Genomic DNA, 48,998 nt, shown 5'->3' with positions numbered 1-48,998 from the left:
GGCCGGCTCGCCACCGTGCGGAGGATCTCGGCCTCCTTCGCGGGCTCCAGTCCGACCCGGGGGCGGTCGGGGCGGAGGGGCGGCTCGCCGTCCAGGCCGCACAGCCAGGCCCAGGTGTCGGCCACGGTCCGTTCCACGGGGCGGCAGCGCAGCCCCGCCGCGACGGCCCGGGAGACGTCCCCGGCGTGCATGGCGTCGTGGAGCTCGCCCGGCGGGATCCACACCGGCAGATCCGTCCACGGCCGCACCCCCGCCGCCAGGATCGGCTCCGGGGCGGTCCACCGCAGTTCGGCGCCGGAACCGGTGACGCGCACACAGCTGCCCAGCAACTCCCTCATGGTCGCGTGGCCGGGCGGGCTCACCAGGTTGTACGGGCCGCCCAGCCCGCGCCCGGCGGCGTCCAGCGTCCAGACGGCGAGGTCGCGCACGTCCACGTACTGCAGGGGGAGGTCCCGGGGGCCGGGCGCCAGCACCTCACCGCCCCGGGCGACACGCAGCAGCCACCACGGCAGCCGACCGATGTTCTCGTACGGGCCCAGTATCAGCCCCGCCCGCACCAGCAGGCCCCGGTCACCGAAGGCCGCCTCGACGGCCATCTCCCCTCCGCGCTTGGCCCTGGCGTAGTCGGCGACGCCGTCGTCGTCGGGCGAGCCGTCGACGAGCGGGCCGGTCTCGTCCAGGCCGGCCGGGGACGGGTAGGCGTACACCGAGCGACTGGAGACGTACGCGTAGCGCCCCGCACGCCTCGCCAGCGAGGCCGCGGCGTCGCGTACCGCGGCGGGCGCCCCCGACCAGGTGTCGACCACGACGTCCCAGCCGCCGACCGGGTCCTTCAGGGCTGCGAGCCCGCCGTCGGCCGTGCGGTCGCCCCGCAGCGCGGTGGCACCAGGCGGTGGGGCGTGGCGTCCGCGGTTGAGGACGGTCACCTCCCAGCCGCGCGCCAGCGCCTCCTCGGCGACCGCACGGCCGACGAACTCCGTTCCGCCCAGCACCAGAAGTCTCATGGGCCGAGCGTGCCCGCCGGCGCGGCCGGGCGGAACGGCTTCACGCCCGTGGCGTAATCGCCACGGGCTGAAACGGGCCGGGCCGGGCCCTTGCGGGGCCCGGCCCGGTTCGGGTGCCGCTGTGTCACCTCACGCGCCCGTAGCGCACGCTCTTGGTCCAGATCCTCTCCTTGCGGACGGTCTTGCCCGGCTTGGGAGAGTGCCAGATCCGTCCCTCGCCGGCGTAGATGCCGACGTGGTAGACACTGCCGCCCGAGTGGAAGAACACCAGGTCCCCCTTCTTGCGCGACTTGGCGGAGACCTTCTTCGAGCGGTTGTACTGGGCCGCCGCGGTGCGCGGCAGTTTCTTGCCCGCCTTCTTGTACGAGTACTGGGTGAGTCCCGAGCAGTCGAACCGGCTGGGGCCGGCGGCGCCGTAGCTGTAGGGGGCGCCCTTCTTGGAGGCCGCGACCCTGAGCGCCTTGCCGGCGGGGGTGGCCGCCTCGGCCTCGGGTGCGGCGGACGGAATGAGCATCGTCCCCGCCAGGGTGGCGGCGGTGACGGCGGTGGTGATGCCCGCCCGGGACACAGGAGCCGCTATGCGTGCGTGCGCAGACATGAGTGAACCCTTCGTCGTACGCCTGCGAAAGATGACCTGTCGGGTTCGGGCCGGCGAAGTTGCCCGGCCACACGTCGCGTGGCTTCACCCCAAGGGCCGCGTCGTGCGCGGCCCGTCTTGCTCGGGTCTCCCGCTCCTGCCGCCTCGTCATGGTCCGTACATCACCCGGGCGGCGGCAGGATTGGGCGTCCGCCCGGGCGGCCCCGCCCCGCGGCGGGGACTTGCGGTCTTCTACGGATAGTGCGTCAGAAAAGCTCCCGATCGGTCGATCGGAGATGTTTTGTGAACATGCTCACTACTGGTCCCCCGAGGGCCGGGCCTTGCCCGGGCAATCTGTTCGGGGTGTCAAAAGGCTTATGGGGGGGGCGGTTGTTGCTCTCCCTGGATGGTGTGCGGCGGCTCGGTGGCCGGTCTGCGCACCGGTTCGGCGTGTCGCCGGGATCAGCCCGAATGGGTGCGGGCGTGTCGGGTGAACGCGGCGGGTCGCGGGGTGCGGTCAGGGGGCGCGGGGGGGGCGGGGCCGGGCCGGGGCGGTACTGTCGGCGGGTGACGGCGCGCACCCCGGCTGGGGGCTGAGCGCGCGTTTCCGGCGGGCAGGGACCGGACGGCGCCAAGGTGTGCGGTGGGGCAGGGTGTGCCCCGCCGGGTGGCCGCCGACCGTGCGGCGGCCACCCGGTGGGGTGGGAGGTCAGCGGACGTGCACGCCCGAGATGGTGCGGGCGATGACCAGGCGCTGGATCTCGCTGGTGCCCTCGAAGATCGTGTAGATCGCCGCGTCCCGGTGCATGCGCTCCACCGGGTACTCCCGGGTGAAGCCGTTACCGCCGAGGATCTGCATCGCCTGGGCGGTGACGCTCTTGGCGGTCTCCCCGGCGAACAGCTTGGACATCGAGCCCTCGGCACCCTCGAAGGGCTTGCCCGCCGCCGCCATCCACGAGGCCCGCCACACCAGCAGCCGTGCGGCGTCGATGCGGGTACGCATGTCGGCGAGCTGGAAGGCGATGCCCTGGTTGTCGATGATCGGGCGGCCGAACTGCACACGGGTCCTGGCGTAGTCCAGGGCGACCTCGTAGGCGGCACGGGCGATGCCGACCGCCTGGGCTCCCACGGCGGGGCGGGACGCCTCGAAGGTGGCCATCGCGGCGTTCTTCACGCGCTCGCCACCCTTCTTCGCCCGCTCGCGGGCGCGGGCGAGGCGCTCGTCGAGCTTGTCCTTGCCACCCAGCAGGCAGTGGCCGGGCACACGGACGTCCTCGAGGACGACCTCGGCGGTGTGGGAGGCGCGGATGCCGTGCTTCTTGAACTTCTGCCCCTGGGACAGGCCGGGGGTGTTCGGCGGGATCACGAAGGAGGCGTGTCCCTTGGAGCCGAGTTCGGGGTCGACGACGGCGACGACGACGTGGACGTTGGCGATGCCGCCGTTGGTGGCCCAGGTCTTGGTGCCGTTGAGTACCCACTCGTCCTTGGCCTCGTCGTAGACGGCGCGGGTGCGCATGGCCGAGACGTCCGATCCGGCGTCCGGCTCGGAGGAGCAGAAGGCGGCGACCTTCACGTCGTTCGCGTCGCCGTACATCTGGGGGATCCAGGTGCCGATCTGCTCCTCGGTCCCGTTGGCGAGCACGCCGACGGCCGCCAGCGCGGTGCCGACGATCGACAGGCCGATACCCGCGTCGCCCCAGAACAGCTCCTCCATGACCATCGGGATGCTCAGGCCGGTGGGGTCGAAGTACTGCTGGGCGTAGAAGTCGAGCGAGTACAGGCCGATCTTGGCCGCCTCCTGGATGACGGGCCAGGGAGTCTCCTCACGCTCGTCCCACTCCGCGGCGGCGGGGCGCATGACGTCGGCCGCGAAGCCGTGGATCCATTCCCGTACGGCCTTCTGGTCGTCGTTGAGGTCGAGTGCGAACTCCGCCACGGAAGCCCCTCCATCCGTTGTTACTAGCGGTAACGTGAATATGTTACCGGCCAGTGCGATGTCAACCTCCGCCGTCGACACCCTCGCGTACGCCCCGCGGGTGTTACGTTGCGCTCAGGCGGCACCGAGGTGTCACAGCAGGGTCGGGGAGGCCGAGGAACATGGAGACCACACAGCGGGAGGACCAGCGCAGCGCCACCGAGCGCCGCCGCCGGGAACTCCTGGAGGCCGCCGAGCGCGTGGTGCTGCGCGACGGCCCGGGCGCCTCGATGAACGCCATCGCCGCCGAGGCGGGCATCACCAAGCCCATCCTCTACCGGCACTTCGGCGACAAGGGCGGCCTCTACCGCGCTCTGGCGGTACGGCACACCGACGCCCTGGTGGACGCGCTGCGGGCCGCCCTGGACGCGCCCACCGACCGGCGCGAGCGCGTGGAGGCCGCGCTCGACACGTACCTGGCCGCCATCGAGGCCAGGCCCCAGGTCTACCGCTTCCTGATGCACCCGGCCGAGGAGTCCGGAGGCGAGCGCGGCTTCGACGTCGGCCAGCACTCGGCCCCCCTGTTGCGCAGGCTCGGCGAGGAGCTGGCCATGGTGATCGCCGAACGCGTCGACCTCGGCGCCGACCGCGAGGAGCGGGCCCGGGTGTGGGGGCACGGGATCGTCGGCATGATGCACGCGGCGGGCGACTGGTGGCTGGGCGAGCGGCCCTGCCCCCGGGAGCGGCTGGTGCGGCACCTGGCCGATCTGCTGTGGGGAGGCCTGGCCACCGCAAAGGACCTGGTCGGCGGCCCGGGTCTGTGAGCACCGCGGTGCCTGCGATCCTCGGGGCCCGGGCCCTGTCCGGCAAATAGCGCTGTCCGCCCGAAGGACGGGCTCCGCGGTGTCCGGTGCGTGCGATCGCAAGGCGGAGGAGGAGAGCGCAGCGTGCTGCGCCGACGATCGACAACGCAGCATGGGGGTGCCCCCCGGCCGGAGGCCGGGGGGGGTGCGTGCCGGACACCGCGGAGCAGGCGGGATTTGCCGGACAGGGCTAGCGCCGCGCGTCGAGCGCGGCGGTCCGGCGTACCGCGCGCAGCGCCCGGCGGCGGCGCGGCCCCGTGAGGCGGTCGGTGTACACGCGGCCGTCGAGGTGGTCGCACTCGTGCTGCAGGCAGCGGGCGAAGAAACCGGTGCCCTCGATCCGCACCGGCGTCCCCGCCTTGTCCCGCCCCTCCACCACGGCCCGGTCGTGGCGCTCCACGGCGGCCTCCGCACCGGGCAGGGACAGACAGCTCTCCGGACCGCGTACGATGACGCCGCCGGCCTCCACCAGGCGCGGGTTGATCACGTGGCCCAGGTGGCGGCGGTCCTCGTCGTCGGGGCAGTCGTAGACGAACACCCGCACGGGGGCGCCGATCTGGTTGGCCGCCAGCCCCACACCGTGCGCGGCGTACATCGACGCGAACAGGTCCTCCACCAGGCGGAACAGCTCCGCGTCGAAGGAGACCACCTCGGCGCACCGCGCGCGCAGGGCCGGGTCGGCGGACAATCGCAGAGGATGGACGGAGCCGGAACTTCCGGGAATGGCGCCGCGGTGCATGTGTGTCACCCTACGCCGTGTTGATCATCTGTGGGGTGGCGCGGTTCGGGGCCGGGAGCGGACCTCGGTAGGCTGATCCCCGACCCAGGGGCAAGGAGGGACAAGGACGATGTCAGGCAACACGGAGCCGCTGCCGCCGCGGGCCAAACTGGCCGTGACGGCGGGCAAGGCAGCCGCGGCGGTGTCACGGGCCGCGGGCCGTGGCAGCGGGTCGGTGATCGGCGGGAAGGTGGCCCTCAGGCTCGATCCCGACCTGCTGGCCAAACTCGCCCAGAACCTGGACGTCGTCCTGGTGTCGGCGACCAACGGCAAGACCACGACGACCCGGCTGATCGCCGAGGCGCTGCGGGCCGCCGGCCCGGTCGTCTCCAACGCGCTGGGCGCCAACATGCCCGCGGGCATCACCGCGGCGCTCGCCGGGAGCGGCGAGGCGCGCTACGGCGTCATCGAGGTGGACGAGAAGTACCTCGCCGCGGTCGCCCGCGATGTGACGCCCAAGGCGATCGCCCTGCTGAACCTCTCCCGCGACCAGCTCGACCGCGCCGCCGAGACCCGGATGCTCGCCGAGCGCTGGCGCGAGGGGCTGTCCGGGTCCAAGGCCGTGATCGTGGCGAACGCCGACGATCCGCTGGTGGTGTGGGCCGCCTCCTCCTCCCCCAACGTGGTGTGGGTGGCCGCGGGCCAGGAGTGGAAGGACGACGCCTGGTCCTGCCCGGCCTGCGGCGGCGTGATGCAGCGCCCCGGGGACGACTGGTTCTGCGGCGAGTGCGGCTTCCGCCGTCCCACTCCGAGCTGGGCCCTGTCGGGCGACCACGTGCTGGACCCGCACGGATCGGCCTGGCCGATCCGCCTCCAGCTCCCCGGCCGCGCCAACAAGGCCAACGCCACCACCTCCGCGGCCGTCGCCGCCGCCTTCGGGGTGCCGCCCCAGACGGCGCTGGAGCGGATGTACTCGGTGACCGCGGTGGCCGGCCGCTACGACGTGGTGTCCTTCCAGGGACGCGAGATCCGGTTGCTGCTGGCGAAGAATCCGGCCGGCTGGCTGGAGACCTTCTCCCTGATCGACGGCCCGCCGGCGCCCGTGATCCTGGCGGTCAACGCGCGCGGCGCGGACGGCACCGACACCTCCTGGCTGTGGGACGTGGACTACTCCCGGCTGGCCGGTCACCCCATCTGCGTGATCGGCGACCGCAAGCTGGACCTGGCGGTCCGGCTGGAGGTCGCGGGGGTCGACTTCCAGGTCTGCGAGAACGCCGCCGAGGCGGTGCGGCAGTGCCCGCCCGGCCGGATCGAGGCGATCGCCAACTACACCGCCTTCCAGGATCTGCGCCGCATCGTCGGCAACTGATCCCGGGCCCTCCGGGCTCCCGGCAGGAGCCGGGCGTCCGGAGGCGCCGAAGACGCAAAGACGTCGAAGACGCCGGAAACACGGCGAGGATGCGAGCGAGCATGAGTGAGAGCGGCCTGCGCGTGGTGTGGGTCTACCCGGACCTGCTGAGCACCTACGGCGACCAGGGCAACGTACTGGTGGTGGAGCGGCGTGCCCGGCAGCGCAGGCTGGGCGTGCAGCGGATCGACGTCCGCTCCGACCAGCCGATCCCCACCTCCGGGGACATCTACCTGGTCGGCGGCGGCGAGGACCGTCCCCAGCGGCTGGCGGCCGAGCGGCTGCGCCGCGACGGCGGGCTGAACCGGGCCGTGGACAACGGCGCCATCGTCTTCTCGGTATGCGCCGGCTACCAGATCCTGGGGCACGAGTTCATCAACGACCTCGGGCAGCGCGAGCCGGGCCTGGGGCTGCTGGACGTCACCAGCAGCCGTGGTGAGGGCGAGCGGTGCGTCGGGGACGTGCTGGCCGACATGGACGAGCGGCTGGGGCTGCCCCAGCTGACGGGCTTCGAGAACCACCAGGGCGTCACGCACCTGGGCCCGACCGCACGGCCGCTGGCCCGGGTGCGGCTGGGCAGGGGCAACGGGACCGGTGACGGCACCGAGGGCGCCTGGAACGACACCGTCTTCGGTACCTACATGCACGGTCCGGTGCTGGCCAGGAACCCGCAGATCGCGGACCTGCTGCTCAAGCTGGCCCTGGACGTGAACGCGCTGCCGCCGACGGACGACCGGTGGTACGAGGCGCTGCGCGCCGAGCGGATCGCGGCGGCCACCCAGCCCGCCTGACACCCCCGCCCGGGCGCCCGCCGAGCCGCGTACGGAAACCCGCCCGGGACCGCCCCCGGCCGGAGCTCCGGCCGGGGGCGGTCCTAATCTGGTCCGAGCGGATCGGCACGAATCGGGAGAGCTGCGGATGGACCACGACGGACACGGCACGATGGCGGATCTGCCGCCGTTCACCCTCGGACGCGGCCTGGAGCTCTCCCCCGAGCCGTTCTTCCTAGTGAGCTGCCTGCTGGCGCTGGCGCTCTACGGCTGGGGCGTCGCGCGGCTGCGGCAGCGCGGCGATGCCTGGCAGGCCGGCCGTACGGTCTCCTTCACGCTGGGCGTGCTGACGGTCGCGCTGGTGATGTGCACCAAGCTCAACGACTACGGCATGGTGCTGTTCAGCGTGCACATGGTGCAGCACATGGTGATCAGCATGCTCTCGCCGATCCTGGTGCTGCTGGGCGCCCCCGTGACGCTGGCACTGCGCGCGCTCCCGGCCGCCGGGCGCGGCCGCAGGGGGCCGCGCGAGATCCTGGTGGCGGTGCTGCACAGCCGCTACATGCGGGTGGTCACGCACCCGGGGTTCACCATCCCGATGTTCATCGCGAGCCTGTACGCGCTGTACTTCACGCCGCTGTTCGACTTCCTGATGGAGTCGAAGGCCGGGCACCTCGGAATGATGGTGCACTTCCTGGCGGTCGGGCTGGTCTTCTTCTGGCCGATCATGGGCGTGGACCCGGGGCCCCACCGTCCCGGCTACGTGATGCGGATGCTGGAGCTGTTCGCGGGCATGCCCTTCCACGCCTTCTTCGGCATCGCGCTGATGATGGCCGGCGAGCCGGTGGTTCGGACGTACGCGAACCCGCCCGCCTCGCTCGGGGTCACCGCGCTGTCCGACCAGAACGCCGCGGGCGGCATCGCCTGGGCGTTCAGCGAGATTCCCACGGTCATCGTGCTGATTGCACTCGTCTTCCAGTGGTACTTCTCCGAACAACGGCAGGCTCGGCGCGACGACCGGGCCGCGGACCGCAACGGCGACCAGGACCTGACCGCGTACAACGCCTACCTGGCGTCGCTGCAGGCCCGCGGCCAGTAGCGCATCGGGCCGGGCCGGACAGGACGGGTCGCCGGTCGGCGGTCCCGCTCCGACCGACTCGGGAGGAAGGTGTGAGCGATGCCGGAGACGGCGAAGGCCATGACCGTCACCACGGTGGTCGCCCTGATACTGGTGACCGCCTACTCGGTCGCGCTGGGCGGCAGCGGCTGGCTGTGGTTCGCGTGGGTGGTCCTGGGGCTGGTGACCCTGGGCGTGGTGACGTCGCGGGAGCGGTGAGCCGCCGCGCGGGGCGAGCGCCCCGGCCCGCCCCGGCAAGCGTGTGGGGCCCGGCCCGGACGACCTCCCGGGCCGGGCCCCACACGCTTGCCGGGGGCTCGGAGGCAGACGTGGAAGCGGACTACTCAGAAGTCGAACACCGCTCCGGTCTGCCTGAGCATGGCGCAGGCATTGGGGAACTCCGAGCGCCAGTGGACCCGGCTCCCCCGCCAGATGCCCGTGGCCTCGGCCACCACGGGCCGGTGCTCGTTGGTGCAGTCGTGCTGCCGGCCGGAGAGCTGCCGCAGCTCGCCCCCGGAGCGGTCGATGGCCTCGCACGCCTCGGCCGCACGCGGGTGAGGGCCGCCGCCGTCGTCCGGGCAGACCAGCATCACGCCCCGCGTCCAGGTGTCCTCGGCGTCGGAGACGGTCAGGAATACCTCGCCGCGGGCCGGCTCGGCCCCGGGGGCCTCGGCGTGGGCGGACGCCGGGGTCAGGAGCGCGGCGACGGCGGCGAGGGCCGCGGCGACGGTGGTGCGGGGGCGCGGGAACATGCGGGCCTCCAGAGGGCTGGGCGCGATTGCGCGCCCAAGACCACCGTGGCGGAGCAGCCCGGGCAAGGACCCTCGCCCGGTCCTTCACCCGGCCGGCGCACACCGCTCCCCCGGTCGGGGCCCGAGGCCGTCCCGCGGCCTTGGCCCCGGGCCGTTCCCCGGGCGCGGGGGAGGGCTCCGAGGGACACGGGTCTAGGATGCATACATGTCGAAGGTACTGAATAAACTTCCAGTCGGTGAGCGCATCGGCATCGCGTTCTCGGGCGGTTTGGACACCTCTGTCGCGGTGGCGTGGATGCGTGAGCGCGGGGCCGTCCCCTATGCCTATACGGCCGACGTCGGCCAGTACGACGAGCCCGATCTGGCCGACGTGCCGGAGCGGGGCCTGGCGTACGGCGCCGAGCGGGCGCGGCTGGTCGACTGCCGCGACGCCCTGGTCGAGGAGGGCCTGGCCGCCCTGGCCTGCGGCGCCTTCCACATCCGCTCGGCCGCGCAGACCTACTTCAACACCACCCCGCTCGGCCGTGCGGTGGTGGGCACCCTGCTGGTGCGGGCGATGCGCGAGGACGATGTCTTCATCTGGGGGGACGGGTCCACCTACAAGGGCAACGACATCGAGCGGTTCTACCGCTACGGTCTGCTCGCCAACCCCGGTCTGCGGATCTACAAGCCCTGGCTGGACAGGGCGTTCGTGGCCGAGCTCGGCGGGCGGCACGAGATGTCCGCCTGGCTGTCGCAGCGCGACCTGCCCTACCGCGACTCCGCCGAGAAGGCGTACTCCACCGACGCGAACATCTGGGGCGCCACGCACGAGGCCAAGCGCCTGGAGTACCTCGACACCTCGATGGAGATCGTGACCCCGATCATGGGCGTTCCCTTCTGGGACCCCGAGGTCGGCATCCCGGCCGAGGACGTCACCGTGGAGTTCGAGCACGGGCGCCCCGTGCGGATCAACGGGCGCGCGTTCGCGAGCGCGGTCGAGCTGGTGCGGGAGGCCAACCTCATCGGCGGCCGACACGGCCTGGGGATGTCCGACCAGATCGAGAACCGCATCATCGAGGCCAAGAGCCGCGGCGTCTACGAGGCCCCCGGCATGGCACTGCTGCACATGGCCTACGAGCGGCTGCTGAACGCCATCCACAACGAGGACACCGTGGCCATGTACCACGTGGAGGGGCGCCGGCTCGGGCGGCTGCTCTACGAGGGCCGCTGGTTCGACCCGCAGGCCCTCATGCTCCGCGAGAGCCTCCAGCGCTGGGTCGGCCGCCCGGTCACGGGCAGCGTCACGGTGCGGCTGCGCCGCGGCCAGGACTACTCCGTCCTCGACACCCAGGGCCCGCACCTGAGCTACCACCCCGAGAAGCTGTCCATGGAGCGCAGCCACGACCCGGCGTTCGTTCCGGACGACCGCATCGGACAGCTGACCATGCGCAACCTCGACATCGCAGACTCGCGCAGCAAGCTGGAGCAGTACGCCGTCCACGGCCAACTCGCGGCGTGGGGCGGGATCATCGGCGAGCTGCCCCCGGGCGGCGCCGAGGCCATCTCGGCGGGCAGCCACGAGGGCGGGGAGACCCCGGTGGACTCCGACGCGCTCGACCACGCGGCGATCGAATCGGGTACGGACTGAGACCAGGGCGGACGCCCGGAACGCGGGGCCCCGATCAGGAGCCCCGCCCGCTCCCGGGGCAGCAACCGGACGGCCCCGGGAGCGGGTTGGCGGGATCCGGCCGCCGCGGAAGCCGACGTGCACGGGCACCGGAGGTGGTCGCACACCGCGGTGCCCGCACATACACTGATTCCTCCCCGACCGGCTCTCCGGCGGCCCCCGGCCGCCCCCCGGCCGAGGGGAGAAGCAGTTCGCAGGCCCGTCCGGTGCGGTAGGGAGCCACCCCGTGTTCTACTACGTGCTCAAGTACGTCCTGCTGGGCCCGCTGCTACGACTGCTGTTCAGGCCCCGGATCGAGGGCCTGGAGAACGTCCCCGAAGAGGGCGCGGCGATCGTCGCCGGAAACCACCTGTCCTTCTCCGACCACTTCCTGATGCCCGCGATCCTGCACCGGCGCATCACCTTCCTCGCCAAGGCGGAGTACTTCACCGGGCCGGGCCTCAAGGGCAGGCTGACCGCCGCGTTCTTCCGCAGCATCGGCCAGATCCCGGTCGACCGCTCGGGCCGCGGGGCCGGGCAGGCGGCGGTCGAGGAGGGGCTGCGGGTGCTGCGCCGGGGGGAGCTGCTCGGCATCTACCCCGAGGGCACCCGGTCGCACGACGGGCGGCTGTACCGGGGGCGGGTCGGTGTCGCGTCCATGGTTCTCAGGGCCGGGGTGCCGGTCATCCCGTGCGCCATGGTGGGCACCTTCGAGCTCCAGCCGCCGGGCCGGAGGCTGCCGAAGATCGGGAGGGTGACCATCCGGTTCGGCGAGCCGCTGGACTTCTCGCGCTTCGCCGACCAGCACGGCGAGCGGACGGTGCTGCGCGCGGTCACCGACGAGATCATGTACACGATCATGAACCTGTCCGGCCAGGAGTACGTGGACCTGTACGCGCCCGACGCCAAGGCCGCGCAGGCGAAGGCCCGCAAGAGCGGCGACGAGGCGGATCCGGCTCCGGGGAACGCCGCGCCGTAGGACCCGCGCGGCCGGGAGCGGCCGCCCGGCGCGGTGGCACGGCAGGCGGCCGGCTCGTCGCGTGCTCCCGCGTACCGTCCGGCCTCAGCGCTCCTCCCTCGCGCAGGCGGGCGGCCGCTCCCGCCCGCCCTGGTACGGGCCGAGTGCGAGTTGGTGGACCGCTGTCCGGAGGTGGTCGACCTGCTGGGCAGGATCAACCCGGCGCGGGCGCGACACCTACAGGCCTTGCGCGCCGCCCGGACGCCGGCCGGGAGGCGGCGCCGCGGGGCGCGCTGACGGTGATGCACGAACGCGGTGAGAGGGAGCTTCCGCGCGCACACCCTGGCGCGGGCCCTGCACATGCTGGACGGACGGCGGCGCACGGGCCCGGTGGGGATACCTCCGGAGCCCGGGAGCCGGGGGCCGCCGGTGCGGACCCCGGGGCCGGCACCGGCCGGAGCTCCACCGGGTCGGCGGCGAGTGACGCGCCCTCCGGGCGGCAACACCGACCGCATGACCGATCCCATGCCCGGCCCCATGACCGACCGCCACGAGACACCCCTGGAACGGGCCGACCGCAACTTCGTCGAGCTGCTGCAGGAGCTGAGGGTCATCCAGACGGGGGTCCAGATCCTCTTCGCCTTCCTCCTCACCCTCGCCTTCACCCAGCGCTTCACCGGCCTGGACACGGTGCAGCGCGGCACCTACGTGACCACGCTGCTGCTGGCGGTGACCGCCTCCATCCTCTTCACGGCGCCCGCGGCGCTGCACCGGGCGCTGTTCCGGCGCGGGGTCAAGCGGCTGATCGTGGACGTGTCCTCGCGGCTGGCCGGGGCCGGGCTGGTCGTCCTCGCCCTGGCGCTGACCGGGTCCGTGCTGCTCGTGGTGGACGTGGTGCTGGGAAGGGCCGCGGGGATCGCGGTGGCGGCGTGCGTGCTGGCGTTCTGCGCGGCGGTGTGGGCGCTGCTGCCCTTCGGGCTGCGCCTCGGGGTCGCCGGGAGGCGGAGCCGTGCGGCGGACCCGCCTCGGAAGCGGCCGCCGGACCCCGGATGAGCGGGCGCCGGACCCCGGATGAGCGGGCGGGTACGGGCGCCCGGTCAGGCGTCCCTCCCTGCCGACGGCGCGGTGCGCGCGATGGTGGCCGCGGCCGCGTCCAGCTCGGCCTCCGTCAGATCGGCGCGGGCGGTCAGCCGCAGCCGGGAGATCCCGTCGGGCACCGACGGGGGCCGGAAACAGCCCGCGGCCAGGGAAGCGCCGCGGCAGTCGGCGGCCCAGCGCACGGCCGCCTCCGGGGAGGGGGCGCGTACCGACACCACGGCGGCGTCCGGGCGGGTGGCGTCCAGACCGGCGCCCGCCAGCCGCTCGTGCAGCCCGGTGGCGACCTCGCGGACGCGGGTGGCGCGGCCGGGCTCGGCCCGCAGCAGCCGCAGCGCGGCGAGCGCGGCCCCGGCGGCCGCCGGGGCCAGGCCGGTGTCGAAGACGAAGGTGCGGGCGGTGTTGACCAGGTGGTCGATCACCCGGGCCGGGCCGAGAACGGCGCCGCCCTGGCTGCCGAGCGACTTCGACAGCGTCGCGGTGGCCACCACGTCCGGGTCCCCCGCCAGGCCCGCCGCGTGAAGGGCGCCCCGGCCCCCCTCGCCGAGGACGCCCAGGCCGTGCGCGTCGTCCGCCAGCAGCGCGGCGCCGTGACCTCGGCAGACGGCGGCCAGGGAGGTCAGCGGCGCGGCGTCGCCGTCCACGGAGAAGACGGTGTCGGTGACGGCCACGGCGCGGCCGGCGAAGCCGTCGAGCGCCTTGCCCACGGCGCCGGGGTCCGCGTGCGGGACGACGGCGGTCTCCGCCCGGGACAGCCGGCAGCCGTCGATCAGGGAGGCGTGGTTGGCTGCGTCGGAGACCACCAGCGTGCCGCGGTCGGTCAGGGCGGTGACCGCGGCGAGGTTGGCGGCGTAGCCGGAGGAGAACACCAGGGCGGCCTCGAAGCCGCAGAAGTCGGCGAGCTCCGCCTCCAGTTCGGTGTGCAGCTCGGTGGTGCCGGTGACCAGGCGGGAGCCGGTGGCGCCCGCGCCCCAGCGGCGGGCGGCGGCCGAGGCGGCGGCGACGACCTCCGGATGCCGTGCCAGGCCCAGGTAGTCGTTGCCCGCGAGGTCGAGCAGCTCCGAGTCGGCGGGCCGGGGGTGCAGGGAGCGCACCAGGCCCGCACGGCGGCGCAGTTCTGCGTGCTCGTCGATCCAGTCGAACGGGTCCGGGGTGCTGCGGTGCTCCTGCGGCATGGCGGGCCGTCCCTCGCCTTCTGTCGGTTCCGCCCAAAGGTAGTGGCGGACGGACCCGCACAGGGTGTGGCGATACACACACCTTCCGCCCGCCCGGTTGTGGAGGTTCGTCCTTGGCCGCGGGCGGGCGCGTAGGCGAGGATCAACGCCATGGACCTGCTGAAGACGCTGGTGGACAAGGGGCTGCGGCGCGAGCTGCCCACGCGCGACGAGGCGCTGGCCGTACTGGCCACCTCCGACGACGAACTCCTCGATGTGGTGGCCGCGGCCGGGAAGGTGCGGCGCCAGTGGTTCGGGCGGCGGGTGAAACTCAACTACCTGGTCAACCTGAAGTCCGGGCTGTGCCCGGAGGACTGCTCGTACTGCTCGCAGCGGCTGGGCTCGAAGGCCGGCATTCTCAAGTACACCTGGCTGAAGCCCCAGGAGGCCGCCGCGGCGGCCGGCGCGGGCGTGGCCGGGGGCGCCAAGCGGGTGTGCCTGGTGGCCAGCGGGCGCGGTCCCACCGACCGGGACGTGGACCGGGTCTCGCAGACCATCGCCGCCATCAAGGAGCAGAACGAGGACGTGGAGGTGTGCGCCTGCCTGGGTCTGCTCTCCGGCGGCCAGGCCGAGCGGCTGCGCGAGGCGGGCGCGGACGCCTACAACCACAACCTCAACACCTCCGAGGCCACTTACGGGGAGATCACCACCACCCACACCTACGCCGACCGTGTGGAGACGGTCCATCAGGCGCAGGCGGCCGGGCTGTCGGCCTGCTCGGGGCTGATCGCGGGCATGGGCGAGTCGGACGCGGACCTGGTGGACGTGGTCTTCTCGCTGCGTGAGCTGGACCCGGACTCGGTGCCGGTGAACTTCCTCATCCCTTTCGAGGGGACCCCGCTGGCGAAGGAGTGGAACCTCACGCCGCAGCGCTGCCTGCGCATCCTGGCGATGGTCCGCTTCGTCTGCCCCGATGTGGAGGTCCGTCTGGCGGGTGGGCGCGAGGTGCACCTGCGGTCGATGCAGCCGCTGGCCCTGCACCTGGCCAACTCCATCTTCCTGGGCGACTACCTCACCAGCGAGGGCCAGGCGGGCGGGGCCGACCTGGAGATGATCGCCGACGCAGGTTTCGAGGTGGAGGGAGCCGGAGAGCGGACGCTGCCCGAGCACCGGGCGGACGCGCTCGCCGCGCCGGGCGGAGGCTGCGGTGGACACGGCGGCGCGGAGGCCGGCGGGGGCTGCGGGCCCTGCGGCGGTGCCGCGGACGGCACGGACACCACCGTCACCGCGGGCGAGCAGGCCCCGAAGGCGGCCCGGGAGACGGCCGGTGAGGTGGGTACCGCCGAAGGCGCGGACGCCGCGGCGGCGTCCGGACGGGCCCGCACCGATCTGGTGGCGGTACGGCGGCGGGGCGCGGGCACGGAGCTGCCGCCCAATGCCTGACACCGACGCCCCGCTCCCCCTCTCCCCCGCACCCGCCCCCGGCCTCCCTCCCGAGGAACTCGCCGAGCTCGACCGCCGCCACGTCTGGCACCCCTACGGCCCGATGCCCGGTCGCTCCGAACCGCTGATCGTCTCCTCCGCTTCCGGGGTCCGGCTGCGGCTGGCGCGGTCGGCCTGGGGCAGCGTGGAGCTGATCGACGGGATGTCGTCGTGGTGGTCGGCGATCCACGGCTACAACCACCCGGTGCTCAACGAAGCGGCGGGCGCCCAACTGGAGCGGATGAGCCATGTGATGTTCGGCGGGCTCACCCACGAGCCCGCCGTACGGCTGGCCGGGCGGCTGGTGGATGTCACGCCCGAGGGGCTGGAGCACGTCTTCCTCGCCGACTCCGGTTCGGTGTCGGTCGAGGTCGCCGTCAAGATGTGCCTGCAGTACTGGCGTTCGCTGGGACGGCCGGGCAAGCGGCGGCTGCTGACCTGGCGCGGCGGCTACCACGGGGACACCTGGCAGCCGATGTCGGTGTGCGACCCCGAGGGCGGCATGCACCACCTGTGGTCGGGGACGCTGCCCGAGCAGGTCTTCGCGGACGCCCCGCCGGGCGGCTTCGACGCCGGCCTCGACCCGGCCTACGAGGCGCACCTGCGGGAGCTGGTCGCCTCGCACGCCGACGAGCTGGCCGCGGTGATCGTGGAGCCCGTGGTGCAGGGCGCGGGCGGGATGCGCTTCCACTCCCCCGCCTATCTGCGGGTGCTGCGCGAGGCGTGCGACGAGCACGGCGTGCTGCTGGTGTTCGACGAGATCGCCACCGGCTTCGGCCGTACCGGCTCCCTGTTCGCGGCCGGCCACGCGGGGGTGGTCCCCGATGTGATGTGCGTGGGCAAGGCGCTGACCGGCGGTTATCTGACGATGGCCGCGACCTTGTGCACCACGCGGGTGGCGGAGGGCATCTCGCGCGGCGAGGTGCCGGTGCTGGCCCACGGGCCCACGTTCATGGGCAATCCGCTGGCGGCGGCGATCGCGGTGGCCTCCCTGGACCTGCTGCTCGCCCAGGACTGGGCTGGCGAGGTGAAGCGGATCGAGACCGGGCTGCGCGCCGGGCTCGCCGGGGCCGCCGCGCTGCCGGGGGTGCGGGACGTACGTGTGCTGGGGGCGATCGGGGTGGTCCAGCTCGACCACGAGGTGGACATGGCGGCGGCCACCGAGGCGGCGGTGCGCGCCGGCGTGTGGCTGCGCCCGTTCCGCGACCTGGTGTACACCATGCCCCCCTACGTCACCGGTGACGAGGACGTGGCGCGGATCGCGGCCGCGGTGTGCGCGGCGGCGCGCGCGGGCTGAGCGGAAGGACCGGACGGGCAGGCGGGCCGGGCAGTCGGTGCGGAAGCGGGCCGGGGGATGCCCCGGTGTCCGAAGGAGCGAGGAGAGGCGCGAACATGTCGGTGCTGGTCGTCACCGGGACGGGCACGGAGGTCGGCAAGACCGTGGCCACGGCGGCGCTGGCCGCCGCGGCGGTGGCGGCGGGCCGCCCGGTGGCCATGCTCAAACTCGCGCAGACCGGGGTGGCCGAGGGCGAACCGGGGGACGCGGCCGAGGTGCGGCGTCTGGCGGGCGCGGACGTGACCGCCGTGGAACTCGCCCGCTACCCCGAGCCGCTGGCTCCCGAGACGGCGGCGCGCCGGTCCGGTCTGCCCCGGGTGCGTCCCGAGGCGGTGGCGGAGACGGCGCGTGCCCTGGAGGAGGAGCACGACCTGGTGCTGGTCGAGGGCGCGGGCGGGCTGCTGGTCCGCTTCGACGAACGGGGGTCGACCCTCGCCGACGCCGCGCGGCTGCTGGGCGCCCCGGTGCTGGTGGTCGCCGCCGCCGGGCTGGGCACCCTGAACGCCACGGCGCTGACGGCCGAGGCGCTGCGCTCCAGGGGCCTGGAGTGCGCCGGGGTGGTGGTCGGCAGCTGGCCGCGCGAGCCGGATCTGGCGGCCCGCTGCAATCTGGCGGACCTCCCGGTGGCGGCGGACGCCCCGCTGGCGGGGCTGCTGCCGCAGGGGGCGGGCTCGCTGGAGCCCCCGGTGTTCCGCAGGCGGGCGGCGGGCTGGCTCTCCCCGCGGCTGGGCGGCTCCTGGGAAGGTGGTACCCGGCTCGCGGAGGGAGAATGGGAGACCGCGCCGAGGTGACCTCACCTTCCGGAGGACTTTCATGGCTCCTCATCGCAGGCCGGCGACCGGCACGACCGACGCCGTGCACCATCCCGTCTTCGCGCGCTGCTACGCCCGCTTCGCCCCGGCGGTGGACGAGCGGGCCGGAATCGGCGCGCACCGCGCCGAGCTGCTGACCGGGCTGTCCGGCCGGGTGGTCGAGGTCGGGGCGGGCAGCGGCCTGAACTTCGGCCGCTACCCGGCCGCCGTGCGGGAGGTGGTGGCTGTGGAGCCGGAGCCGCTGCTGCGGCGGGCGGCGCGGGACGCCGCGTCGCGCGCCGCCGTCCCCGTCCGTGTGGTCCCGGGCGTCGCCGAGGACCTCCCGCTGGACAGCGAGGCGTTCGACGCGGCCGTGGTGTCGCTGGTGCTGTGCTCGGTGGGGGACCCCGACCGCGCCCTGGCCGAGATCCGCCGGGTGCTGCGGCCGGGCGGCCGGCTGTGCTTCTGCGAGCACGTCCGGGCCGACGGCACCGCGACGGCCCTCCTCCAGCGGTCGCTGGACCGCACCGTGTGGCCGCACCTGTTCGGCGGCTGCCACACCGCACGCGACACCACGGCCGCGATCGGGGCGGCGGGCTTCACCGAGCTGTCCCTGCGGCGGCTGCGGGTTCCCGAGAAGGGCGTTCCGACACCGGTGTCGGCGCATGTCCTGGGCAGCGCGCGGCGGCCGTGACACCACCGGGCGGCCGGGTGCGTCACGGCCGTGGCCCCCGGCTCGGACGGACGGCTCCCCGCGCCGCCTCGCGGATGGATGGCCCCGCACCGGGTACGGACCTGTCAGTCGTCCCGGCTCCCGTGAGGGAGCCGTCCGTCCGGGCCGGGAGGTGCGGTGTCCACTGACGCGCGGAAGGTGAGCGAGGCGCCAGGGGCGGGGCGGTCCGCCGCCCGGGCGCGCGGGCTGACCAGGACCTACGGCATCGGCGAGACGGCCGTGGTGGCACTCGACTCGGTGGACGTCGACATCGCCGAGGGCCGGTTCACCGCGGTGATGGGCCCGTCCGGCTCGGGCAAGTCGACGCTGATGTACTGCCTGGCCGGGCTGGACACCGTCACCGAGGGGAGGGTGTGGGTCGGCGACACCGAGATCACCGGGCTGGGGGACGCGAAGCTGACACGGCTGCGGCGGGACGAGATCGGCTTCGTGTTCCAGTCCTTCAACCTGCTGCCCACCCTGACGGCCCTGGAGAACATCACGCTGCCCATGGACATCGGGGGCCGCGGGCCGGATCCGCGGTGGCTGGACACGGTGGTCGACACGCTCCGGCTGCGGGACCGCCTCGGCCACCGGCCCGCCCAGCTCTCCGGCGGCCAGCAGCAGCGGGTGGCGTGCGCCCGCGCGCTGGCCTCCCGCCCGAGGCTGGTCTTCGCCGACGAGCCGACCGGGAACCTCGACTCCCGCTCCGGACTGGAGCTGCTGGACTTCCTGCGCCGGGCGGTCGACGACCTGGGGCAGACGGTGGTGATGGTGACCCACGACCCGGGCGCCGCGGCCCACGCCGACCATGTGCTCTTCCTGGCCGACGGGCGGATCGTCGACGAGATGCCGCGCCCCACCGCCGGGGCCGTCCTGGAGCGGATGAAGCGGTTCGACCCCGTTCGGCAGTACTGACCCGGGCCCGGCCCGCCGTCTCCGGAGAGCCCCCGGAACGTCTCCGGGGCACGGCCGGGCGCCCTGGCCGACGCGTCCCCTGCCCCTGCCGGGGCCCGACCCCCTCCCGCAGCCCGGACCGTGAGGAGAGCCGCGTGACACGACCGTTCCGCTTCGGCGTCAACCTGGTCGCCCTCGGCTCCCGCGACGCCTGGCGCGCCAAGTGCCGCCGCGCCGAGGAGCTGGGGTACGACGTGCTGCTCGTGCCCGACCACCTCGGCGCTCCAGCGCCGTTCCCGGCGCTGGTCGCCGCGGCCGAGGCGACCCGGCGGCCCCGCGTGGGCACCTTCGTGCTCAACGCGGGCTTGTGGAACCCGGTCCTGCTGGCCCGCGAGGTCGCCACCTGCGACCGGCTGACGGGCGGACGGCTGGAGCTGGGGCTGGGCACCGGGTACGTGCGCTCCGAGCACGAGCGGGCCGGGCTGCCGTGGGGGTCGCCGGGCGAGCGGGTGGCCCACCTGGAGCACACCGTCGCCGAGCTGGACCGGCTGCTGTCCGACCCCGAGCACGTCCCCGCGCCCCGGCAGCGGCCCCGGCCGCCGCTGCTGATCGGCGGCAACGGCGACCGGGTGCTGCGGCTGGCCGCCCGCCACGCCGACATCGCCGCCTTCACCGGGGTCCGGCAGGCCCCCGGCGCGCCCGAGGGCGTCATCCACCTGATCGGCCCCGGCGAGCTGGAGGAGCGGACGGCCGCCTACCGCCGCTTCGCCGCCGGCCGGGAGGAGCCCGCCGAGCTGAACTACCTCGTCCAGCGGGTGGTCGTCACCGACGACCGGCGCGCGGTGGCCCGCGAGCTGGTCCCGTACGCCCTGGGTGCGACGGAGGACGATCTCCTGGAGCACCCGGCCCTGCTCACCGGCAGTATCGGGCAGATCGCCGGGCAGGTGCGCGCCCACCGCGAGCGGTACGGTTTCGGCTACATCTGCGTGCTGGAGCCGTACATGGAGGTCTTCGCAGAGGTGATCGAGGAGTTGCGGGGCGGTTGACGCACCCTGGCGACCACATGCCGAAACGCCGCGCGTACACCGCCCGGCCGGTGCTGGGATGCCGTCATGAACCATCCCGTGAACGATTCCGGCATCCTGCTCCGGCCCGTCCTCGCTCCGGACATCGACGCCGTCCTGGCCTTCTGGGCCCAGGCCGCGGAGGGGACGAGCATCAGCGACGACCGTGCGGGAGTGGCCCGGCTGATCGACCGGGACCCCGGGGCACTGCTGCTGGCCGTGCCCGGCGGGGAGCCCGGGGAGCCCGCGGCCTCCGGAGCGCAGGCGGCCGGGCCGGTGGTCGGCTCGGTAATAGCGGGCTTCGACGGCTGGCGCTGCCATCTGTACCGGCTCGCGGTCCATCCGGCACACCGCCGCCGCGGTGTGGCCTCGGCCCTGCTGGCGGCGGCCGAGGCGCGGTTCGCCGCGCTGGGCGGGCGCCGGGGCGACGCCATGGTGCTCGACCGCAACGCCGCCGCCCACCATGCCTGGCGTGCGGCGGGGTACGCGCCGCAGCCGCAGTGGAGCCGCTGGGTGAAGCCGCTGGGCTGACGGGCGCGGACCGGCGGCGGACCGGTGACCCCTGGGGAGCGCGCGGCGGCTCGCATACGATGGACTGCCCATCGCGCGTCCGAGCCGTGTACCGCGGCCGCCGTCCCCACGGCGCGCGCTCCGAGGAAACATCCCAGAGAAAGGTGTGTGAGCGTCCGCCCATGGGCGAGCCTCCCAGTAGTACCGGCAGCAGAGCCGGCAGCAGAAGCGGCAGTGGAACCGGCCGCGGACGCGGCCGCCGAGCGCCTGTCTCCGTCCCGCCGGACCAGGGGACGGAGGTGACCCGGTGACCGAAGTGCTCCTCCTGCTCCTGGCGCTGCTGCTGACCCTGGCCTGTGCCGTGTTCGTCGCGGCGGAGTTCTCGCTCACCACCGTCGAACGCGGCGATCTGGAGCGGTCCGCCGAGCGCGGCGAGCCGGGCGCCGACAGCGCCCTGAGGGCTGTGCGGTCCCTCACCTTCCAGCTCTCCGGCGCCCAGCTCGGTATCACCGTGACCGGTCTGATCATCGGCATGCTCTCCGAGCCCTCGACCGCGCGGCTGCTGTCCGGCCCGCTGCGGGCGGCCGGGCTTCCCGCCTCGGCGGCGTCCTCGGTGGCGCTGGTGGCGGGCACGGTGCTGTCCACGGTGGTGCTGATGGTCGTCGGCGAGCTGGTGCCGAAGAACTGGGCGATCTCCCGGCCGCTGCCGGTCGCCCGCCGGGTCGGCGGCCTGCAGCGCGGTTTCAGCGCCGCCTTCCGGCCGCTGATCACCCATCTGAACAACACCGCCAACCGGGTCCTCCACCGGCTCGGCCTGGAGCCCACCGAGGAGCTGGCCTCGGCCCGCTCCCCGCAGGAGCTGGTCGCGCTCGCGCGTCACTCGGCGAAGGAGGGCGCCCTGGAGGCGGACACCGCGGAACTGTTCGTCCGCACCATCCGGCTCTCCGAGCTGACCGCGCAGAGCGTGATGACGCCGCGCGTCCAGGTCATCGCGCTGGAGGAGAACACATCCGCCCAGGACGTGGTCAACGCCGCCCGGGCGACGGGCCTGTCCCGCTTCCCGGTCTACCGCGGCAACCTCGACACCGTGGTCGGCGTCGCCCATGTCAAGGACGTGATCGCCGTCCCCGCCGGCCGCCGCGCCGGCTACCCGGTCACCGGGCTACTGCGCGAGCCGGTGCCCGTACCGGAGTCGCTGACCGTGGACCGGCTGCTGGACCGGCTGTCGGGGAAGCAGGGAGGCAACAGCATGGCGGTGGTGATCGACGAGTACGGCGGCACCGCCGGGGTCGTCACCCTGGAGGACATCATCGAGGAGGTCGTGGGCGAGGTCCGCGACGAGCACGACCCGCTCCAGACCCCCGACCTGGTCCCGGCGGGCGCGGACGAGGAGGGCTGCACCGTCTACGACGCGGACGGCGCGGCCCGCACCGACCGGCTGGAGGAGATCGGCCTGCGCGCCCCGGACGGTCCGTACGAGACCCTGGCCGGGCTGATCGCCACCGAACTGGGCCGCATCCCGGTCGTGGGCGACGTTCTGGAGGTCGCCGGCTGGCGGCTGGAGGTCGTGGACGCGACCGGGCGGCGGGCCGCCGGGGTACGGCTGACCGCTCCGCCCGACCCCGGTGACGGGGACACCGGCGACCACGACGGCGGCCGGGACGAGCACGACCGGGCCGGAGGCGGCCACGGCGACCCCAAGGACGCCTCCGGGCGCCGCGGGGCCCGCGTCGGCGCCCGGAGCGGGGAGGCCGGCCGATGACCGCCGTCCAACTGCTGATCGGCCTGCTGACCCTGGTCGCCAACGCCTTCTTCGTGGGCGCGGAGTTCGCGATGATCTCGGTGCGCCGCAGCCAGGTCGAACCGCTCGCCGAGCGCGGCGAGAAGCGGGCACGCGGCGTGGTGTGGGGCCTGGAGCACGTGTCGGCCCTGATGGCCACCGCCCAGCTGGGCATCACCCTGTGCACCCTGGTGCTGGGCGTGGTCGCCGAGCCCGCGATCGCGCACCTGCTGGAGCCGGTGTTCCAGCTCGCCGGCGTGCCGGAGGGCCTGGTCCATCCGATCGCCTTCGTGATCGCGCTGGCGGTGGCGACGTATCTGCACATGCTGCTCGGCGAGATGGTGCCGAAGAACATCGCGCTGGCCGCGCCCGAGCGCGCGGCGCTGCTGCTGGGGCCGCCGCTGGTCGCCCTCACCAGGGCCCTGCGTCCGGTGATCTTCGGCATCAACGCGCTGGCCAACGCCCTGCTGAAGCTGCTGCGGGTGGAGCCCAAGGACGAGGTCTCGGCGACCTACTCCGACGACGAGCTGGCCCGTCTGGTGGCCGATTCCAGCGAGGCCGGACTGCTGGACGAGCGTGCCACGGAGCGGCTGCGCGACGCGCTGGAGCTGGGCCGGCGCCCGGTCGAGGACGTCGTGCGGCCCACCGACCGCGTCGTCTTCGCCCCGTTCGGCGTCACCCCCGAGGAGCTGGAGCAGCTCTCCGCGCGCAGCGGGTTCTCCCGCTTCCCCGTGGTGGACGACCGGGGCAGGGCGCTGGGCTACCTGCACGTCAAGGACGCGCTCGACGCGGTGCACCGCGACGCTCCGTTCCCCGTCGCGGCGCTGCGGCCGATCGCCCGGGTGCGGGCGACGACGCCGCTGGACGACGTGCTGGGCGCGATGCGCGGCAGCGCCACCCACCTGGCGGCGGTGATCGGCACGGACGGGCGCGCGGTCGGGCTGGTCACCATGGAGGACGTGCTGCGCGAGCTGGTGGGCCGCTGACGGCGGGGCGGGGCGGGCGGGCGCATCCCGGGGAGCTGCACCCGGAAGAGGGCACGTACCGAGCGGTCGGTTACCATGTTCCGCGCCATGGACAGTGCAACCGACTCGCCCGCCCCACCCGCCGTCACCAGCTTCGTCGCCCTCGGGGACTCCTTCACCGAGGGCATGTCGGACCTGCTGCCGGACGGCCGCTACCGCGGCTGGGCGGATCTCCTCGCCGCCCGTCTCGCCGCGCGCACCGACGGCTTCCGCTACGCCAACCTGGCGGTACGCGGCAAGCTGATCCAGCAGATCGCCGAGGAGCAGGTGGACGTGGCCGCCGCCATGGGCGCGGACCTGGTGACGCTGGTCGGCGGCCTCAACGACGTGCTGCGTCCGAAGTGCGACATGGGCCGGGTGTGCGGCCTGCTGGAGGAGTCGGTCGCCAGGCTCGCCCCCGAGTGCCGCCACCTGGTGCTGATGCGCAGCCCCGGGCGGCGCGGGCCGGTGCTGGAGCGCTACCGGGCGCGCATGGAGCACCTCTTCGACTTCATCGACGACCTGGCCGAGCGGCACGGCGCCCTGGTGGTGGACCTGTACGGCTGCGAGGCGCTGGGCGATCCGCGGATGTGGGCCGACGACCGGCTGCACCTGAACGCCGAGGGACACGAACGGGTGGCCGAGGCCGTCTGGCAGCGTCTGGGGCACGCGGCCGAGGCCGACTGGCACGCGGCCCTGCCGCCCGCCGTCCTGCCCGGCTGGTACGCGCGCCGCGTCGCCGACCTGCGCTTCACCCACCGCCATCTGCTCCCGTGGATCGGCCGGCGGCTGACCGGGCGCTCCACGGGCGACGGGCTGGCGCCCAAGCGGCCCGATCTGGCGGCGCTGGACCCTGCCGTGGGCCGGGACCGGTGTCCCGCACCCGACCTGGCACCGCTGGCCTGCGAGGACACCCCGTAGAATCCCCGGGTGTGACTGACAAGCCGCGCATCCCGAACGTCCTGGCAGGCCGCTACGCCTCCGCGGAGCTGGCCCGACTGTGGTCCCCCGAGCACAAGGTGGTGCTGGAGCGGCGGCTGTGGCTCGCCGTGCTGCGGGCCCAGAAGGACCTGGGCGTCGAGGTGCCGGAGCAGGCCCTGGCCGACTACGAGCGGGTGCTCGGGGACGTCGACCTGGCCTCGATCGCCGAGCGGGAGAAGGTCACGCGCCACGATGTGAAGGCGCGGATCGAGGAGTTCAACGCGCTGGCCGGGCACGAGCACGTGCACAAGGGCATGACCTCCCGGGACCTGACCGAGAACGTCGAGCAGCTCCAGGTCCGGCTGTCGCTGGAGCTGGTGCGCGACCGCACGGTGGCCGCGCTGGCGCGGCTGGGCCGGCTGGCGGCCGAGCATTCCGAGCTGGTGATGGCGGGGCGCTCGCACAACGTCGCCGCACAGGCCACGACGCTGGGCAAGCGCTTCGCGACCGCCGCCGACGAACTGCTGGTGGCCCATGCGCGGCTGGAGGAGCTGCTGGCGCGCTACCCGCTGCGCGGCGTCAAGGGGCCGGTGGGCACCTCCCAGGACATGCTGGACCTGCTGGGCGGGGACGGGGGCAGGCTGGCCGAGCTGGAGGAGCGGATCGCCGCCCATCTCGGCTTCGGCCACACCTTCACCTCCGTCGGCCAGGTCTACCCGCGCTCGCTGGACTACGAGGTGGTGACCGCGCTGGTCCAGCTGGCCGCCGCGCCCTCCTCGCTGGCCAAGACCATCCGGCTGATGGCCGGGCACGAGCTGGTGACCGAGGGCTTCAAGCCGGGCCAGGTCGGCTCCTCGGCGATGCCGCACAAGATGAACACCCGCTCCTGCGAGCGTGTGGGCGGTTTCGCCGTCATCCTGCGCGGCTACGCCTCGATGGTCGGCGAGCTCGCGGGCGACCAGTGGAACGAGGGCGACGTCTCCTGCTCGGTGGTGCGCCGTGTCGCGCTGCCGGACGCCTTCTTCGCCCTCGACGGCCTGCTGGAGACCTTCCTGACGGTGCTGGACGAGTTCGGCGCGTTCCCCGCGGTCGTCGCCCGCGAGCTGGACCGCTACCTGCCGTTCCTGGCCACCACCAAGGTGCTGATGGGCGCGGTGCGGGCCGGAGTCGGCCGGGAGACGGCCCACGAGGCCATCAAGGAGCACGCGGTGGCCTCGGCGCTGGCGCTGCGCGAGGGGGCCGAGCGCAACGAGCTGCTGGACCGGCTGGCGGCCGACGGGCGCATCCCGCTGGAGAGGGAGGCGCTGGACGCCCTGCTGGCCGACCGGCTGTCCTTCACCGGCGCGGCCGGCGACCAGGTCGCCGCGGTGGTGGCCCGGATCGAGGAGATCTCGAAGCGCCACCCGGAGGCCGCCTCCTACACCCCGGGCGCGATCCTCTGACCGTCTCCCCGACTGCCTGAGGTCCTTCCGGGAAGGAGAGCCCCGAGAAGGACCGCCGGGGAGGGCCATGACCAGGAGGAGCTCATACGACCGGACCCCCGGCAGGGGTGCCTCCGACGAGGAGACGACCCTGCCGGGGACGACCGGGGAGACGACCGGGGAGGAGATGGAGGCGTTGCGCGCCCGCACCGTCCCCGACATCGTCTCCGAGGGGCTGCACGTGCTGTTCTGCGGGATCAACCCCGGTCTGACGACCGCCCGGCTGGGCCACCACTTCGCCCACCCCGGCAACCGCTTCTGGCCGGTGCTGCACGCCTCCGGCTTCACCCCCCGGCGGCTGAAGCCCTCGGAGCAGCACGAGCTGCTCTCGTACGGCCTGGGCATCACCAACATCTCGCCCCGCCCCACCGCCCGGGCCGACGAGCTGACGCCCGAGGAGTACCGGACGGGTGGGCGGGTCCTGGCCGAGAAGGTGGCGCGGCTGCGTCCCGAGTGGCTCGCGGTGGTCGGTGTGACCGCCTACCGGGCCGCCTTCGGGGACCGGAAGGCCCGGACGGGCCCTCAGGAGGCGGCGATTGGCGGCACCCGGGTGTGGGTGCTGCCCAACCCCAGCGGGCTCAACGCCCACTGGACCCTGGAGACGATGGCCGAGGAGTACGGCCAGCTGCGCGCCGCCGCACTCGACGGCCCGTCCTGACGGCCGGCCCGCCCTCCCGGGGGCGCCTCACCCGGCTCTCGCTCCCCGTGCGCTCACCGGATACGATCCGGCCACACATGCGCACTTCCCAGGAGGCGGACGTTGGGACGGCTCACCGGCAGGGACCCCTCCCTGCTGCGCAGGATCAACTCCGCCGTCGTCCTGCGCGCACTGCGCGCCGCCGACGGCCCACCGACGCTGTCCGATCTGGCCCAGGCCGCGGAGCTGTCCCGGCCGACGGTGGAGGGCGTGGTGGAACAACTGGTGGAGGCCGGCCTGGCGGCCGAGGCCACCGTCGGGACCGGTGACGTCCGGCGGCAGGGGCGGCCGGCGCGCCGCTACCGCTTCCGGGCGGAGGCCGGCCATCTGCTCGGCATCGAGATCGGCCCGCACCGGGTGGCCGCCGTCCTGTCCGATCTGTGCGGGCGGCGGCTGGGCACGGTCGGACGCGCGGTCCCCGAGCGGGCGACGGCCGACGAGCGGCTGGAGCGGGCGCGCGCTGTGGTCGCCGAGCTGCTGCGCACCTGCGAGGTGCCGCGCAGCACCCTGCGCGCGGTGGGGGTGGGCAGCCCGGGGATCGTGGAGGCCGACGGCATGGTGCGGCTGTGCACGGCACTGCCGGGCTGGACCGGCCTGCCGCTGGGCGAGCGGCTGCGGCGGTCGTTCCGCTGCCCGGTGCTGGTGGAGAACGACGCCAACGCCGCCGCGCTGGCCGAGCACTGGAAGGGCGCGGCCATCGGGGTCGACGACATGGTGTTCGTCCTGGCCGGGCTGAGCCCGGGCGCCGGCTCGCTGATCGGCGGGCGGCTGCACCGCGGATTCGGCGGCGCGGCCGGGGAGATCGGCGCACTGCACCTGCTGGGACGGGAGGCCACCCCCGAGCATCTGCTGTCCACCACCGGGGAGCCGCTGCACCCGCTGGACGAGGCGGCGGTGGCGCGGGTCTTCGCGCTGGCGCGCGAGGGGGACGAGCGGGCGCGGCAGGCCGTCGAGCGGTTCATACGGCGCCTGGTGCACGATGTGGCCGCACTGGTGCTGGCCCTGGATCCGGAGCTGGTGGTCGTCGGCGGCTGGGCCACCGGGCTGGACGGGGTGCTGGACCCGCTCCGCCGCGAGCTGGAGCGCTACTGCCTGCGGCCGCCGCGGGTCGCGCTGTCCCTGCTGGGCGGGGAGGCCATCGCGACCGGCGCCCTGCGGCTGGCGCTCGACCACGTGGAGGAGGAGCTGTTCACCGTGGAGGGCACCGTCGCCCGCTGACGTTCCGTCGCCGGCGGGCGCGCGGCGCGCGGTTCAGCTCGCCAGCAGCGAGACCCCGGCGAAGTCGCCGAAGGTCAGGCGGCAGGTGTCGGCCCGGTAGGTGGAGAGCGCGACCGCGGCGGTGCCGCCCGCGGCGAGGTAGCGGGTGGTGACGACGAGAACGGGCGCGCCGGGCAACCGGTCGAGCCGCCTGGCGTCCTCCGCCCGGGCGGAGCCGAGCTCCACGGCCCTTTCCTGGCCGCCCAGTTCGAGGCGGTTCAGCTCGCGCAGGACGGCACGGCCGCGGGCGGCCCCCGCCTCGGTCTCGATGCCGGACATCCCCGGCACCGACGCGGCCGGTACGTACAGCGTCTCGGTGGCGACCGCCTGACCGTGGGCCATGCGGACGCGGTGGACGGCGTACACCGGACCGCCGGTGTACGCTCCGAGCGTCCCGGCCACAGCGGCGGGCGGTGCGGTCTCCTCGCAGCCCTCGGTCTGCCAGGCGTCGCCCGGGGCACCGGGCCAGCTGTGCCGGACCGGGTTCACGTCGACGCCGACGCGCGGCGGGGCGACGGTGGTCCCCACCCCGCGGCGGCGCTGGAGGCGCCCTTCCAGCTCCAGTTGTTCCAGGGCCTGACGGAGCGTGGCGCGGGCGACTCCGAAGCGCGCGGCGAGCTCCCGTTCGTTCGGCAGGATCTCCCCCACCGCGAACTCCGAGTCGAGCGCCTCCGACAGGACGGTCTTGAGGTGCCGGTACTTCGGTTCCGGCACCGTCTCCAGTCGCGTGGTCCCCACCCTTGCCTCCGCAGTCGCCGTGTCCCGCCGGGATTTATGCGCGCTTCTTTTTTAAAGGTTGTTGCGTATGCCGACCTTAGGGAGCGGCGGCCCACTTGGTCAAGACCAATCCGGCCCGCTAGCGTGCCGAGCCGGAGAGCCGGGCCGCCGGGAAGCGGTCGCGCGAGCGGCATGAGGGCGGCGGCGGAACCGGCATGAGGGCGACACGAGGGCGAGGGCGGGCATGGAGCAGCGGGTAACGGTCGTCACCGGCGGCAGCCGGGGTATCGGGGCGGCGGTCGCCCGGCGGCTGGCGAGAGCCGGACACCGTGTCGCGGTCGGCTACCAGCACTCCCGCGAGGCGGCCGAGGAGACGGCGCGGGCGGTGCGCGCCGAGGGCGCCGAGGCGGTCACCGTGCGGCTGGACACCACTGTGGAGGGCGAGGTCGACGCCCTCTTCCAGGAGGCGGCCCGGGAACTGGGCGCGGTCACGGGGGCGGTTCTGAACGCCGGGATCACCGGCCCGCTGGGCCGGTTCACCGAGACCTCCACCGAGGTGATGCGCCGGGTGGTGGACGTCAACGTCATGGGCACGCTGCTGTGCGCCCGGCGCGCGGCCCTGGCGATGTCCACGCGGCACGGCGGATCAGGCGGCTCGATCGTCACCGTCTCCTCGTGCGCGGCCACGCTCGGCAGCCCCGGCGAGTACGTCCACTACGCCGCGGCCAAGGCCGCGCTGGACGCCATGACGGTCGGACTCTCCAAGGAGCTGGGGCCCGACGGAGTGCGGGTGAACTCCGTGCAGCCCGGGGCGATCCTCACCGACATGCACGCCACGATGGGCGATCCTCAGCGGCCCTGGCGCAAGGCCGAGGTGATCCCGATGGGGCGTCCCGGGGAGCCGGAGGAGGTGGCCGGTGCGGTCGCCTGGCTGATGTCCCCGGAGGCGTCCTACACCACCGGGGCGGTGCTGCGGGTGAGCGGCGGGCTGTAGGCGCGACGGTGCGGGCTCCGCGGAGCCCGCACCGGTGAAAGGCGGTCAGGTACCGGGGCGGGTCATCCCTGCCCCTGCCGGGCGGCGGCCCGCTCCGGCACGGTCACGCCTTTCTCCGGCGTCCCGGACGGTTCGGGTGACCCCGCCGCCCCGGACGCGGCCGGGCGACGGGCCAGGGCGCCCGCGCCCAGCGCCACGCCCGCCCCGACCAGCAGGCTGCCGCCCGCCTGCGCCCAGCCGTAGGAGCCGGTGGCCACCAGCGGGGCGGTCAGCGCCGCGCTGACCGGGATGAGTCCGGAGAAGAGCGTGGCCCGCTCCGCGCCGATGCGGCCGACGGCCGCGTACCAGCAGACGAAGCCGACCACCGTGACGACGACCGCCTGCCACAGCAGCGCCGCCGACTCGGCCGGGTCCGGCATCCGCAGCCAGGCCCGGCCGTCGAGCACCACGCCGAGCAGCGCGGCCTCCACCGCCGCCAGGGCGCAGGCCGCCGTGGACAGCAGGCGGGCACCCAGCGGGCGCACCAGGGGGACGGCGATCACCGCGAACCCCACCTCGCCCGCCAGCGCGGCGGCCGACCACAGCAGTCCGGCGGCGTCGGTACGTCCCCACCCCTGCACGGCCATGGCCCCGGCCGCCACCAGCAGCGCCCCGTACAACACCGCGCGCGCGGGCCGGCGGCCGTCCAGGGCTGGGACGACCACGGCCACGACGACCGGCGCGCAGCCGACCAGCACGCCGGGCACCGCCGGTTCGGCGGTCCGCTCGGCGGCCAGTACGGCGAGGTTGAAGCCGACCATGCCCACGGCGGCGAGCAGGGCGAGGCGCGCCCACTGACGCGTGGTCAGCAGGCGCAGGGGCGCGAGCGCCCCGCGTCCGAGCAGCGGCAGCAGGAGCAGGCACGCCAGGCCGTAGCGCAGGGCCTGGCCGCCGGCGTGGGGGTAGTCGCCGAGCACGCTGTTGGCGGTGAAGGAGGCGCCGACCAGGCAGCAGGCGACGGCGGCGAGCAGGGCGCCGCGTCGGTGCCCTGCCCGGGAAGGGCCGAAGGAGGATGTCATGGAGCCGACGCTAGGAAGTGGCGCGGACCGGTTTAAGGTCCACTTCCATGGCGGTTACGGGGACCACTTCCGGTGAGGGTGACGGTGCGGGCGAAGGCGGCGGCGTGGACGGGGGAGCACCGGGTGCGACGCCTGGTGCCGGGCACGGCGGGAGCGCGGCGTGGGGGCTGCTGCTGCCCGTCCGCGAGGCCCCGCCCCGGCAGCGCGGACGCGTCCTGCAGACCGGTCTGCGCGAGGCGGTGCGCTCGGGCCGGCTGGCGCCCGGCGCCCGGCTGCCCTCCAGCCGCGAACTCGCCGCCGATCTGGGGGTCTCCCGGGGCCTGGTCACCGAGGCGTACGAGCAGCTGACCGCCGAGGGCTATCTCACCAGCAGCCGGGGCTCGGGCACCTGGGTGGGCGACACCGCGCGCGACGCGCCGGCGGGCGACCGGTCCGCCGGGGAGCGTACGGCCGCGCCCGCCGTGGACTTCCGGCCCGGCTCCCCCGATCCGGCGCTGTTCCCGCGTGCCGCCTGGGCGGCCGCCCACCGCAGGGCGCTGGCCGGCCTGCCGCACCACGCCCTGGGCTACCCCGATCCGCGCGGGCTGCCCGAACTGCGCTCGGCGGTGGCCGCCCTGCTGACGCGGCGGCGCGGGGTGGCCGCCGATCCCGGGCGGGTGGTGATCTGCTCGGGTGTGGCGCAGGCGATGACGCTGCTGGCCCTCACCCTGGGCGGGAGCGGGGGCGGGACGGTGGCGGTGGAGACCCCGGGGAGCTTCGAACACGCGGCGCTGTTCGCGGCGGCCGGGCTGCGCACCGTGCCGGTCGGCCTGGACACCGAGGGTCTGCTCCCCGGGGATCTGGCCGCCTCGGGGGCGCGGGCCGCGGTGCTCACGCCCTCCCACCAGTTCCCGTCCGGCATCGCCTACTCCGCGGCACGCCGCTCGGCGCTGCTGGCCTGGGCCCGCGATGCGGACGGTCTGCTGGTCGAGGACGACTACGACGGCGACTTCCGCTACGACCGGGCGCCCGTCGGCGCGCTCCAGGGGCTCGACCCCCGGCGGGTCGCCTACACCGGGTCGGTCAGCAAGTCCCTCGCACCGGGGCTCCGGCTGGGCTGGCTGGTGGCGCCGGACGGTCTGGCCGGGGAGATCGTGGAGCGCAAGCGGACCATGGACCTGGGCCATCCGGTCCTGGACCAGGCGCTGCTGGCCGACTTCATCGCCCGCGGCGAGTACGACCGGCAGTTGCGGCGCTGCGGACGCGCCTACCGGCAGCGGCGCGACGCGCTGCTGCGGGCGCTGGCGGAGCACATCGGCGGCACGGAGGTGACGGGGATCGCCGCGGGGCTCCACGTCATCGCCTCGCTGCCGCCCCGGTGCGGCCCGCAGGAACGTCTTCTGGCCCGGGCGGCCCGGGCGGGGGTGGCGGTGCGGCCGCTGTCCGACTACCTGCCGCCGCGTCCGCCGTCCCCGCCGCCCGGAAGCGACGGCGGGGACGGCGGGGACGGCGGACGCGTACGGCTGGTGCTGGGCTACGCGCATCTGACGCCGAACCGGATCGCGCACGGCGTACGGCTGCTGGCCGGGGCGGCCCGGCACCCGTGAGAGGGGCGGGGAGGGCCCGCCGCCGCGTCAGATCTCCAGCTCCGCCTCGATCCTGCGCAGCTGGTGCCGGGCCATGGCGAGGTTCGCCCGCGCCTTGTCCAGGGCCAGGTAGAGGAAGAGGCCGTTGCTGCCGCGTGCCCTCAGCAGCCGGATCAGGTGGTACTGCCCGCCGAGGGTGATCAGGATGTCCTCGATCTCGTCCTTCAGGCCCAGCATCTCCATGGTGCGCACCTTGGCGCGGACGACGTCGGTGTTGCCGGCCGCGGCGACGTTCAGGTCGAGGTCCTTGCCTCCTCCGACGGTGCCGAGTGCCATGCCGCTGGTGTAGTCGACGAGGGCGGCCCCGAGGGAGCCCTCGATCGCGGTCATCGCTTCCTTGAGGGAGGTTTCGACGTTGGCCATGGCTGTCGCACTTCCTTTCCGCGTGCACCGCGGTGCACGTTCCGCTCTTCTTCTGACATATCGCTTCACCGGGGGCGGGCTCGCCCGCGGTGTGGGCCCGGGCAGGCCGGGCGGTGCCGGTGGGCCCGGCTCGGCTCAGCCCTCCTGCGGCCCTTCGTCCGCGCCCGCGGCAAGGCGGGCGATACGGGCTCCGGTCCGGCGGGCCTCCAGATGAACGCGGCCCACGTTGGCGCGCGGCTCCGCCAGGACGGCCAGGAAGGTGGCGGGGCCCGCCGCGTAGGCCGCGACGTAGCCGCTCTCCCCCCGCACCAACAGTTCGCGGAAGCGGCCCCGGTCGGCGGTCTCCACCAGCCGCAGCGCGTCGGCGAGGACGGTGGCGGTGAGTGCCGCCAGGGGGCCGTTCCTCGCGCCGGGGGCGTCCTCCGCGAGCAGGGCGCCTCCGGCGCCGACCGCGAGGGCGCCGGTCAGGTGGGGGACGCGGGACCGCAGCATGCGCAGCTCCCGCAGCACCTCCGGGTCGGCCGCGGCGGGCTGCCGCGCTCCGGCGAGCTGCTTCAGCGCGCGCCTCACGGCAGGGATCCGGGGCGGGCGGGGACGGTTGGGTGCATCACAGGCGCGCCTCCAGGGCATCGCGGATCCGGAGCAGCAGGGCGATGTCCGGGTCGGTGGACACCTCCGGGAACCGGGCGGCGGACACGGGGGACGGGGGCGGTGCGGCTCCGGACACCGGGGAGTCCGGGGAGTCCGGGGGCGCCGCTCCGGGCGCGGGGGTTTGGATGTGCCCGGCGGCGGCCAGCCGCCGTACGTCGATCAGCACGTGGAAGGCCGGGCGGCCGAGCCGCCGCGCGATGTCGGCGGGGGTGCGCGTCCCGTCCGCCAGTTCCAGGAGGGCCCGCTGCCTGCGGGTCGGGGCGGGAAGGGGCGCCTGCCGGCTTCGGACCACCGGGGCGGTGTCCACCTCCGGGCGCGGCCACAACTCCTCCAGCAGTCTTCTGCGGCGCAGCACCTCGCGTTGCAGATCCTCCGCCGGAACCGGCCGGACGGGCCCCAGCCAGTGGGACAGGCCACTGCGGAACCGGGCCGGTCCGCTGCCGGGGGCGAGCGCGAAGAAGGCCGCGTCGTACAGCGCGCCCAGGTGGTAGACCTCCAGTTCACCCCGGGTCAGCCGGCCGTTGTCGACCAGGAAGCGCGCCACCTGCCGACGGGCCCCGGCCCGCTCCACGGCCTCCCGCCAGCCCTCGGCGGGGATTCTGCCGCCGAGGGTGAGCAGTACGTCCAGCCCCGGGGAGACGGGGCTCTCCGCGTGGACGACCTCGCCGTCGCGCAGATAGAGCGTCCCGTTGCCGCGCAGCAGTGCCCCGGTGGCCCGCTGCGCCGCGAGGTGGCCGAGCATCGGGGAGAGGGCGGCCCTCATCCGAGCACCAGCCGTTCGGACAGGTGGCGCAGGCGGATGCGGGCGAGGGCGAGGTTGCCGCCGTCCCGGTCGAGCCACAGGTGGACGAAGAGGCCGCCGTCGAAGACCTGCCCGACGAAGCGCAGCAGGTGGTAGCCGTCGCGGGTGGTGACGATGAGGTCCTCGACCGGCTCTCCCCCGCCGGGCCCGGGCTCCCCCGCGAACTCCCCGCCCTCACTTCCGCGCCCGGAGTCGCCGGGGGCGGCGAACGCGATGTGCTCGGCGGCCGTGCGGGCGAGTTCGGCCGTCCGGGCGGCGGTCGTCTCGTGGTCGCCGCACGACGGCTCGCCCACCGCGCCGAGCGCGAGTCCGCTGGTCCAGTCGACCACGGCGGCGCCGCGCGCACCGGGCAGCGTCATGGCCTCGAGCAGGCATTCGTCGATTCCGGGCACGTGGGACCCCCTTCCTGCTCGACGCGCGGACGCACCACCGGTGGTGCGGAAGTGACGACGAGATTACGCATCGTGTCACTCGTTCCGGGCACATTTGAACAATTCCGACCGAGGAAGCGACGTAATGTTCGAGCGGCAAGTGAAATTGTCATTTTCACGTCGCTCTACGCCCGCCTTGCCCGGCGCCTGCCCCGGTGCGAGAGACCTGGTGCGGCGGGTACCGCCGCGTTCACCCGGAACAGGCCCGCACGCGGCGGCGCGGTTCCCCCGCGTTCGCCTCGCGCGGCCACCATGACCGGCCGTACGACCCGCTCCGCCCGATGCTCAGGAGGTTGTTCGCCCATGGCACACCAGGACTCACCGGAGCGCGCCGCGCCCGCCCGGCGCTCGGTTCTGCGCGGCACGCTGGCCGCCTCGGCGGCGCTGTCCCTGCCCACCGCCGCGCTGGTGCCGGCCGCCGCGCCCGCGCTGGCGCTGTCGGGACGGCCGAGGGCCGGCTGGGGAGTGCAGACCGGGGACGTGACGGCCACGTCCGGTCTGGTGTGGGTGCGCTCGGACCGCCCGGCCCGGATGCTGGTGGAGACCTCCGCCACGGAGTCCTTCCGCAACGCGCGCCGCCGGTACGGCCCCCTCCTCGGACCGGACACGGACTTCACCGGTACGACGGCGCTGCACGGACTGCCGCCGGGCCGGCAGATCCACTACCGGGTGGTGCTGGCCGACCCCGACGACCCCCGGCGCACCGGCGAGCCGGTGTACGGCACCTTCCGCACCGCCCCGGCGCGGCGCCGGGGCGGGGTGCGCTTCGTGTGGTCGGGTGACCTCGCCGGGCAGGGCTGGGGCATCAACCCCGACCGCGGCGGCTATCCGGTCTTCGACGAGATGGCCCGGCTGGACCCGGACTTCTTCCTCTTCAGCGGCGACACCGTCTACGCCGACGGACCGCTGACCGAGACCGTGTCGCTGCCCGGCGGCGGCACCTGGCGCAACGTGGTCACCGAGGAGAAGTCGAAGGTCGCCGAGACCCTCGGCGAGTACCGGGGCAACTTCCGCTACAACCTCCTGGCCGAGTCGCTGCGGCGCTTCAACGCGCAGGTGCCCTCGATCGTGCAGTGGGACGACCACGAGGTGGTCAACAACTGGTACCCCGGCGAGATCCTCACCGACGCCCGCTACACCGAGCGGCGCGTGGACGTGCTGGCCGCCCGGGCCCGGCAGGCGTTCGGCGAGTACTTCCCCCTCTCCTCCCCGCGGCGCGACCGCGACGGGCGGATCTACCGGGTGGTGCGCCACGGCCCGCTGCTGGACGTCTTCGTGCTGGACATGCGCACCTACCGGAACGCCAACTCCCCCGGTCTTCAGGCCTCCGACCCGCAGGGCGTGCTGGGCGCGGAGCAGTTGGCCTGGCTCAAGCGGGAGCTGGCGCGCTCGCGCGCGGTGTGGAAGGTGATCGCCTCGGACATGCCGCTGGGGCTGGTCGTCTCCGACGGCGGACACGCCGAGGCGGTGGCGCAGGGCGACCCGGGCGCACCGCTGGGGCGCGAGCTGCAGATCGCCGAGCTGCTGCGGTTCGTCCGCGACCGGCGGATCACCGGCACGGTGTGGCTGACCGCGGACGTGCACCACACCTCGGCCCAGCACTACGACCCGGCGCGGGCGGCGTTCAAGGGCTTCGCCCCGTTCTGGGAGTTCGTCACCGGACCGCTGAACGCCGGGGCCTTCCCGGCGAGCGCGCTGGACGGAACGTTCGGCCCCGAGCGGGTCTTCGTCAAGGCGCCGGAGCGCGGCAACGTCTCACCGAGCGAGGGTTACCAGTTCTACGGCCAGGTGGACATCGACGGCGACAGCGGCGAGCTGACGGTGCGGCTGCGCGAGGAGGGCGGCGCGGTGCTGTACACCAAGGTGCTGCACCCCGGCCTGGTGGGGCAGTAGACGACCGGGCTTCCATGGGCGCGGCGCAATACGCTGCGCCCATGGAAGCGAACGACGACCGCCCCGGCGATCCCGCGGCCGGCCTGACGTACGCCGGGGCGGGCGCCACCCGCGAGGACGGTGTGCCGGGCCGCCCGCCGGGCTTCGGTCTGCTGCGGGTGCGCACCCGCATCGGTGCGGGCCGGGAGGTCTTCCGGGCCGCCGGGCGGGCCGTGCTGACCTGGCGGATGCACCGGGCCATGGGCGTGGAGATGGCCACCGGCTCCCCGCGCGCCGAGCCCGGGGTGCGCGTGGTGGTGGGCCTGGGCGCCGGACGGCTGCGGATCCACGCGCCGTGCCGGGTGGTGTGGGCGGCGGACGGCGAGCGTCGGGCGGGCTTCGGCTACGGGACGCTGCCGGGGCATCCGGAGCGCGGCGAGGAGGCGTTCGTCGTGGAGCTGGACGAGGACGGGGCCGTCTGGCTGGAGGTGCGGGCCTTCAGCCGCCCCGAGGTGTGGTGGGCGCGGGCCGCCGGGCCGCTCGTCCCGCTGTTCCAGCGGCTGTACGCCCGGCGGTGCGGGGCGGTGCTGCGACGGCTCTCCCGCGCGGGCGGCGACCCTCGCGCATGACGCGGCACACGGCGAGAGGGCGTCCGGCAAAAAGGGCATGGTTCCCAGAAGGCCCTTAACCCATCGGTCACAACCCGTTCGTGATCACGCAACACCGGTCGGTGAGAGTGACCGCATGACCGAATCCTCCGCACACCGCGCAGACCGCCGCACCGCTCGACGCGCCGCCCGCCGCAAGGCCCGCGGCCCGCACCACTGGCGACACGACCTGGTCGAACTGGCGGCGCTGTTCACGGCCGTGACCGTGGCCGACAGCATCGCCAAGACGGTGGCGCACGGGCCCGACGGCCCCGTGCTGCTGGTGCTGTCGGCCGCCGCCCTGCTGGCCACGGCCGGGATCCACACCTGGTGGGCGCGGCGCCGCCACCATCCGCCGCCCGATCCCGGCGTCCGCCCGGCCGCCGCGGGCCCCGCGCAGGAGCCGCCGGTGCTGTGGCGGCTGCGCACCACCGTGCGGGAGGAGCCCGGCTCGCTCGCCGCGCTGTGCGCCGTCCTGGCGGAGCTGCGGGTGGACGTCATCGGTCTCCAGACCCATCCGCTGGGCGAGGTCACGGTGGACGAGTTCCTGCTGCGGGCGCCCCGCGTGCTGGAGGCCGCCGAGCTGGGCCGGGCGGTGGCCGCGGCCGGCGGGCGGGACACCTGGCTGGAGCGGGCCGACGCCCACGATCTGGTGGACACCCCCACCCGGGTGCTGGGCCTGGCCACCCGCACCGCGCTGGACAGCTCCGAACTCCCGCTCGCGCTGCGCCAGTTGCTCGGCCGCTGCACGATCCGCTCGGTGCCCTGCCGGACGGCGGGCGGGCAGCCGGGCGGGGAGTCGCTCGGAGAGCCGCACGCCGCCGAGGTCCCCGAGGACGGCGCGCTGGAGGAGACGGTGATCCGGATGCGCGATCCGCGCGGCGGGACGATCGTCGTGGAACGGCCCCATCTGCCCTTCACCCCGACCGAGTTCGCCCGGGCCCGCGCCCTGGTCGAGCTGGACGCCCGGCTGGACGCCCAGTCGGATCCCCGTCCGGCCGGCGCCCCCGGCGCCTCCGCCCCCGGCCTCGGGGCCGGGCCGGCGGGCCGGATGCCGCGCCGCCGCGAGACGCTCACGCTCCCGGAGGGGAACGAGATCACCGTGCGGCGGGCGGACACCTGTGATCTGGAGGCCGCGCGCGCGATGCACCGGCGCTGCTCGGAGCACACCCTGGCCGCGCGCTACCACGGTCCGGTCAAGGACGCCGACCGCTATCTGGACCACCTGCTCAGCCCGCGTTTCGGCCGCACCCTGGCGGCCGAGACGGCGTCGGGGAAGCTGGTGGCGCTCGGCCATCTGATGTGGGACGGCGACGAGACGGAGGTGGCCCTCCTCGTCGAGGACGTCTGGCAGCGCCGCGGCATCGGCGCCGAACTGCTGCGCCGTCTGGTGGCGATGGCCGCCGAGGCGCGGTGCGAGAGCGTCTACGCCGTGACGCAGTCGCACAACACCGGCATGGTGGCGGCCATGCGCGGCCTGGGGCTGCCGCTGGACTACCAGGTCGAGGAGGGCACCCTGGTGATCACCGCCCGGCTCGTCCCGGTTCCGGCAGCCGCCCCGACGGGACCGCGCTGACGCCCGCGGCGTCCTCCCCGGCGCTCCCGGCGCGGCGCTCGGCCCCGCCCCCGGCTTCCCGGGCGGAGCCGAGCGCCGCGTCGAGGTCGTTCCACAGGTCCTCGACGTCCTCCAGGCCGACCGACATGCGCAGCAGCTTCTCCCCGATCCCACCGGTGCGGCGGTCGTCCTCGCAGACGATGCGGTGGCTGATGGACCCGGGATGCTGGATGAGGGTGTCCACGCTGCCGAGGCTGACCGCCGGGGTGATCAGCCGCACTCCCGCGATCACCTCGTGCGGCTCCCCCCTGACCTCGAAGGAGACCATGGCGCCGCCCAGCCTCGGGTAGTACACCCGGGCGATCCGCGGGTCGTCCGCCAGGCGCCGGGCCAGTTCCGCGGCCGTGGCCGACTGCGCCCGTACCCGCACCGGCAGCGTGGACAGGCCGCGCAGCAGCAGATAGCCGGCGAGCGGGTGGAGCACGCCGCCGGTGGCGAAGCGCACCTTGCGCAGCTCGCGGGCCGTCTCCTCGTCGCAGGCGACGACGCCGCCGAGGACGTCGCCGTGGCCGCCCAGGTACTTGGTGGCACTGTGCAGCACGATGCGGGCGCCGTGCTCGACCGGCCGCTGCAGCACGGGGGTGGCGAAGGTGTTGTCGACCAGCAGCGGCACGGAACCGCAGGAGTGCGCCACGGCCTTCAGGTCGATTTCGGCCAGAGTGGGGTTGGCCGGTGTCTCCACCATCACCAGGCCGGTGTCGGGGCGTATGGCGTCGGCGATGCCCGCCGGGTCGGTCCAGGTCACCTCGGTGCCCAGCAGTCCGCTGCCGAGCAGGTGGTCGCTGCAGCCGTACAGCGGCCGGACCGCGACGACGTGCCGCAGCCCCTGGGCGGCGCGCACCAGGAGCACGGCGGTCAGGGCCGCCATGCCGCTGGCGAAGGCCACTCCCGCCTCGGCGCCCTCCAGCCGGGCCAGGGCCGTCTCGAAGCGGGCCACGGTCGGGTTGTCGAGCCGGGCGTAGACCGGCGGGCCCTGCAACTGGGCGCCGGTGGCGGCGAACTCGTCCAGCCGGGCGGCCTCGGCCCGGCTGTCGTGGGAGGGGTAGGTGGTGGACAGGTCCAGGGGGGCGGCGTGCAGGCCGAGGGCGGCGAGGTCCTCGCGTCCGGCGTGCACGGCCTCGGTGGCCAGCGTTCGGGTGGCGGCCGGCAATGTCGTGTCCATGCTGTCCTGGTCGGTCATGTCGCGATGCTGAACAACTACCGGCGTGTAGCGGAATTCGGCCGTGCTATGTTCGGCGAATGTCCGATTCAGTCGTTCTCGACCCGGTCGATCTGGAGATTCTGCGCCTTCTGCAGAACGACGCCCGGACCACCTACCGCGATCTCGCCGCCGCCGTCGGCGTGGCCCCCTCCACCTGCCTGGACCGGGTGGCGCGACTGCGTCGCGGCAGGGTGATCCTCGGCCATGCGCTACGACTGGATCCGGCCAAACTCGGAAGGCCCCTGGAGGCCTTTCTCTCGGTACAGGTCAGGCCTCACAGAAGGGAGTTGATCGGCCCGTTCGTGGAACGCGTGCGAGCGCTGCCGGAGTCGCGGGCGCTGTTCCACCTGACCGGCCCCGACGACTACCTGGTCCATGTCGCGGTCGCCGGGACCGCCGATCTGCAGCGGCTGGTGCTGGACGAGTTCACCTCGCGCCGGGAGGTCGCCCGGGTCGAGACGCGGCTGATCTTCCAGCAGTGGACGTGCGGCCCGCTGCTGCCGCCCGAACGGCCGGGCTGACCCGCGGCGCTCCGGCGGCCTCCCGGCGTGACGCGGCGGGCGCCGCCGTACCAGGATGAGGCCCATGTCCGATGCATCTAACACCCCGGCCGGCACACCGGCCGAGACCGCGCGCGGCGCCGCGCCCCTGCCCCGCCGGGTCGCCGACGCCTATGTCGACGACCTGGTCGCACTCGATCCGATCCTGGGCACCTACCTCGGTCTCCCCGGCGGCCCGGAGGAGCTGCCCGACTTCTCCCCCGGCGGCCAGGAGGCCCAGGCCGCCCTGGACCGCGCCACCCTGGAGCGGCTCGCCGAGGCCGAGCGGCGGCCCGGCGGGGACGGCGAAGCCGAGCGGCGCTGCGCGCGTCTGCTGCGCGAACGGCTGACCGCCGGGCTCGCCGTGCACGAGGCGGGCGAGGGGCTGCGCGCCGTCAGCAACCTCCACTCCCCGGTGCACTCGGTCCGCAGCGTCTTCACGCTCATGCCGACCGCCACCGACGAGGACTGGGCGGCCGTCGCCCGGCGGATGGCGGCCGTGCCGGCCGCCCTGGAGGGCTACCGGGCCTCGCTGGCCAAGGGCCTGGCCGGCGGGCTCCCGGCCGGTCCGCGCCAGGTGGACACCGTGATCGGGCAGCTCGGCCAGTGGCTGGGCGAGGGCGGCGGCGCCAACTGGTTCGCCTCCTTCTGCGCCGGCGGCCCCGACTCCCTGCGCGCCGAGCTGGACAGGGGCGCCGCCGCGGCCGCCGGCGCGGTGGCCGGTCTGCGCGACTGGCTGCGCGGCACCTACGCCCCGGCCGCCCACGGAGCCCCGGACACCGTGGGCCGTGAGCGGTACCGCCGGTGGGCGCGCTACTGGAACGGCACCGACCTGGACCTGGCGGAGGCGTACGCCTACGGCTGGGAGGAGTACCACCGCATCCACGCCGAGATGCGCTCGGAGGCCGCCAGGGTCCTGCCGGGCGCCGCGACCCCGTGGGAGGCGCTGCGCCACCTCGACACGCACGGCCGGGCGATCGAGGGCGTGGAGGAGACCCGGGTGTGGCTCCAGGAGCTGATGGACGAGGCGATCGAGAAGCTGGACGGCACGCACTTCGACCTGGCCGGGCCGGTCCGGCGCGTGGAGTCCATGATCGCCCCGCCGGGCAGCGCCGCCGCGCCGTACTACACCGAGCCGTCGCTGGACTTCTCCCGGCCCGGCCGCACCTGGCTGCCGGCGATGGGGCGGACCCGCTTCCCCGTCTACGAGCTGGTCACCACCTGGTACCACGAGGGTGTTCCCGGCCACCACCTCCAGCTCGCCCAGTGGACGTACGTCGCCGACCGGCTCTCGCGTTACCAGACGTCGGTGGGGATGGTCAGCGCCAACGCCGAGGGCTGGGCGCTGTACGCGGAGCGGCTGATGGACGAGCTCGGCTTCCTGCACGACGCCGAGCTGCGGCTGGGTTATCTGGACGCGCAGATGATGCGCTCCGTGCGGGTCGTCGTGGACATCGGCATGCACCTGGGGCTGGAGATCCCAGGCCACTCCCCCTTCCACCCCGGCGAGCGCTGGACGCCGCGGCTGGCCCAGGAGTTCTTCGGCATGCACAGCGGCCTGCCCGCCGACCACGTCGAGAGCGAGCTGGTGCGCTACCTGGGCATGCCGGGCCAGGCGATCGGCTACAAGCTGGGCGAGCGCGCCTGGCTGAAGGGCCGCGCGGCCGCCCGCGCGGCGCACGGCGACGCCTTCGACGCCCGGAAGTGGCACATGGACGCGCTGTCCCTGGGCTCGCTGGGCCTGGACGACCTGGTGACGGAGCTCTCGGCGCTCTGAACCACGCGCGGGTCGCGCTCCGAACCGCGCTCCGAACCACGCTCCGAGCACCGTATGGCGCCCCGTGGGGTGCGCGGGTCCACACCGCGCGCCCCACGGGGACCGGCCGCCGGCACCGCCCGGCCGCCCCTCCCTTCCCCCTGCCTCACCTCGCCATAACCCTCCGACCACCCCGCTGTCACGTTTTCGACACGTTGCTGGTGTACATGCCGGATTTGCGGAAACCACCGCGGCCCTCTCCCCCGGCATCGCCGCGGCACTCCGGCCCGACGCCATATCAGATGATCGCCCGCACGGCCACAACCTGGCCATTTCCCCTCCCTCGCACACCCCTGGGCCCTACGCTGTCGTCGCACACGACCCGCGGTCACCCCGGTCGGCACCATCCGGTGGTTTGACCGTTTCTTCCCGCAACGACGCGCCCGCGAGGAAAGTTGATGACCGATATAACGACCGTGGCGAGTCTGTTCGGCTCAGGCCTGGCCGTGGCCCTCACGCCGATGGCGGTACGTCAGGCTCGTCTGATCCGCGGGCTGCGGACGCAGCTGTCCGAAGCCCGTTCCGGCAGCCGGGCGCGGGACGCCGAGCTGGCCCGGCTGGCCGGGGTGAGCCTGCCGGCGACCGTTCAGGCCGTCAGCGACCGGCAGCCGGTGCCGGACCTTCCGCCGGTCTCCGCGGAACTGGCCGGAACGCCGTTCGCCCGCCATCTCGACGACCTCCAGGAGCAGGTCGTACGCGCCCTCACCGACGCCGAGGGCCGCACCGCGCAGATGACCCAGGCGACGCTGCTGTCCGTGGCCCGCACCCTCCAGGCGCTGGCCAACAAGCAGCAGATGGCCGTCACCGAGATGCTCCGCAAGCACGACTCGCCCGAGGTGCTGGGCGATCTGCAGGTGGTCGACCACGCCACCGCCCAGATCCTGCGCCGCGCCCAGGCGATCACCGTGGTGTGCGGCTCCTACCCGGGCCGGCAGCACGACGCCACCCCGCTCAGCGACGTGGTGCGGGGCGCGGTCAGCCGCATCCTGGACTTCCGGCGCGTCAGGATCTTCCACGACGAGGGGGACCGCGCCGTCGTGGGGCGGGCCGTGGAGGGCCTGGTGCTCGCGCTCGCCGAGCTGCTGGAGAACGCCACCCGCTACTCGCACCCGGACACCCAGGTGCTGGTGCAGTTCGAACGCGCGCACAACGGTCTGTCCGTCGTCGTGGACGACAAGGGCGTGGGTCTCCAGCCCGGCGAGCGGGAGCGGGCCCAGAGCCTGCTGTCGGGGCAGGGGCCCGTCAGCGTCACCCGGCTCGGCGACCCCCCGAAGTTCGGTTTCGCCGTGATCGGCATGCTGAGCAGCCGGTACGGCTTCGAGGTGTCGGTGACCAAGTCCCCCTACAGCGGGGTGCGGGCCGTGGCCTTCCTGCCCAGCTCGCTGCTCACCGGCCCGGCCCCCGCCCAGCCGGTGGCCTCGTCCGGCTCCCGGCCGCAGGCCGCCCCTTCGGCAACCGCCGAACCGGTCACCGACCCGGCCCCCGCAGCGGTGGTGGGCCCAGCGGGTCCGGCGGGGACGACCACCCCGGGCGGGCTGCCCAGGCGGCGCCGGCGCACCCCCGGCGCACCGGCGCCCTCCGTCCCCGCCCCCCGGTCCGCCGGGCAGCCGGCGCCCGGCCGCTCGCCGCGGGACTCCGCGGCCGCCCTGGGCGGCTTCGCCCGTGCCGCGCGGACCGCGCAGCGCAACACGTCGACGTCCGGAGGATCCGAGCCGGACGGACCTGAAGGGAACACCGAGGCATGATCTTCGACAACGAGAAACTGGCCTGGATGCTGGGGCAGATCATGGACCAGCCCGAGGTCCACGACGCCCTGCTGGTCTCGGGGGACGGCCTGGTCCGGGCCTGCACCCCGGGCCTGGACCGGGACACCGCCGAGCAGACCGCCGCCGCCCTGGCCGGCGTCCAGGCCACCTCCAGCGCCAGCGCCCGGTTGTGCCGCTCCGCACCGGACTCCTGGGAGCAGAGCCTGACGCAGTTCCACGACGGATACGTCATCACCATCCGGGCGGGCGACGGGAGTTTCCTGGCCGTGGGCACCTCCGGCGCGGCGGACGTGGAGGCCGTCGGCTTCCGGATGCACCAGCTGGTGGCCCAGCTCGGCGGGCAGATGACCAGCGAACCCCGCCACGACGCGGACGGCCCGACATGACCCCCCGCCGCGTACGCACGGACCTGGTCCGGCAGTACGTCATCACCGGCGGCCGCAACCGGCCCAGCCGCAACACCCACACCCTGGAGCTGGTCACCCTGGTCACCGCCACCGGTGACCGGCCGGTGGCCGAACTGGAGCCCGAGCAGCAGAGGATGGTCCGGCTGTGCCTGGGCGGCTACCTGTCGGTGGCCGAGGTCGCCGGCCACGTACGGCTGCCGGTGTCCGTCACCACCATCCTGCTGGCGGACCTGATCGACAGCGGCCACATGGTCGCCCGCAAGCCCCCGCCGGTGGCCCGGCCCACCGACCTCGACGTCCTGGAGAAGGTCCTGGATGGCCTCAACAACATTGCCTGACGGTGGCGTCTACGTCCGCGACACCGTCCAGACCGCCGCCAAGCTCCTGGTCGTCGGGCCGTTCGGCGTCGGCAAGACCACACTGATCGGCGCGGTCAGCGAGATCGAGCCGCTGCGGACCGAGGAGGTCATGACGCAGGCCGGCGCACTGGTGGACGACCTCAGGGGCGTGGAGGACAAGAGGACCACCACCGTCGCGATGGACTTCGGCCGCCTCACCCTCTCCCCCGAGCTGGTGCTGTACCTGTTCGGCGCGCCTGGCCAGCAGCGCTTCACGCGGGTGGCCCCGGTCTGGCGGCAACTGGCCCTCGGCGCCTACGGGGCCCTGGTGCTGGCCGACACCCGGCGCCTGGACGCCTCCTTCGACGCGATGGAGACGGTGGAGGGGCACGGTCTGCCGTACGCGGTCGCACTCAACTCCTTCCCCGACTCCCCGCACTTCCCCGAGGAGGAGCTCCGCGAGGCGCTCGACCTGCGGCCCGAGACGCCCTTGGTCGACTGCGACGCGCGGGACCGCGCCTCCGCCGCACGGGCACTGATCGCCCTGGTCAAGCACGTCCGCACCCACTACCAGGAGCACGTTTCGTGACGATCCCGCCTTCCGGCCCGGGCACGGCTTTGCCGCCGGGCTGCCCCGCCCACCGGCCCCCGGGCGCGTCCGCCGCCGGGCTGCCCCGGCTGTACGGCCCCGCCTTCGCCGCCGACCCGGACACCACCTACGCCGAGCTGCGCGCACAGGGCCCGGCGAGCTGGGTGGAGCTCGCCCCCGGTGTCCCCGCGATCGTGGTCACCGACTACGGAGCGGCCCTGGAGGTGCTGCGCAGCTCGCGGTTCAGCAAGGACGCCCGCCGCTGGACGGCCCTGAACCAGGGGCTGATCCCGATGGACAACCAGGTCGTCCCCATGATGGGTTTCAGGCCCAGCCTGCTGTTCGCCGACGGCGACCGGCACCTGCGGCTGCGCAGGACAGTCGACGACACGCTGGCGCGCGTCGACTCCTACCGCGTGCGCGCCTTCGTGCGGCGCAGCGCGACCGCGCTGATCGGCGAGTTCGGCTCCGCCGGCTCGGCGGACCTGGTCTCCCAGTACGCCGAGCGGCTTCCGGCGCTGGTGTTCACCCAGCTCTTCGGCTGCGACGACGCGCTGGCGGGGCGGATGTCCCGGGCCTGCGCCCGGATGATCGACGCCGAGCCCGCCACGGCCCAGCAGGGCAGCGAGGACCTGGCCCGCTGCCTGGGCGAGCTCGTCGTCGCCAAACGCCGGTCTCCCGGCGCCGATGTGACCTCCTGGCTGCTGCACCACCCGCTGGGGCTGTCGGACGAGGAGATGATCCACCAGCTGGTGGTCCTCGTCGGCGCGGGCACCGTGCCGCAGTCGGCCTGGATCTCCAGCTCCGTCATGCTGCTGCTGACCGACGACAGGTTCGCCGGCGATCTGTCCGGCGGCAGCCTCACCGTCTCCGACGCCCTCAACGAGGTGCTGTGGGAGCGGTCGCCGATGGCGAACTTCTGCTTCCACTACGCCACGAACGAGTACGACCTGCGCGACGACTCCGGTGCCGGGCTGCTGATCCCGCCGGGTGTCCCGGTGCTCGTCAGCCACGCGGCGGCCAACACCCAGGAGCCGCGCGACGGCGGCGGCGACCGCCGGGCGGCCAACCACGCCCATCTGGCGTTCGGCGCGGGGCCGCACGTGTGCCCCGCCCAGGGCGTCTCCCAGATCATCACCGACGTGGCCATCGAGACGCTGCTGGATGCGCTGCCCGACGTGGCGCTGGCCGTCCCGGCGTCCGGACTGACCTGGCGGCCGGGCCCGTTCCACCGCAGCCTGTCGGCGCTTCCGGTGACCTTCCCGCCGCTGACCCCGTCCGGCCCCGTATCCGGCTCCGCGTACGACTCCGTGCCCGCGCACAGTTCCGCACCGCCCGACACGACAACCGGAGGCCAGTCATGGAATCCCCCGACATCCCCGTCCTCGACCCCACAGGCCGGGACCTCCACGGCGAGGCGGCCCGCCTCCGCGCCCGGGGGCCGGCGACGCAGGTGGAGCTTCCCGGCGGGGTGGTCGCGTGGTCGGTGACCGGGCACGAGTACGTCAGGCGGCTGGCCGGCGACCGGCGCGTCTCCCGTGACCCGAGGCAGCACTGGCCCGAGCTGGAGCGAATACCCCAGGACTGGTCGCTGAACGTGTGGGTGCGGGTGGTCAGCGCCTTCACCAGCTACGGCGCCGAGCACCGCCGGCTGCGCAACATGATCGCCCCCTCCTTCACGCTCCGCCGCACCGAGGCACTGCGCCCCCGTGTCCAGGAGATCGTCGACGGGCTGATCACCTCTTTGGAGGCCGCCGATCCGGGCGAGGCGGTGGATCTGCGCGCGAAGTTCGCCTACATCATCCCCAACGAGGTGATCTGCGAGCTGTTCGGCGTCCCCGCCGACATGCGCGCCTGGACCCGCCGGGTCATGGACGCCGTCCTGAACACCGGCGCCTCCCCCCGGGAGGCGCGGGCGGCCTACGCCGAGATGTGGGCCTGTATGCGCGCGCTCGCGGACGTCAAGCGCGTCCGGCCGGGCGACGACATGACCACCGAGCTGATCGCCGCCCGCGACGGCGACTTCGCCTTCGACGAGGACCAGTTGATCAGCACCCTCGTGTTGATGATCGGCGCGGGCAGCGAGACGGCCGTCAACCTGATCGCCAAGGCCGTCCACGCCCTGATCACCCGGCCCGACCAGCTCGCCCTGGTGCGGGAGGGGAGGGCGAGCTGGGAGGACGTGGTCGAGGAGACGCTGCGCGTCGAGGGCCCGATCATGCACATGCCCCTGCGCTACGCGGTGGAGGACATCGACCTCGACGGCGTGCTGATCCGCAGGGGCGAGCCCATCATCCTCGCCTTCGGCGCCGCGGGCCGCGATCCCGCCCTCCACGGCGAGGACGCCGGCGCCTTCGATCTGACCCGCACCGAGCGGGAGCACCTGGCCTTCGGCTACGGCGTCCACTTCTGCCTGGGCGCTCCCCTGGCCCGTATGGAGGCCGCCATCGCGCTCCCGGCCCTCTTCGAGCGCTTCCCCGACATCCGGCCGGCCGCCGGGGTGGACGGGCCCGTGCCCCAGGCGTCGTTCATCGCCAACGGCCACCGATCCCTGCCGGTCCACCTCAAGCCCGTCGCCTGACGTCCGCCGCGGGCCGGTGGGCCGGCGGGCTCTGTACCCGCCGGCCCACCGGTGTCAGCGGTGCCGGCGGCGTCAGCGGCCGAAGCCGCCGTCGGAGGTGATGACCTGGCCGGTGATCCAGGCCGCCTCGTCGGTGGCGAGCCAGGCGACCAGCCGGGCCGGGTCGTCCGGCCGCCCCCAGTGTCCGCCGGGGAAGAGCGAGGCGATGAACGCATGGGTCTCGCCGGTGGCGTAGCCGGTGTCCACCGGGCCGGGGTTGACCGTGTTGACGGTGGCGCCCCGGCGGGCCAGGGCGGTCGCCAGGCTCCGGGTGACGGAGGCCAGCGCTCCCTTGGCCAGTGCGTAGGCCATCTCGCCCGGCATGCCGGTGCCCTGGTCCTGGCCGGATGTCGTCATCACCACCCGGCCGCCGCCCCGCCCCTCGCCGCGCAGGCGCGCGTACGCCTGGACCAGCAGCACCGTGGAGCGGGTGTTCACCGCCCAGTGGGCGTCCAGCATGCCGGCGTCGATCTCGTCGAGGGTGCCGTCTCGGCCGCTGAGGGCGTGGTTGGCGACCAGGATGTCCAGCCGTCCGCCGAGGGCCTCGGCTGCGGCGCCGACGACCTCCGCCGGGGCGCCGGGGGCGGTGAGGTCGCCGGGGCCGTGGGTGACGGTCGCGCCGTCGGCCGCGAGCGTCCGCAGTTCCGCGGCCAGCGCCGCGGGGCCGTCCGGGTCCGCTCCCCAGGGCTGCTCGGCGTCATGGGGCGTGTGGTGGTGGAGGTGGACGCTCGCCCCGTACGCGACCAGCCGACGGGCGGTCGCGTAACCGATCCCGGCCCGGCGGGAGGCGCCGGTGACCAGGGCGGTGCGGCCGAGCAGGGGCAGCAGGTCGCGGCGGGGAGCGCCGGAGGCCGTACCGGGGTTCGTACCGGGTTCCGTACCGGGGTTCGCGTCGGAGGGCATGGTCCGTCATCCTCGCGGCGCGCCGCGCCGGCCGTCACCCGGTTTTCGGCACCCGGTGGCGGACGGCGGAGCCGGAGCGGGTCTTGACCACCTCCAACTGCGCCGGGATGCGCCGGCGCAGATCGGCGACGTG

General features: G+C 74.4%; 49 protein-coding genes and 1 riboswitch (1 of these 50 only partly in view). Of the genes, 34 read left to right on the top strand and 15 right to left on the bottom strand.

The window, feature by feature from the left end:
- From IQ279_RS17070 to IQ279_RS17060, 3 genes are all read right to left on the bottom strand, one after another.
- On the bottom strand, window positions 1–1,004 hold a 1,004-nt coding region (locus tag IQ279_RS17070; RefSeq protein WP_206349399.1), incomplete at its 3' end, for an NAD-dependent epimerase/dehydratase family protein.
- A gap of 124 nt (window positions 1,005–1,128) precedes the next feature.
- Window positions 1,129–1,602: a C40 family peptidase gene (locus IQ279_RS17065; RefSeq protein ID WP_206349398.1), complete on the bottom strand. Its 474-nt coding sequence runs from the start codon at window positions 1,600–1,602 to the stop codon at window positions 1,129–1,131.
- Window positions 1,603–1,605: 3 nt separating this feature from the next.
- Window positions 1,606–1,762: riboswitch (cyclic di-AMP (ydaO/yuaA leader) on the bottom strand.
- Window positions 1,763–2,290: 528 nt separating this feature from the next.
- Entirely contained in the window at window positions 2,291–3,517 is a 1,227-nt protein-coding gene (locus IQ279_RS17060; RefSeq protein WP_206349397.1) for an acyl-CoA dehydrogenase family protein, read from the bottom strand.
- Window positions 3,518–3,678: 161 nt separating this feature from the next.
- On the opposite strand from IQ279_RS17060, the gene IQ279_RS17055 reads away from it, so the two are divergent.
- Window positions 3,679–4,320 carry a TetR/AcrR family transcriptional regulator gene (locus IQ279_RS17055; RefSeq protein WP_206349396.1) on the top strand — a complete coding sequence of 214 codons (642 nt, stop codon included), beginning with the start codon at window positions 3,679–3,681 and terminating at the stop codon, window positions 4,318–4,320.
- Between the two features lie 229 nt (window positions 4,321–4,549).
- Here the strand turns inward: IQ279_RS17055 and def are convergent, their stop codons facing one another.
- The gene (gene def, locus IQ279_RS17050; protein WP_206349395.1) at window positions 4,550–5,098 is read right to left on the bottom strand and encodes a peptide deformylase; all 549 of its coding nucleotides are present in this window, start codon (window positions 5,096–5,098) and stop codon (window positions 4,550–4,552) included.
- A 109-nt stretch (window positions 5,099–5,207) separates the two neighbouring features.
- Here def and IQ279_RS17045 point away from each other — a divergent pair, with 109 nt between their 5' ends.
- The 4 genes from IQ279_RS17045 to IQ279_RS17030 all read left to right on the top strand — a co-directional run bounded on the left by IQ279_RS17045 (window position 5,208) and on the right by IQ279_RS17030 (window position 8,591).
- On the top strand, window positions 5,208–6,446 hold the full coding sequence (locus tag IQ279_RS17045) for a MurT ligase domain-containing protein (protein ID WP_206349394.1): 1,239 nt from the start codon (window positions 5,208–5,210) through the stop codon (window positions 6,444–6,446).
- Window positions 6,447–6,547: 101 nt separating this feature from the next.
- Window positions 6,548–7,276: a type 1 glutamine amidotransferase gene (locus IQ279_RS17040; RefSeq protein ID WP_206349393.1), complete on the top strand. Its 729-nt coding sequence runs from the start codon at window positions 6,548–6,550 to the stop codon at window positions 7,274–7,276.
- Window positions 7,277–7,403: 127 nt separating this feature from the next.
- Window positions 7,404–8,354 carry a cytochrome c oxidase assembly protein gene (locus tag IQ279_RS17035; RefSeq protein WP_206349392.1) on the top strand — a complete coding sequence of 317 codons (951 nt, stop codon included), beginning with the start codon at window positions 7,404–7,406 and terminating at the stop codon, window positions 8,352–8,354.
- Window positions 8,355–8,432: 78 nt separating this feature from the next.
- Window positions 8,433–8,591, top strand: coding sequence for a hypothetical protein (locus tag IQ279_RS17030; protein ID WP_206349391.1), 159 nt, complete (start codon window positions 8,433–8,435; stop codon window positions 8,589–8,591).
- 125 nt (window positions 8,592–8,716) lie between these two features.
- On the opposite strand, the gene IQ279_RS17025 is transcribed toward IQ279_RS17030, so the two are convergent.
- Entirely contained in the window at window positions 8,717–9,124 is a 408-nt protein-coding gene (locus tag IQ279_RS17025; RefSeq protein ID WP_206349390.1) for an SSI family serine proteinase inhibitor, read from the bottom strand.
- Between the two features lie 205 nt (window positions 9,125–9,329).
- Here IQ279_RS17025 and argG point away from each other — a divergent pair, with 205 nt between their 5' ends.
- The 3 genes from argG (at window position 9,330) to IQ279_RS17010 (ending at window position 12,783) form a co-directional block, all read left to right on the top strand.
- On the top strand, window positions 9,330–10,754 hold the full coding sequence (argG, locus tag IQ279_RS17020) for an argininosuccinate synthase (protein ID WP_206349389.1): 1,425 nt from the start codon (window positions 9,330–9,332) through the stop codon (window positions 10,752–10,754).
- Between the two features lie 265 nt (window positions 10,755–11,019).
- Window positions 11,020–11,751, top strand: a complete 732-nt coding sequence (locus tag IQ279_RS17015) for a lysophospholipid acyltransferase family protein (protein ID WP_206349388.1) — start codon at window positions 11,020–11,022, stop codon at window positions 11,749–11,751.
- 492 nt (window positions 11,752–12,243) lie between these two features.
- Window positions 12,244–12,783: a DUF6328 family protein gene (locus IQ279_RS17010; protein WP_241028274.1), complete on the top strand. Its 540-nt coding sequence runs from the start codon at window positions 12,244–12,246 to the stop codon at window positions 12,781–12,783.
- Window positions 12,784–12,827: 44 nt separating this feature from the next.
- Here IQ279_RS17010 and IQ279_RS17005 read toward each other — a convergent pair whose 3' ends face one another.
- Entirely contained in the window at window positions 12,828–14,000 is a 1,173-nt protein-coding gene (locus IQ279_RS17005) for an 8-amino-7-oxononanoate synthase (RefSeq protein ID WP_206349387.1), read from the bottom strand.
- 150 nt (window positions 14,001–14,150) lie between these two features.
- On the opposite strand from IQ279_RS17005, the gene bioB reads away from it, so the two are divergent.
- From bioB to IQ279_RS16940, 13 genes are all read left to right on the top strand, one after another.
- Complete coding sequence (bioB, locus tag IQ279_RS17000) at window positions 14,151–15,422, top strand: biotin synthase BioB (protein WP_206349386.1); 1,272 nt, start codon at window positions 14,151–14,153, stop codon at window positions 15,420–15,422.
- Window positions 15,415–16,758 carry an adenosylmethionine--8-amino-7-oxononanoate transaminase gene (locus tag IQ279_RS16995; protein WP_206349385.1) on the top strand — a complete coding sequence of 448 codons (1,344 nt, stop codon included), beginning with the start codon at window positions 15,415–15,417 and terminating at the stop codon, window positions 16,756–16,758. The genes bioB and IQ279_RS16995 overlap by 8 nt, the downstream gene beginning before the upstream one ends.
- 65 nt (window positions 16,759–16,823) lie before the next feature.
- Entirely contained in the window at window positions 16,824–17,588 is a 765-nt protein-coding gene (bioD, locus tag IQ279_RS16990) for a dethiobiotin synthase (RefSeq protein ID WP_372445163.1), read from the top strand.
- Between the two features lie 22 nt (window positions 17,589–17,610).
- Window positions 17,611–18,282, top strand: coding sequence for a class I SAM-dependent methyltransferase (locus tag IQ279_RS16985; RefSeq protein ID WP_206349383.1), 672 nt, complete (start codon window positions 17,611–17,613; stop codon window positions 18,280–18,282).
- 156 nt (window positions 18,283–18,438) lie between these two features.
- On the top strand, window positions 18,439–19,218 hold the full coding sequence (locus IQ279_RS16980; RefSeq protein WP_206349382.1) for an ABC transporter ATP-binding protein: 780 nt from the start codon (window positions 18,439–18,441) through the stop codon (window positions 19,216–19,218).
- Between the two features lie 134 nt (window positions 19,219–19,352).
- Window positions 19,353–20,243, top strand: a complete 891-nt coding sequence (locus IQ279_RS16975) for an LLM class F420-dependent oxidoreductase (RefSeq protein ID WP_206349381.1) — start codon at window positions 19,353–19,355, stop codon at window positions 20,241–20,243.
- 66 nt (window positions 20,244–20,309) lie between these two features.
- On the top strand, window positions 20,310–20,792 hold the full coding sequence (locus IQ279_RS16970; protein WP_206349380.1) for a GNAT family N-acetyltransferase: 483 nt from the start codon (window positions 20,310–20,312) through the stop codon (window positions 20,790–20,792).
- 286 nt (window positions 20,793–21,078) lie between these two features.
- Complete coding sequence (locus IQ279_RS16965; RefSeq protein ID WP_206349379.1) at window positions 21,079–22,533, top strand: hemolysin family protein; 1,455 nt, start codon at window positions 21,079–21,081, stop codon at window positions 22,531–22,533.
- Entirely contained in the window at window positions 22,530–23,537 is a 1,008-nt protein-coding gene (locus tag IQ279_RS16960; protein WP_206349378.1) for a hemolysin family protein, read from the top strand. Before IQ279_RS16965 ends, IQ279_RS16960 begins: the two co-directional genes overlap by 4 nt.
- Window positions 23,538–23,624: 87 nt before the next feature.
- Window positions 23,625–24,476 carry an SGNH/GDSL hydrolase family protein gene (locus IQ279_RS16955; protein WP_206349377.1) on the top strand — a complete coding sequence of 284 codons (852 nt, stop codon included), beginning with the start codon at window positions 23,625–23,627 and terminating at the stop codon, window positions 24,474–24,476.
- Between the two features lie 11 nt (window positions 24,477–24,487).
- Window positions 24,488–25,918: an adenylosuccinate lyase gene (purB, locus tag IQ279_RS16950; protein WP_206349376.1), complete on the top strand. Its 1,431-nt coding sequence runs from the start codon at window positions 24,488–24,490 to the stop codon at window positions 25,916–25,918.
- Window positions 25,919–26,084: 166 nt separating this feature from the next.
- Window positions 26,085–26,615, top strand: coding sequence for a G/U mismatch-specific DNA glycosylase (gene mug / locus IQ279_RS16945; protein WP_241028269.1), 531 nt, complete (start codon window positions 26,085–26,087; stop codon window positions 26,613–26,615).
- Between the two features lie 102 nt (window positions 26,616–26,717).
- Window positions 26,718–27,872, top strand: coding sequence for an ROK family transcriptional regulator (locus IQ279_RS16940; RefSeq protein ID WP_206349374.1), 1,155 nt, complete (start codon window positions 26,718–26,720; stop codon window positions 27,870–27,872).
- Window positions 27,873–27,905: 33 nt separating this feature from the next.
- Here IQ279_RS16940 and IQ279_RS16935 read toward each other — a convergent pair whose 3' ends face one another.
- The gene (locus IQ279_RS16935) at window positions 27,906–28,649 is read right to left on the bottom strand and encodes a GntR family transcriptional regulator (RefSeq protein WP_206349373.1); all 744 of its coding nucleotides are present in this window, start codon (window positions 28,647–28,649) and stop codon (window positions 27,906–27,908) included.
- 223 nt (window positions 28,650–28,872) lie between these two features.
- On the opposite strand from IQ279_RS16935, the gene IQ279_RS16930 reads away from it, so the two are divergent.
- Entirely contained in the window at window positions 28,873–29,622 is a 750-nt protein-coding gene (locus tag IQ279_RS16930) for an SDR family oxidoreductase (protein ID WP_206349372.1), read from the top strand.
- A gap of 62 nt (window positions 29,623–29,684) precedes the next feature.
- Here IQ279_RS16930 and IQ279_RS16925 read toward each other — a convergent pair whose 3' ends face one another.
- Window positions 29,685–30,680, bottom strand: a complete 996-nt coding sequence (locus IQ279_RS16925) for an EamA family transporter (RefSeq protein WP_206349371.1) — start codon at window positions 30,678–30,680, stop codon at window positions 29,685–29,687.
- Between the two features lie 47 nt (window positions 30,681–30,727).
- On the opposite strand from IQ279_RS16925, the gene pdxR reads away from it, so the two are divergent.
- Complete coding sequence (gene pdxR / locus IQ279_RS16920; protein ID WP_206349370.1) at window positions 30,728–32,266, top strand: MocR-like pyridoxine biosynthesis transcription factor PdxR; 1,539 nt, start codon at window positions 30,728–30,730, stop codon at window positions 32,264–32,266.
- 27 nt (window positions 32,267–32,293) lie between these two features.
- Here the strand turns inward: pdxR and IQ279_RS16915 are convergent, their stop codons facing one another.
- From IQ279_RS16915 to IQ279_RS16900, 4 genes are all read right to left on the bottom strand, one after another.
- Window positions 32,294–32,668 (bottom strand): hypothetical protein, encoded by a 375-nt coding sequence (locus IQ279_RS16915; protein WP_206349369.1) that lies wholly within the window; start codon window positions 32,666–32,668, stop codon window positions 32,294–32,296.
- Window positions 32,669–32,803: 135 nt separating this feature from the next.
- The gene (locus IQ279_RS16910) at window positions 32,804–33,238 is read right to left on the bottom strand and encodes a roadblock/LC7 domain-containing protein (RefSeq protein WP_307792399.1); all 435 of its coding nucleotides are present in this window, start codon (window positions 33,236–33,238) and stop codon (window positions 32,804–32,806) included.
- Between the two features lie 37 nt (window positions 33,239–33,275).
- Window positions 33,276–34,082: a transcriptional regulator gene (locus tag IQ279_RS16905; RefSeq protein ID WP_206349367.1), complete on the bottom strand. Its 807-nt coding sequence runs from the start codon at window positions 34,080–34,082 to the stop codon at window positions 33,276–33,278.
- Window positions 34,079–34,513 carry a hypothetical protein gene (locus IQ279_RS16900; RefSeq protein ID WP_206349366.1) on the bottom strand — a complete coding sequence of 145 codons (435 nt, stop codon included), beginning with the start codon at window positions 34,511–34,513 and terminating at the stop codon, window positions 34,079–34,081. The genes IQ279_RS16905 and IQ279_RS16900 overlap by 4 nt, the downstream gene beginning before the upstream one ends.
- A gap of 342 nt (window positions 34,514–34,855) precedes the next feature.
- On the opposite strand from IQ279_RS16900, the gene IQ279_RS16895 reads away from it, so the two are divergent.
- From IQ279_RS16895 to IQ279_RS16885, 3 genes are all read left to right on the top strand, one after another.
- A complete protein-coding gene (locus tag IQ279_RS16895) occupies window positions 34,856–36,445 on the top strand; it encodes an alkaline phosphatase D family protein (RefSeq protein WP_206349365.1) in 1,590 nt (529 codons plus the stop codon).
- A 41-nt stretch (window positions 36,446–36,486) separates the two neighbouring features.
- On the top strand, window positions 36,487–37,053 hold the full coding sequence (locus IQ279_RS16890) for a DUF1990 domain-containing protein (RefSeq protein WP_206349364.1): 567 nt from the start codon (window positions 36,487–36,489) through the stop codon (window positions 37,051–37,053).
- Between the two features lie 115 nt (window positions 37,054–37,168).
- Complete coding sequence (locus IQ279_RS16885) at window positions 37,169–38,647, top strand: GNAT family N-acetyltransferase (protein ID WP_206349363.1); 1,479 nt, start codon at window positions 37,169–37,171, stop codon at window positions 38,645–38,647.
- Here IQ279_RS16885 and IQ279_RS16880 read toward each other — a convergent pair.
- Entirely contained in the window at window positions 38,595–39,866 is a 1,272-nt protein-coding gene (locus tag IQ279_RS16880) for a trans-sulfuration enzyme family protein (protein WP_372445162.1), read from the bottom strand. The genes IQ279_RS16885 and IQ279_RS16880 overlap by 53 nt on opposite strands.
- A 59-nt stretch (window positions 39,867–39,925) precedes the next feature.
- Here IQ279_RS16880 and IQ279_RS16875 point away from each other — a divergent pair, with 59 nt between their 5' ends.
- The 8 genes from IQ279_RS16875 to IQ279_RS16845 all read left to right on the top strand — a co-directional run bounded on the left by IQ279_RS16875 (window position 39,926) and on the right by IQ279_RS16845 (window position 47,923).
- Entirely contained in the window at window positions 39,926–40,408 is a 483-nt protein-coding gene (locus tag IQ279_RS16875; RefSeq protein ID WP_206349362.1) for an Lrp/AsnC family transcriptional regulator, read from the top strand.
- Window positions 40,409–40,472: 64 nt separating this feature from the next.
- Window positions 40,473–42,203: a DUF885 domain-containing protein gene (locus IQ279_RS16870; RefSeq protein WP_206349361.1), complete on the top strand. Its 1,731-nt coding sequence runs from the start codon at window positions 40,473–40,475 to the stop codon at window positions 42,201–42,203.
- Window positions 42,204–42,640: 437 nt separating this feature from the next.
- Window positions 42,641–43,987, top strand: a complete 1,347-nt coding sequence (locus IQ279_RS16865; protein ID WP_206349360.1) for an ATP-binding protein — start codon at window positions 42,641–42,643, stop codon at window positions 43,985–43,987.
- A complete protein-coding gene (locus tag IQ279_RS16860; protein WP_206349359.1) occupies window positions 43,984–44,394 on the top strand; it encodes a roadblock/LC7 domain-containing protein in 411 nt (136 codons plus the stop codon). The genes IQ279_RS16865 and IQ279_RS16860 overlap by 4 nt, the downstream gene beginning before the upstream one ends.
- Window positions 44,391–44,753 (top strand): DUF742 domain-containing protein, encoded by a 363-nt coding sequence (locus IQ279_RS16855; RefSeq protein ID WP_206349358.1) that lies wholly within the window; start codon window positions 44,391–44,393, stop codon window positions 44,751–44,753. Before IQ279_RS16860 ends, IQ279_RS16855 begins: the two co-directional genes overlap by 4 nt.
- Complete coding sequence (locus IQ279_RS16850) at window positions 44,731–45,342, top strand: GTP-binding protein (RefSeq protein ID WP_206349357.1); 612 nt, start codon at window positions 44,731–44,733, stop codon at window positions 45,340–45,342. The genes IQ279_RS16855 and IQ279_RS16850 overlap by 23 nt, the downstream gene beginning before the upstream one ends.
- Entirely contained in the window at window positions 45,339–46,832 is a 1,494-nt protein-coding gene (locus IQ279_RS28065; RefSeq protein WP_307792398.1) for a cytochrome P450 family protein, read from the top strand. Before IQ279_RS16850 ends, IQ279_RS28065 begins: the two co-directional genes overlap by 4 nt.
- Window positions 46,829–47,923 (top strand): cytochrome P450 family protein, encoded by a 1,095-nt coding sequence (locus tag IQ279_RS16845; protein ID WP_307792397.1) that lies wholly within the window; start codon window positions 46,829–46,831, stop codon window positions 47,921–47,923. The genes IQ279_RS28065 and IQ279_RS16845 overlap by 4 nt, the downstream gene beginning before the upstream one ends.
- Window positions 47,924–47,995: 72 nt before the next feature.
- Here the strand turns inward: IQ279_RS16845 and IQ279_RS16840 are convergent, their stop codons facing one another.
- Both IQ279_RS16840 and IQ279_RS16835 read right to left on the bottom strand, forming a co-directional pair.
- Complete coding sequence (locus IQ279_RS16840) at window positions 47,996–48,865, bottom strand: SDR family oxidoreductase (protein ID WP_206349355.1); 870 nt, start codon at window positions 48,863–48,865, stop codon at window positions 47,996–47,998.
- 34 nt (window positions 48,866–48,899) lie between these two features.
- A protein-coding gene (locus tag IQ279_RS16835; RefSeq protein WP_206349354.1) for an AAA family ATPase crosses the window boundary here: on the bottom strand, window positions 48,900–48,998 show its end. It continues 2,994 nt past the right edge of the window; only the last 99 of its 3,093 coding nucleotides appear in the window; its start codon lies off the right edge, out of view — the gene reads right to left on this strand; the stop codon is at window positions 48,900–48,902.

The sequence above is a fragment of the Streptomyces verrucosisporus genome (assembly GCF_017114865.1).
Lineage (GTDB): Bacteria > Actinomycetota > Actinomycetes > Streptomycetales > Streptomycetaceae > Streptomyces > Streptomyces fenghuangensis.
This window is presented reverse-complemented; position numbering and strand designations above follow the sequence as displayed.

Coding starts and splice junctions, on each gene's coding strand:
- IQ279_RS17065 (WP_206349398.1), bottom strand. CDS start 1,602: ATGTCTGCGCACGCACGCATAGCGGCTCCTGTGTCCCGGGCGGGCATC.
- IQ279_RS17055 (WP_206349396.1), top strand. CDS start 3,679: ATGGAGACCACACAGCGGGAGGACCAGCGCAGCGCCACCGAGCGCCGC.
- def (WP_206349395.1), bottom strand. CDS start 5,098: ATGCACCGCGGCGCCATTCCCGGAAGTTCCGGCTCCGTCCATCCTCTG.
- IQ279_RS17045 (WP_206349394.1), top strand. CDS start 5,208: ATGTCAGGCAACACGGAGCCGCTGCCGCCGCGGGCCAAACTGGCCGTG.
- IQ279_RS17040 (WP_206349393.1), top strand. CDS start 6,548: ATGAGTGAGAGCGGCCTGCGCGTGGTGTGGGTCTACCCGGACCTGCTG.
- IQ279_RS17035 (WP_206349392.1), top strand. CDS start 7,404: ATGGACCACGACGGACACGGCACGATGGCGGATCTGCCGCCGTTCACC.
- IQ279_RS17030 (WP_206349391.1), top strand. CDS start 8,433: ATGCCGGAGACGGCGAAGGCCATGACCGTCACCACGGTGGTCGCCCTG.
- IQ279_RS17025 (WP_206349390.1), bottom strand. CDS start 9,124: ATGTTCCCGCGCCCCCGCACCACCGTCGCCGCGGCCCTCGCCGCCGTC.
- argG (WP_206349389.1), top strand. CDS start 9,330: ATGTCGAAGGTACTGAATAAACTTCCAGTCGGTGAGCGCATCGGCATC.
- IQ279_RS17010 (WP_241028274.1), top strand. CDS start 12,244: ATGACCGATCCCATGCCCGGCCCCATGACCGACCGCCACGAGACACCC.
- IQ279_RS17005 (WP_206349387.1), bottom strand. CDS start 14,000: ATGCCGCAGGAGCACCGCAGCACCCCGGACCCGTTCGACTGGATCGAC.
- bioB (WP_206349386.1), top strand. CDS start 14,151: ATGGACCTGCTGAAGACGCTGGTGGACAAGGGGCTGCGGCGCGAGCTG.
- IQ279_RS16995 (WP_206349385.1), top strand. CDS start 15,415: ATGCCTGACACCGACGCCCCGCTCCCCCTCTCCCCCGCACCCGCCCCC.
- IQ279_RS16985 (WP_206349383.1), top strand. CDS start 17,611: ATGGCTCCTCATCGCAGGCCGGCGACCGGCACGACCGACGCCGTGCAC.
- IQ279_RS16970 (WP_206349380.1), top strand. CDS start 20,310: ATGAACCATCCCGTGAACGATTCCGGCATCCTGCTCCGGCCCGTCCTC.
- IQ279_RS16960 (WP_206349378.1), top strand. CDS start 22,530: ATGACCGCCGTCCAACTGCTGATCGGCCTGCTGACCCTGGTCGCCAAC.
- IQ279_RS16955 (WP_206349377.1), top strand. CDS start 23,625: ATGGACAGTGCAACCGACTCGCCCGCCCCACCCGCCGTCACCAGCTTC.
- mug (WP_241028269.1), top strand. CDS start 26,085: ATGGAGGCGTTGCGCGCCCGCACCGTCCCCGACATCGTCTCCGAGGGG.
- IQ279_RS16930 (WP_206349372.1), top strand. CDS start 28,873: ATGGAGCAGCGGGTAACGGTCGTCACCGGCGGCAGCCGGGGTATCGGG.
- IQ279_RS16925 (WP_206349371.1), bottom strand. CDS start 30,680: ATGACATCCTCCTTCGGCCCTTCCCGGGCAGGGCACCGACGCGGCGCC.
- pdxR (WP_206349370.1), top strand. CDS start 30,728: ATGGCGGTTACGGGGACCACTTCCGGTGAGGGTGACGGTGCGGGCGAA.
- IQ279_RS16915 (WP_206349369.1), bottom strand. CDS start 32,668: ATGGCCAACGTCGAAACCTCCCTCAAGGAAGCGATGACCGCGATCGAG.
- IQ279_RS16905 (WP_206349367.1), bottom strand. CDS start 34,082: ATGAGGGCCGCCCTCTCCCCGATGCTCGGCCACCTCGCGGCGCAGCGG.
- IQ279_RS16895 (WP_206349365.1), top strand. CDS start 34,856: ATGGCACACCAGGACTCACCGGAGCGCGCCGCGCCCGCCCGGCGCTCG.
- IQ279_RS16890 (WP_206349364.1), top strand. CDS start 36,487: ATGGAAGCGAACGACGACCGCCCCGGCGATCCCGCGGCCGGCCTGACG.
- IQ279_RS16885 (WP_206349363.1), top strand. CDS start 37,169: ATGACCGAATCCTCCGCACACCGCGCAGACCGCCGCACCGCTCGACGC.
- IQ279_RS16880 (WP_372445162.1), bottom strand. CDS start 39,866: ATGACCGACCAGGACAGCATGGACACGACATTGCCGGCCGCCACCCGA.
- IQ279_RS16875 (WP_206349362.1), top strand. CDS start 39,926: ATGTCCGATTCAGTCGTTCTCGACCCGGTCGATCTGGAGATTCTGCGC.
- IQ279_RS16870 (WP_206349361.1), top strand. CDS start 40,473: ATGTCCGATGCATCTAACACCCCGGCCGGCACACCGGCCGAGACCGCG.
- IQ279_RS16865 (WP_206349360.1), top strand. CDS start 42,641: ATGACCGATATAACGACCGTGGCGAGTCTGTTCGGCTCAGGCCTGGCC.
- IQ279_RS16860 (WP_206349359.1), top strand. CDS start 43,984: ATGATCTTCGACAACGAGAAACTGGCCTGGATGCTGGGGCAGATCATG.
- IQ279_RS16855 (WP_206349358.1), top strand. CDS start 44,391: ATGACCCCCCGCCGCGTACGCACGGACCTGGTCCGGCAGTACGTCATC.
- IQ279_RS16850 (WP_206349357.1), top strand. CDS start 44,731: ATGGCCTCAACAACATTGCCTGACGGTGGCGTCTACGTCCGCGACACC.
- IQ279_RS16840 (WP_206349355.1), bottom strand. CDS start 48,865: ATGCCCTCCGACGCGAACCCCGGTACGGAACCCGGTACGAACCCCGGT.